The following is a 56,035-nucleotide window of genomic DNA, read 5'->3' as shown; positions in this document are numbered from 1 at the left end:
AGGGCCGCCTTGGTGCCGGTGAGCTGTTGTTCGAAGAAGGCACGGCGCTGCTGGGCCTCCGTGAGCGCCAGCGAGTTGGACAAGGTCCGCAATTCGTCGATGTAGGCGTTGGCGATGTCGGCCGCGCGCTGCGGGTCCTTGTCATCGACCTCCACGACGATGACGCTGTCCTTCTTGCCGGCGGTCATCTTGACGTTGGCCACCAGCTGCTTGCGGGCGTCGACCTGGAACTTGGCCTCGTAGAGCGTCCGCAAGTCGAAGCGCTTGATGAGGCGGTCCGACACGGTGACGCTCTGCATCAGCGCCAGGTATTGGTCGCTCGGCGTCTTGAGCCCACCCGCCGCGCCGGCCAGATTCGACAGCGCCCCGAGTGAGGCCAGGGCCGAGGCGGCCGAACTCTGCTGCTGCTGAGGAGTGATGAAGCTCGCTCGCGCCGTGTAGATCGGAGGCAGCAGCATGGCCACACCGTAGCCGATGACGCCGACGCCGAGGGTCACCGCGACGATCTGCTTCCAATGGGGCGTCAGGGCGCCGACAAGTTCCAGCAGGCCCATGTCTCCGGACGGCTCCGCGCCCTGGCTCGACGGCGATTGGACCTGTCCGGTGGGCGGTTGGGCAAAGGAAGAAGAGGTGTTCATGCTGATCGTGCTTCTGCCCCCAGGGCTGCGCTTTTGGACTCGTCGCACCGGCGCGGCGCGGGGAGTCGACCGCAGGCCGGTCCCGAGGCGACGTGGTGGTGGTCAGTTGCGAATGGTTCTGAGGGCTGCGGCACCCAGACCGAATTGGTAAAGGATCTGCGTCCATTCCTTTGCCGACTGGATGAAGGTGGTCTTGTTCAGCTCTTCCGGCACAAAGACGGTGTCCCCGGGTAAGGCCACGACATTGCTGAGGGTGCTGCCGAAGCTGATCCAGCCGCTATGAGTCTGTTGTGCGCTGATCACGCTGCCATTGGCGCGCAACACGAAGGTGCTGCCGGTGTCCGCTCCGCGAGTCGGGCCGCCGGCCAGGCGAACCGAATCATCAACGGAACTGCCGCTCTTCCACAGGAAGCTTCCGTTATTGAACACGCTCCCGAACACGCCCACCGTGGTCGGGCGGGGCGGGATCAGGATGCGGTCACCTTCCTCCAGCGTGAGGTCGGGCAGGGTGTTGGCATCGGATGCGAGCTGCAGCACGATGCGTCCGGTGGGTCTGACGGCCTTGAGGCGTTCGATCAGGCGCGTCGTTCCGCTGGCCCGGGCCGTCTGGATGGCCGTGTCTTCGGCCGTGCTTGCGCGCTGGGTGGTGGTGGCCCGGGCGAACTCGGTTTCCAGGTCGCGCAGCGCGCGGTCGTAGTTTTCCTGTTGCTTGATGCGCACACTCTCGCGCGAGAAGTCCGCGCCGAAGACGTAGGCCAGCGGAGTCAGGCCGCCGGCGGCCTGGATCGCCTCATTGATCGTACTGTTGGGTGGCAGCACATATTCGCCAGGTCGCTGCACCTCGCCTTCGACCCGCACGCGCTTGAATTGCTTGTGCTGGGGCAGGGTGGCGACCACGCCGCTGAAGGCCCGGATGATGTCGCCATTGAGGATGGCTTGGCTGGCGTTGGCGGGCAGGGCGAACTCGGTCACGCGACGGTCGTTGCGTTCGCTGAGGCGTTCCACCGAGATGCGCGAGCGGTCGGCCACCGGATTGAAGCCACCGGCCATGGCCAGCACCTCGTCGAGTGTCTCGCCCGGCTTGACTTCCGCGATCACGGGTTTGTTGATGCTGCCGAGAATGGCGACCTGCGCGCCGATCGGGCCGACATGCACAACGTCCTCGGTCTGCAGGGGCATGTCCGCGGCACGATTGCCCTTGAGCAGCAGGTCGTAGAGGTCGAACTTCGCGGCCGCCTTGCCCGCGCGTCGCAGTTCGATCTGGCGGAAGCTGCCGGCCGCCGAGGGCCCGCCCGCTTGGGTCAGCGCGCTGACAAGCGTGGACAGGCTGCTGATGTTGTAGGTGCCGGGCCGCTGGGCAAAGCCGGTGATATAGATGCGGATGCCGCGCAAGCGGCCCAGCGAGGCGCTGACCTGGAAGTTGCGGAAGACCTGGCCCACGCGCTTGTTGACCGTCTCATTCAGGTCTGCGTAGCGCAGGCCTGCTACCAGGATCGGACCGACGCGCGGCACGATGATGCGGCCGGCGTTGTCCACCGTCAGTCGCAGGTCTGCATCCACGGAACCCCAGATCGTCAGCTGCACCTCGTCGCCGATGCCGATGACGTAATCAAGCGGCACCTGACGAGGTGCGTCGGCCCCGGGTTCGTCCCCGGTTTGGGTCTGCATCAGATCTGCGCCGAGCCGCTTGACGATCAGTTCGCGCCCCAAAGGTTGGGGTTCCGCTTCCGCGGGCGGCGCCGTCCAGCCAAGCAGTTTATTGACGTAGATCTCAAATTCACCAGGCTTGTAGGCCGCCGCCGCGGGTTTGAACATGCGTTGCTGCATCTCGGCATCGCGCTGCTGCGTGGCGGGCTGCTGCTGGGGGCGAGGCGTCGTCAGCCGGACCGGCCCCGTGCTGTCGTACTGATCATTGTTGCTGCTGTTGCTGCTGTTGTTGTTGTTCTGCGCTACCGCATGCCCGCCAAACGCTAGCAGGATACCCAGCGCCGTGAACTTCATCTTGCGCATCAGCGCTGCGGGGCGAGTCAACGGGGAGGCGCGAGAGGCGCGAACATTCATGAGAACAGTCTCGGCGATGGGTCGAAGACATCCTGGCGCCATCGGCGCCGGGCGGGTTGTGCTGTCGGCGCGACATTCTAAGGGGGTGCTGCGCATGCCCGTCGCACGGTGGCGGAGGGGAGCCTCGTACACTGGCGCCCATGTTGTTTTTGCTCATCCCTTTCCTGGTTGCGGCAGCGGTGACGCTGTTCGTGGTGCGCTCGTCCACCACACATGGCCACCTGTCGGCCGATCATGATCTATCGGGACCACAGAAATTCCATGCGCGGCCGGTGCCGCGCATCGGGGGCGTTGGCATCTTCGCGGGACTGGCGGCTGCGGTGCTGTGGATGTGGTACCAAAGCCACGGGCGCCTCAGCAATCTGGGCCTGCTGCTGCTGCTCTGTGGCTTGCCGGCCTTTGCGGCCGGTCTGATCGAGGACTTCACCAAGCGGGTCTCGCCGGGCAAGCGGCTGCTGGCAACCGCCTTGTCCGCGGCCCTGGGTGGCTGGCTGATCGGCGCCCTGATCACGCGCACCGGCATTCCCGGCCTGGACTGGATCGCGGCCACGACGCTGGGTGCCATGGTCCTGACCGTGTTCACGGTGGCCGGCGTGGCCAACTCGGTCAACATCATCGATGGCTTCAATGGCCTGTCGTCGATGTGCGTCAGCCTGATGCTGCTGGTCTTTGCCTATGTGGCGTATGAGGTTGGCGATGCCGAACTCGCTCTCTGGGCGCTGGCGGGCGTGGGCGCAATCCTGGGATTTTTTGTCTGGAATTATCCGGCCGGCCTGATTTTCCTGGGCGATGGTGGCGCCTATTTCATGGGCTTCTTCCTGGCCGAGATCGGCATCTTGACGATTTCGCGCCATCCCCAGGTGTCGCCGCTCTTCCCGCTGATGGTCTGCATCTACCCGGTGTTCGAGACCGTGTTCTCGATCTACCGGCGCCGCTTCTTGCGCGATGTATCGCCGGGCGATCCGGACGGCATCCACCTGCATTCGCTGATCTACCGTCGCCTGATGCGCTGGGCCGTCGGCGCCAAGGATGCGAGGGCGATCACCAAGCGTAACTCGATGACCGCCCCCTATCTGTGGATGCTGTGCATGACCTCGCTGGTGCCGGCCTTGCTGTTCTGGGATTCCACGCCGATCCTGGCCGCGTGCATGCTGGTGTTTGGCGTGCTGTATGTGGGGCTGTATTGGCGCATCGTGCGCTTCCGCACGCCCAAATGGCTGGTCTTCAGGGCCGGACGGCCGGGAGTCCCGCGAGAGCTCGGTCCCGAGCAAACCCAGGGCAAACCCCGGTAAATCTTGGTCATGGGCGATAATCCATGGCTATGACCGAAGAATCCACCATCACGCCAGCCTCTCGTTTCGACACGCTGCCGCTCGACCCCAAGCTGCTGCGCGCCGTGGCCGATCAGGGCTACGCGACGATGACGCCCATCCAGGCCAAGGCGATCCCCATCGTCTTGGAAGGGCGCGACGTGATGGGTGCGGCCCAGACCGGCACGGGCAAGACGGCGGCGTTCTCGATTCCGCTGCTGCAGCGCATGCTCAAGCACGAGAACTCGAGCGCCTCGCCGGCGCGCCACCCCGTGCGCGCGCTGGTGCTGGCCCCCACCCGTGAGCTGGCTGATCAGGTGGCCAGGAACGTCACCGCCTACTCCAAGCATACGAACCTGCGGGTGGCCTGCGTGTTCGGCGGCATCGACATGAAGCCCCAGACGCTGCAACTCAAGGGCGGCGTCGAGGTGCTGATCGCCACGCCGGGGCGCCTGCTGGACCATATCGAGGCCAAGAACTGCGTGCTCAACCAGGTCGAGTACGTGGTGCTGGACGAGGCCGACCGCATGCTGGACATCGGCTTCCTGCCCGATCTGCAGCGCATCCTCAGCTACCTGCCCAAGGCGCGCCAGACCCTGCTGTTCTCGGCCACCTTCTCCCCGGAGATCAAGCGCCTGGCCGAAAGCTATCTGCAGTCGCCGGTGCTGGTCGAGGTGGCGCGGCCCAATGCCACGGCCTCGACCGTCGAGCAGCGCTTCTACAGCGTCACCGACGAGGAAAAGCGCCCTGCCGTGCTGAAGGTGCTGCGCGATCGCTCGATCCGCCAGGCCATCGTCTTCGTCAATTCCAAGCTGGGTTGCGCCCGCCTGGCGCGCTCTTTCGAGCGCGACGGCCTGCGCACCAATGCCTTGCATGGCGACAAGTCGCAGGACGAGCGCCTGAAGGCCCTGGATGCATTCAAGCGCGGCGAGGTCGACGTGCTGGTTGCCACCGACGTGGCCGCGCGCGGCCTGGACATCGCCGATCTGCCGGCGGTCTTCAATTTCGACGTGCCCTTCAACGCCGAGGACTATGTGCACCGCATCGGCCGCACCGGTCGCGCCGGCGCCTCGGGGATCGCGATCACCCTGGTCACCAAGTCCGATGCGCGCCTGACCGGCGAGATCGAGAAGCTGATCAAGCGCAAGATGGAGTTGGAGCCGCTGGAGCTGGACGAGGAGCGCCCGCGCCGCGCGCCGCGCCGCGACTATGCGGACCAGCCCTCGGCGCCGTCCTCGTATGCGGCCGCACCCCGTGCGCCGCGCCCCGCGCCGGTCTCGCGCGACCCCTTCTTCGACAAGCCCTACGAGCCCAGCGCCTCCGGTGGCGATGCGCCCGCCTGGGAAAAGGCGGTGCCTGCGGCGGCGGCCGGCGGCAAGGGCCTGTCGCCCTATATCAAGCCGAAGAAGAAAGTGGCGGCGCTGTTTGGCGCCAAGCCGCAGCCGGCGGCGGCCCCTTCCGAGGCCTGAAGGGCGGGCCGGCTCAGCCGGCCAGCAGGGCGAATACCGCCGGCACCTTGTCCGGCAGCGTCTGCGGTTTGTCCTTCCACTGAGCCACGCTGCTGCTGCGGGTCCAGCCTTGGGCCAGACTCAGTCCGCAGCTGACAGACAGCCGCGTCTGCGGGTTCAGGGTGGCCAGCAGGGCCTGCAGCAGCGCCTCGTTGCGATAGGGCGTCTCGATCATCAGCTGGGTCTGTTGCTGGCGCGCGGACAATGCCTCGAGCTCGCGGATGCGTGCCGCACGCGCCGCACCATCGACCGGCAGGTAGCCGACGAAGGCGAAGCTCTGGCCGTTGAGTCCGCTGGCGGCGAGTGCCAGCAGCAGCGAGCTGGGGCCGGACAGGGGGACCACCTCGATGCCCTGCGCATGGGCGGCGGCCACCAGCTGAGCGCCGGGATCGGCGATGGCGGGCAGGCCGGCTTCCGAAATCAGGCCCAGATCCCGGCCGGCCAGCGCCGGGGCGAGCAGGGCGGTCCAGTTCGCGGCCGGCACGCCGCTTTCCCTGCCGCCGTCCTTGCCTCCCTTGGGCGGGCGCGGCAGTTCGGTGATCTGCAGGCTTTGCAGCGCTTGCTGAAGCGGCGCGATCGCGTCAACCCGCTTCAGGAAGGCGCGCGTGGTCTTGGCGTTCTCCGCCACCCAATGCGTCAGCCTGGCGGCGATCTGGATCGCGTGCAGCGGCAGCACCTGCTGCAGATCGACTTCCGCGCCCGGCACGCCGAAGTCCAGCGTGTTGGGCATCAGGTAGAGCCGGCCCTTGTTGCTCATGCCGGGCTCCCGGCCGCGTGGCGCAGCATGGCGCATAGGCGGATCAATGGCAGGCCGATCAGGGCCGTCGGGTCGTCGGACTCCACCGCCCTCAGCAAGGTGATGCCCAGGCCTTCGACCTTGGCGCTGCCTGCGCAGTCATAGGGTTGCTCGGCGCGCAGGTAGTTGTCGATCTCGGCCTCGTCCAGCTGGCGAAAACGCACGCGCACCGGGGCCAGGTCCTGTGATGTGAAGCCGCTTTCGGCGCAGACCACGGCCAGGGCGGTGTGGAACAGCACCTCCTGCCCGCTCATCGCGCGCAACTGCGCGGCGGCGCGCTCGTGGCTGCCCGGCTTTCCGAGCGCCTGGCCGTGCAGCTCGGCCACCTGGTCGGAGCCGATGACCAGGGCGTCCGGGTGCAGGCGGGCCACCGCCCTGGCCTTCGCCAGGGCCAGGCGGCTGGCGCTGGCGGCCGGCGCCTCGCCGGGCAGGGCGCTTTCGTCGATGTCCGGCGAACAGGTCTCGAAGGGCAGGCGCAGGCGCTGCAGCAGTTCGCGCCGGTAGGGCGAGCTGGAGCCGAGGATCAGTCGGCGGGGCAATGTGTCGAGTGGCATGGCGGGTATTTTCCCATCGCCGCGCCTCTACACTTGCGGCATGAACACGCGCAGCAGCAGTCGGGCCAGTAAGCCCCTGGATCCCCGCAAGCTTGATGTCGAAGCCCTGGCCCGCGATGAAGCCAGCCTGCAGGGCGAGTGGTCGGCGGCCGATCTGCCGCGTCTGGCCGAGGCGGCGGCGCCCGAGGCTCCCGCCGCAGCTTGGCCCGCGGTGCAGTGGTCGGTGCGTGGCGAGATGCGTATGCCGCGTGGCGGCGAAGCGCAGATCTGGGTGGCGCTCGAGGCTGCGGCCGAAGTGGCCCTGACCTGCCAGCGATGCCTGCGGCCGGTGCAGGAGCATGTGCGGTTCGCGCGCTGGTTCCACTTCGTGCGCGACGAGAGCCTGGCCGCCGAGCTGGATGCCGACAGTGACGACGAGGTGTTGGCCCTGCCGCGCGCGCTGGATCTGCAAGAGTTGGTGGAGGATGAGCTGTTGCTGGACCTGCCCTTGGTGCCGCGGCATGAGGCCTGCCCCGAGGCTCTGCCGCTGGTGGATGACGCCCCCGAGTTCGAGGCCGCTGCGGAACGCCCGAATCCCTTCGCTGCGCTGGCGGCGCTGAAGAAGAAGTCCTAGCGATAGGCCGTTTCGTTGGGCGGCATTTGGGAAATCGCCCAAGCCGTGCTAGAATGGCGGGCTTTCCCCGGTGTGAGAAGTCCGGTTCGGTGGTCTTGTGTTGAGCAAGATGGGCCGAATGGTGCCGGGGGCCGAGGCATCGGTAGCGGGCTTGTGGACCAAGTCTGGCTTAAAAGCCTCAACCAACCGACAGCCTCAGCCGAGAGCCCTTAGGAGAAATCATGGCCGTTCAGCAAAACAAGAAGTCGCCTTCCAAGCGTGGCATGCACCGTTCGCACAATGCCCTGGTGAATCCGGGCACCGCGATCGAGCCGACCACCGGCGAAGTGCATCTGCGTCACCACATCAGCCCCAATGGCTTCTATCGTGGCCGCAAGGTCCTGAAGACCAAGGCGGACGCCTAAATCCTGCTTGCGCCGCGCCTTGCTCGCGGCGCCAGGTTTGATGGTGAACAAGACCCGGACTGCTCTCCTGCGGTGCCGGGTTTTTGTGTTTGAGCCGGAATCTGCCTTGCGGGTGCGCCCGCTTGTCCGCTGGCGGCGCCTCGCGTAAGGTCGGCGCCGTCTTGGCCGCGACCGGCTGACCACAGTTACCCTGCCCCTGATGCTAGCTTCCGAAACCAGTCTTTCCCTGCGTCTTGCTGTCGATTGCATGGGCGGCGACCATGGGCCGTCGGTGACCCTGCCGGCCTGCCGTGCCTTCCTTGCCGCGCATCCGCAAGCCGAACTGTTGCTGGTCGGCCGCCCCGAGGCGCTGGCCGAGGCCGCGGAGTGGCCGCGCTGCCGCATCGTCGCGGCCAGCGAAGTCGTGACGATGGACGATCCGGTCGAGGTGGCGCTGCGCCGCAAGAAGGATTCGTCGATGCGCGTGGCGATCAGCCAGCTCAAGAGCGTCGACGGCGCGCCTGCGCTGGCCCAGGCCTGCGTCTCGGCCGGCAATACCGGCGCGCTGATGGCCGTGGCCCGCTACCTGCTGAAGACGCTGGAAGGCATCGACCGCCCGGCCATCGCCACCGTGATGCCCAATCAGACCGGTCGCTACACCACCGTGCTGGATCTCGGCGCCAATGTCGACTGCACGGCCGAACACCTGCTGCAGTTCGCGGTGATGGGCTCGGCCCTGGTGGCTGCGGTCGAGGGTCGCGAAAACCCATCGGTCGGCCTGCTGAACATCGGCGAGGAAGCGATCAAGGGCAGCGAGACCATCAAGCGCGCCGGCGAATTGCTGCGCCAGGCGGATGCCGCGGGTCAACTCAACTTCTTTGGCAATGTCGAGGGCAACGACATCTTCAAGGGCACGACCGATCTGGTGGTCTGCGACGGTTTCGTCGGCAATGTGGCGCTGAAGACCGCCGAAGGCCTGGCGACGATGATCGCCACCATCATTAAGGAAGAGTTCGGCCGGAACATGCTGACCAAGGCCGCGGCGGTGCTGGCGCTGCCGGTGCTCAAGCGCTTCAAGGGTCGGGTCGACCATCGCCGTTTCAATGGCGCGGCACTGCTGGGCCTGCGCGGCCTGGTGTTCAAGAGTCATGGTTCGGCCGATGCCTTTGCTTTCGAGCAGGCTTTGAACCGGGCGTATGATGCCGCCCGCAACCGGTTGTTGGACCGGGTTCACGATCGCATCATCGCCACGCTGCAGGCCATGCCCGCGGCACCTGAGGGCGATGCAGGAGACAAGGCGGCCTCGGCCGCCCAGCAAGCTGCATGAGCACATCCCCCCGTTTTTCCCGCATTCTCGGCACCGGCAGCTATCTGCCGCCCAAACGCCTGACCAATGCCGATCTCGCGGCCCAGCTGGCCCGCGACGGCATCGAAACCTCCGACGAATGGATCGTCGAGCGCACCGGCATCCGCGCCCGCCATTTCGCCGCAAGCGATGTCGCCTCCAGCGACCTGGCCCTGCCGGCCGCGCGCGCGGCGCTGGAAGCTGCCGGCGTGGCTACCGGCGAGATCGACCTGATCATCGTCGCGACCTCGACGCCGGACATGGTGTTCCCGTCCACCGCCACGCTGCTGCAGCACAAGCTGGGCATCGCCGGCTGCGCGGCCTTCGACGTGCAGGCCGTCTGCTCGGGCTTCGTCTACGCGCTGACGGTGGCCGACTCGATGATCAAGACCGGCGCCGCGAGCAAGGCCCTGGTGGTCGGTGCCGAGGTGTTCTCGCGCATCCTCGATTTCAAGGACCGCACCACCTGCGTGCTGTTCGGCGACGGTGCCGGTGCCGTGGTGCTGGGCGCCAGCGAGACGCCGGGCATCCTGGCCTGCGAGCTGCATGCCGATGGCCGCCACGCCGACATCCTGTGCGTGCCCGGCACGGTGGCGGGCGGTCAGGTGCTGGGCGACCCGCTCTTGAAGATGGACGGCCAGGCGGTGTTCAAGCTGGCCGTCGGCGTGCTGGAGAAGGTGGCGCGCTCGGTGCTGGAGAAGGCCGGCAAGACGGATGCCGACATCGACTGGCTGATTCCGCACCAGGCCAATATCCGCATCATGCAGGGCACGGCCAAGAAGCTGAAGATGCCGCTGGACAAGCTGATCGTCACCGTCGACGAGCATGGCAACACCTCGGCCGCTTCGATCCCGTTGGCATTGGACGAGGCGGTGCGCAGCGGCAAGGTCAAGCGCGGTGACACCGTGATGCTGGAAGGCGTCGGCGGCGGCTTCACCTGGGGTGCGGTGCTGCTGGATTTCTGAAGAAGAATCGATAAGAGACGTATGAGCGCAAAGTTTGCATTCGTGTTCCCCGGTCAGGGTTCGCAGGCCGTCGGCATGCTGGACGCCTGGGGTGATCATCCCGAGGTGGTTCGCACCCTGGCCGAGGCGTCCAGCGCGTTGGGCGAGGACATTGGCGCCCTGATCAAGACCGGGCCCAAGGAACAGCTGGACCTGACCACCAACACCCAGCCGGTGATGCTGACCGCCGGCATCGCCTGCTACCGCGCCTGGGTCGCCGAGACGGGCCTGGTGCCGGCCGCCGCGGCCGGCCATTCGCTGGGCGAGTACACGGCACTGGTCGCTTCCGGTGCGCTGAGCCTGGCCGATGCGCTGCCCCTGGTGCGCTTCCGCGCCCAGGCCATGCAGGAGGCCGTGCCGGTGGGCGTCGGTGCGATGTATGCCATCTTGGGCCTGGACGGCGAGGCCGTGCGTGCGGGCTGTGCCCAGGCTGCCGCCGATAGCGGCGAGGTTGTCGAGGCTGTCAATTTCAACGACCCCAAGCAGACCGTGATCGCCGGCAGCAAGGCCGGCTGCGAGAAAGCCGCCGAAGTCCTGAAGGCCGCCGGCGCCAAGCGCGCGCTGCCGCTGCCGGTGTCGGCGCCGTTCCACTCCAGCCTGATGAAGCCGGCCGCCGAACGGCTGCGCGAGCAGCTGGCCGCGGTGAGTTTCGGCCCCCAGGCCTTCCCGGTGATCAACAACATCGACGTGGCCGTGACCGCTGGCGCCGCAGACCTGCGCGACGCGCTGTACCGCCAGGCCTTCGGCCCGGTGCGCTGGGTCGAGGTGGTGCAGGCCTTGAAAGCGCGTGGCCTGACCTACATCATCGAATGCGGCCCCGGCAAGGTGCTGGCCGGCATGGCCAAGCGCATCGACGCCGACATCCTCAGCACCACGGTGCTGGACCCGGCCTCGCTGGCCGAAGCGAAAACCCTGCTGGGCTGATCCATCCCATGAGCGAACCCAAACAAGTAGCCCTGGTCACCGGCGCCAGCCGCGGCATCGGCCGCGCCATCGCGCTGCACCTGGCCCAGCAAGGCTTTATCGTGATCGGCACCGCGACCGGCGAGGCCGGCGCCGCCGCCATCACCGAGGCCCTGAGCGCCCTGGGCGGCCGCGGCATCGCGCTGAATGTCAATGACGCCGCCGCCTGCGAAGCGGCCGTCGAGGCCATCGTCAAGGCCGATGGCGGCCTGCAGGTGCTGGTCAACAACGCCGGCATCACCCGCGACACGCTGTCGATGCGCATGAAGGACGAGGACTGGGATGCGGTGCTGGACACCAATCTGAAGGCCGTGTTCCGCATGAGCCGCGCAGTGATACGCACGATGATGAAGCAGCGCCATGGCCGCATCATCAACATCACCTCGGTGGTGGGTGCTTCCGGCAATGCCGGCCAAGCCAACTACGCGGCCGCCAAGGCCGGCGTGGCGGGCATGACCCGCTCGCTGGCGCGCGAACTGGGCAGCCGCGGCATCACGGTGAACTGCGTGGCCCCCGGTTTCATCGCCACCGACATGACCGAGGTGCTGCCCGAAGCCCAGAAGGCGGCGCTGCTGGCACAGATCCCGCTGGGTCGCCTGGGCGCGCCGGAGGAGATCGCTGCCGCGGTGGGCTTCCTGGCATCGAGCCAGGCTGCTTACATTACCGGCAGCGAACTGCATGTAAATGGCGGCATGTTTATGAATTGAGGCCGAGGCGGCTTGCCGCCTTTGCCCACCGGATTTGCCCGGCCGGTGAGGGTCCTGGAAGTGACGGAATGCCTTGACTTAGGCGAGTCACTCTAGAGGCCTTAGAATCCCGGGCTGTTCCTAGCAAACCCCTCCTGGAGGAGTCATGAGCGATATCGAAGCACGTGTCAAGAAAATCATCGCCGAGCAACTCGGCGTGCCTGAGTCCGATGTGTCCAATGAGAAGGCCTTCGTGGCCGATCTGGGCGCCGACTCGCTGGACACCGTGGAACTGGTGATGGCTCTCGAAGACGAGTTCGGCATCGAGATCCCGGACGAAGAGGCCGAGAAGATCACCACCGTGCAGCTGGCGATCGACTACGCCGTCAAGCACCAGAAGGCCTGAGCGCCTTCCGCGCTGCAGGTTTCCTTCCGTTAACTGATCTCTGTACTGCATGAGCCGTCGTCGCGTTGTCGTCACCGGACTTGGTCTGATCAGCCCCGTGGGCAACACGGTGGCTGAAGGCTGGGCCAACATCCTGGCCGGTCAGTCCGGCATTGACCGCATCACCCGTTTCGATGCCTCCAACTTCGCCTGCCAGTTCGCTGGCGAGGTGAAGGGCTTCGACGTGGGCGCTTACCTGAACACCAAGGAAGCGCGGACGATGGACACCTTCATCCATTACGGATTGGCGGCGTCCATTCAGGCGGTGCAGGATGCCGGCCTGCCGACCAATGATCAGTTGACGGAAGAGCAGGCCGAGCGCATAGGCGTGCTGGTCGGCTCGGGCATCGGCGGTCTGCCGATGATCGAGGAGACCCACACCGAACTGCTGAACCGCGGCCCGCGCCGCGTCACGCCCTTCTTCGTGCCGGCCTCGATCATCAACATGATCTCGGGCCATGTCTCGATCAAGTACGGCTTTCAGGGCCCGAACCTTGCCATCGTCACCGCCTGCACGACGGGCCTGCACGCCATCGGCGAGGCCGGCCGCCTGATCGAGTACGGCGATGCCGACGTGATGATCGCCGGCGGTGCCGAGTCGACCGTCTCGCCGCTGGGCATCGGCGGTTTCGCGGCCGCGCGCGCACTCTCGACCCGCAACGACGACCCCAAGACCGCGTCCCGTCCCTGGGACAAGGATCGCGACGGTTTCGTGCTGGGCGAGGGCGGCGGCGTGCTGGTGCTCGAAGAGTACGAACACGCCAAGAAGCGCGGCGCCAAGATCTATTGCGAACTGGTCGGCTTCGGCATGGGTGCGGACGCGTACCACATGACCGCGCCCAACGTCGACGGCCCCAAGCGCTCGATGCGCGCGGCGCTGCGCAACGCCGGGCTGAACCCGGACCAGGTGCAGTACATGAATGCGCATGGCACCTCGACGCCGCTGGGCGACGTCAACGAGACCAACGCGATCAAGCTGGCCTTCGGCGATCATGCCAAGAGCATGGTCGTCAGCTCCACCAAGTCCATGACCGGGCATCTGCTCGGCGGGGCGGGGGGCATCGAATCGGTATTCACGGCCCTGGCCGTGCACCAGCAGGTGGTTCCGCCCACCATCAATATCTTCAACCAGGATCCCGAGTGCGATCTGGACTACTGCGCCAATGAGGCGCGGCCGATGAAGATCGAATACGCCGCCAAGAACAACTTCGGCTTCGGCGGCACCAACGGCACGCTGATCTTCAAGCGGGTCTGAAGGCCGGGCCATGACGGCCCTGCCGCGCGATGCGAGCGCCTTTGAACTGCTGATTGAGCCCGATCCGGCGCTACGCCTGGCCGCCGGCCTGGTTGCGGCGGTCGGCGTGGCCGCAATGCTGGCGGCTGGTGCCGCGCAATGCGCGGCGGCCGATCCGGCCTGGCGTCCGGCCCTGTTCTGGTGGGGACTTGCCCCTCTGCTCATCGCGGCGGCGGCGGCCCTGGGCTGGCGTGCCGAGCGACATGCGCCACTGCGCCTGCGCTGGGACGGTCGGGCCTGGTGGTTGCGGCCCGCCGCCGCCGCGCAGGAACGGGCGGTCCGATTGACGGTTGCGCTGGATTTCGGCGGTTGGCTGCTGCTGCGGCTCAGGCCGGCCCTGCGGGCGGGCCTGCCGCGCTATCTGGCGCTGGCGCGAGCGGGGCATCGAGCGGCCTGGCCGGGCCTGCGTGCGACCCTCTATACCGCGCCGCAGCAGGGCGACCGGGACGCCGATCATGTCTGAGTCCGATCCGGACCGGCCCCTGGTCGAGCGCGCCCAACGCGGCGAGGTCAAGGCCTTCGAGTTGCTGGTCATCAAGTACCAGCGCCGGATCGAGCGCCTGGTCGCGCGCCTGGTGCGCGATGCGGACCTGGTGGCCGACATCGCCCAGGAGAGCTTTCTGCGCGCCTACCGGGCCCTGCCCAATTTCCGCGGCGACAGCGCCTTCTACACCTGGCTGTACCGGATCGCGGTCAACACGGCCAAGAAAAGCCTGGCCGAGTTGCGGCGCGAGCCGGTCCAGTTCGAGTCCTCCCTCAAATCGGGGGAGGATGACGAGGAACCTTTTGCGCTCGGCCAGGAACCAAGCGATATGGCCACCCCCGAAGCCTTGCTGTCCAGCAAGGAGGTGGCGGCCACGGTGAATGCGGCGATCGATGAACTGCCGGAGGAGTTCAGGCAGGCCTTGCTGCTGCGCGAGATCGAGGGCTTGGGCTACGAGGAGATCGCGGCGCTGATGGCCTGTCCGGTGGGCACGGTCCGTTCGCGTATTTTCCGTGCCCGGGAGGCGGTGGCCGCCAGGCTGCGGCCCCTGTTGGCCACGCGGGCCGGAGAGCGCTGGTGACGGGGTGCGTCGACAGGATGGACAGGGGAATGCGGATGCAAAATCAGGACAGGGCTCCCGAGTGGCGGGATGAGCGGCAGGAAGCGCGTTTGGGCGAGTGGCTGTCGGCGCTGGCCGACGGCGAGGCCAATGCGGCCGAGACGGCGTCGCTGCTGCAGGCCTGGCCGCGACAGGAGACGCTGCGCCGCCAATGGCATGCCTATCAGCTGACGGGCGATACGCTGCGCTCGGCCGAGCTGGCCCAGGATGGGCGGCGAACCCAGGCCCTGTTGGAGCGGCTGCGTCCGCAACTGGCGGCCGAGCCGGTGCCGCTGCGTCCGGCCGCGCTGCCGCCAGCCCGGCGCTGGTTTGCGCCGGCGGCGGTGGCGGCCGGCTTCATGGCCCTGGCCGTGGGGCTCAGCCGCCTGACGGTCATGCCCCCCGTCGATGCGCCGATGCTCGCGGCGGCACCGCCGTCGGCGACCTGGCCGCCGCCCACGCAAGAGCTCTCGTTCGCCCAATCGGCGGCGCCGCAGGGCGTGGCGCAGATGAGTGGGCTGGGTGCCCTGCACGAAGCCTGGGCACCCGATGCCGCGGTGCCCCTGCGAGAGCCCGATGTCCGGCCATGAGTCTGGCCATGACCTTCGGCCGGCCATGCGCCGGCTTTTCCAATACATTCGGGTGAGCCGAAACGGGGCGTGATCAAGCCCGCCTTTGGGCACCACGCAGCCTGCCATCCTCACCCGATCGACGCGACCTCGAAAGCACCATGCACATCCCCACCCAAGATCGCTCCGTCCTGCCACGCTGGTCCGCCGCCCTGCTGTCGACGGCCGTGCTGTCCCTGAGTCTGGCGCTGCAGCCGGTGCCGGCACAGGCGCGCGAGCTGCCTGACTTCACCGAGCTGGTCGAGCGCACCTCCCCGGCCGTTGTGAACATCCGCACCGCCGAGCGCGTGCGCCGTGCCAGCACAGGCACGCCGGAGATGGACGAGCAGATGCTGGAGTTCCTGCGCCGCTTCGGCATTCCGGTGCCGAACCAGCGCCCCGGCGCGCCGCGCGGCGACGACGAGGAGGCACAGCCGCAGCGCCGCGGCGTGGGCTCCGGCTTCATCCTCAGTGCCGATGGCTATGTGATGACCAACGCCCATGTGGTGGACGGTGCCGAGGAGGTGTGGGTCACGCTGACCGACAAGCGCGAGCTGAAGGCCCGGATCATCGGGGCCGATGCGCGCACCGACGTGGCCGTCGTGAAGATCGAGGCCACGGGCCTGCCGGCCGTGAAGATCGGCGATGTGAGCCGGCTCAAGGTGGGTGAATGGGTGCTGGCGATCGGCTCGCCCTTCGGTTTCGACAGCACGGTGACGGCCGGCATCGTCAGCGCCAAGGCGCGCGACACCGGCGACTTCCTGCCCTTCATCCAGACCGATGTGGCCATCAACCCCGGCAACTCGGGCGGCCCGCTGCTCAATATGCGCGGCGAGGTGGTGGGCATCAATTCGCAGATCTACAGCCGCTCGGGCGGTTTCATGGGCATCTCCTTCGCGATCCCGATCGACGAGGCGGTGCGCGTCTCCGAGCAATTGCGCAGCACGGGCCGTGTGATCCGCGGGCGCATCGGCGTCGAGCCGGCGGATGTCACCAAGGAGGTGGCCGAGTCGATCGGACTGGGCAAGCCCAATGGTGCGCTGGTGCGCCGCATCCTGGAGGGCAGCCCGGCCGAGAAGGCCGGCCTGGAGGGCGGCGACGTGATCACGAAGTTCGACGGCAAGGCGGTCGAGCGCGCCACCGACCTGCGCCGTATCGTCGGGGCCACCAAGCCGGACAGCAAAGTCAGCATGCAGGTGTTCCGTCGCGGTGCCTATAAGGACCTGAGCATCACGGTGGCCGAACTGGAGGACGAGAGCAGCAGCCCGCGGCGCGCCAGCGAGCCGAGCGCCAAACCGACGCCCACTTTGGGGCTGACCGTGGTCGATCTGACCGACGCTCAGAAACGCGAGCTCAAGCTGCGCGGCGGTGTGCGGGTCGAAGCGGTGGAAGGTGCGGCGGCGCGTGCCGGCCTGCGGGAAGGGGACCTGATCCTGTCTGTGGACAACACCGAGATCACCACGGTCAAGCAGTTGCAGGCCTTGCTTACCAAGCTGGAGAAGGCGACCCAGATCACCCTGCTGGTGCGACGCGGCAATGTCACCAATTTCGTGTTGCTGAAGCCGGGACGCTGAGCGACCGGCCCTCGGTCCAGACCCATCGCCACGGTGGGTCTTTTCATTAGGTGAAAAATCCCTCCGGTTCGGAGCCGGGGCGGCGGCATCAATTCGAGGTTTGCACCCGCTAACATTAGCGCCACCGCCGGGGATTGTGGAGCTGCTCGGATAGAATCGAGGCTGTCTGACCCGATTTGCGCATGTCGCGCGACGCAAAAGCGCCAGCCCTCAAACTATCCCCATGCAGTCCACAGGAATCTGTGGATAACTTGTTGATAATTTGCTGTTGGCGGACCGCAACGACAGGAAATCCGGGGGCGCCGCGGTTTCCTGTCTGGGGCTTTTGGCTACAATGAAAGCCCAACAAGCAGTTGCCATAAGTTTTGTTGGAAGGCGCGTCACCTCTTTCGACGTGCCTTTTTTTTATGTCCGGCACGGCCTCTTCGAGGCCTTCACATCGCTGCGCGATATGAGCCTTCAACGCCAGGGCTGAGGCCCTTGCATCTCTATCCGGCGCGCAGCCACAGTGTCCATGAATCACATCCGCAATTTCTCCATCATCGCCCACATCGACCACGGCAAGAGCACGCTGGCGGACCGCATCATCCAGCGCTGCGGTGGCCTGTCGGACCGGGAGATGGAGGCGCAGGTGCTGGACTCGATGGACATCGAGCGCGAACGCGGCATCACGATCAAGGCCCAGACCGCGGCACTGCAATACAAGGCCAAGGACGGTCAGGTCTACAACCTGAACCTGATCGACACGCCCGGACATGTGGACTTCTCCTATGAGGTGAGCCGCTCGCTGTCGGCCTGCGAGGGCGCGCTGCTGGTGGTGGACGCCAGCCAGGGCGTCGAGGCTCAGACGGTGGCCAACTGCTACACCGCGCTGGACCTGGGCGTCGAGGTGGTGCCGGTGCTCAACAAGATGGATCTGCCCAACGCCGATCCCGACAACGCCAAGGCCGAGATCGAAGACGTGATCGGCATCGATGCCGACAACGCCATCCCCTGCAGCGCCAAGACGGGCATGGGCATCGACGAGATCCTGGAGGCCGTGATCGCCCGCATGCCGCCGCCCAAGGGCGTGGTCGAGGCGCCGCTGCGCGCGATGATCATCGACTCCTGGTACGACGCCTATGTGGGCGTGGTGATGCTGGTGCGCGTGGTCGACGGCACGCTGCGCAAGGGCGAACGTATCCGCATGATGGCGTCCAACGCGGTCTACCCGGCCGACAACCTGGGCGTGTTCTCGCCGAAATCCGAAAGCCGGGAGCAACTGAACGCGGGTGAGGTGGGCTTCATCATCGCCGGCATCAAGGAGCTGCAGGCCGCCAAGGTCGGTGACACCATCACCTTGGAAAAAAAGCTGCCGAACAATCTGGGCCCGGCGGAGGATGCCCTGCCCGGCTTCAAGGAAATCCAGCCGCAGGTCTTTGCCGGTCTGTACCCGACCGAGGCCAGCGAGTACGACCAGCTGCGCGACGCGCTGGAAAAGCTCAAGCTCAATGACTCCTCCTTGCGCTACGAGCCCGAGGTGTCGCAGGCGCTGGGCTTCGGCTTCCGCTGCGGCTTCCTGGGCCTGCTGCACATGGAAATCGTGCAGGAGCGCCTGGAGCGCGAGTTCGACCAGGACCTGATCACCACCGCGCCCAGCGTGGTCTATGAGGTGGTGCAGGGCGACGGCACGGTGATCGAGGTCGAGAACCCGAGCAAGATGCCCGAGATCGGCCAGATCCAGGAGATCCGCGAACCCATCGTCACCGTGCATCTGTACATGCCGCAGGACTATGTGGGCCCGGTGATGACCTTGGCCAACCAGAAGCGCGGCAACCAGCTGAACATGGCCTATCACGGCAAGCAGGTCATGCTGACCTACGAGATGCCGCTGGCCGAGATCGTGCTGGACTTCTTCGACAAGCTCAAGAGCGTGTCGCGCGGCTACGCCTCGATGGACTACGAGTTCAAGGAATACCGCGCGTCCGACGTCGTGAAGGTCGATATCCTGATCAACGGCGACCGCGTGGACGCGCTGTCCATCATCGTGCACCGCGTGCAGAGCCAGTTCCGCGGCCGTGGTGTGGCGGCCAAGATGCGTGAGCACATCCCGCGCCAGATGTATGACGTGGCCATCCAGGCGGCCATCGGCGGCAACATCATCGCCCGCGAGAACATCAAGGCGCTGCGCAAGAACGTGCTGGCAAAATGCTACGGCGGCGACATCACCCGCAAGCGCAAGCTGCTGGAAAAGCAGAAGGCGGGCAAGAAGCGCATGAAGCAGATCGGTTCCGTCGAGGTGCCGCAGGAAGCCTTCCTGGCCATTCTTCAAGTTGACGACTAAAGACAAACGACCCTCAATGAGTGCTCTGACCGGAATTCTCTACGCCGCCCTCATCGCCTACCTGGGCGGCTGGTACACCGGCTACTGGAGCGGCAATTTCGCGCTGCTGCTTTTCATCCTCACCGCGGTCACGATGGCCTACTGGCTGGCCGAGCGCTTCCACTTCGCGCCGGCGCGCGAGCGTGCGGCGGCCCGCCTGCAGGAGACCGACGTGCTGCGCCGCGAGAAGCTGGCCGCCCAGGGTATTGCCCGGGTGGACGGTGACGTGGCGGCCGCCCGCGAGGCGGTGCTGCGCCAGCCCTGGTGGCTGGACTGGACCGCCGGCCTGTTCCCGGTGATCCTGATCGTCTTCCTGCTGCGCAGCTTCCTGTTCGAGCCCTTCAAGATCCCCTCGGGCTCGATGGTGCCGACCTTGCTTGTGGGCGACCTGATCCTGGTGAACAAGTTCCACTACGGCGTGCGCCTGCCGGTGATCAACAAGAAGATCATCGCCAACAACGAGGTCAGGCGCGGCGACGTGATGGTGTTCCGCTACCCCGAGGACACCAGCCTGGACTTCATCAAGCGCGTGGCCGCCATCCCCGGTGACGAAGTGGCCTACCTGAACCAGAAGCTGTACATCAACGGCCAGCCGGCCCCGGTCCAGCCCCAGGGCGACTACTACGACGAGGACAGCCTGGCCTACCGCCCGCGCTTCCTGGAAAAGCTGGGCGAGAAGGAGCATCAGATCCTGGTCGACCCGAAGCGCCAGCCGCTGTTCCGGGCCGACCGCCGCGATGGCCCTTTCCCCTACCAGGACAACTGCAAGTACAGCCCCGAGGGCGTCACCTGCAAGGTGCCGGCCGGCCACTACTTCATGCTGGGCGACAACCGCGACAACTCGCGCGATTCACGCTTCTGGGGCTTCGTGCCGGACGAGAACATCGTCGGCAAAGCCTTCTTTGTTTGGATGAATTTCGGTAATCTCAAGCGCATCGGCAGCTTCAACTGAAGCCCTGCGCGCCCATTGCACAACACAAAGGAAAGAGATCAATGCGCCAGTCCAAGCGTCAGCAACGCGGTATCAGCCTGTTCGGCCTGCTGTTCTGGGGCATTTTCCTGGCCTGTGCGGGGGTGGTGGTGGCCCGCGTCTTTCCCAGCGTGCTGGAGTTCTACACGATCCAGGGAGCGGTGAACCGCATCGCCAAGAACAACCCGTCCACGGTGCCTGCCGTGCGCCAGGAGTTCGAGCGTGTCAAGCAGATCGAGTATTCGATTCAGAGCATCGGTGCCGGCGACCTGGTGGTCAGCAAGGACAACGAGAAGGTGCGGATCAGTTTCGCTTACGAGAAGGAAGTGGAACTGGTCGGCCCGGTGTTCCTGCTGATCAAATACCAGGGCCGGTCGCAGTAGTAGTCTTGTGTTCCCGATGAGTGCCTCTTCCTCCCTTGAATCCCTGCAGCAGCGCCTGGGCTACCGCTTCAATGACGCGGGCCTGCTGGCGCGCGCGCTGACCCACCGCAGCTTTGGCGCCGACCACAACGAGCGCCTGGAATTCCTGGGCGATTCGGTGCTCAGCCTGGCCGTCTCCAGCCTGCTCTACGAGCGCTTCGCCGGCTCGGACGAGGGGGACCTGACGCGCATCCGCGCCCATCTGGTGCGCGAGGACAGCCTGCACAAGCTGGCGCTGGGCCTGCACCTGCCTCAGGTGCTGCGCCTCTCGGAGGGCGAGGCCAAGGGCGGTGGCGCGCAGCGCCCCTCGATCCTGGCCGATGCGCTGGAGGCCGTGATCGGTGCCACCTTCCTGGACGGCGGTTACGAGGCCGCGCATGAACTGGTGCGCCGCCTGCTGGGTGAACTGATCGCCAGCAGTGGCAGCGACAACTGGGCCAAGGACGCCAAGACCGCGCTGCAGGAATGGCTGCAGGCACGCCGCCTGGCGGTGCCCAGCTATCGCATCACCGAAACCCGCGGCCAGGCCCATAACCAGACCTTCGCGGTCGAATGCGCCGTGCCGGCCCTGAGCCTGGCCAAGAGCGGCGAGGGCCGTTCGCGCCGCGCCGCCGAACAAGATGCCGCCCGTCGCATGCTCGACGAACTGATTGCCCGCGACCAGCCGGGATCCGGCTTGCGCGACTGAAGAGGGCGGCCACAAGCCGTCACACCATGACCGACGACAACACCACGCCCGCAGCCCCCGATGCCGCTGATCCTGCCGAGCCGGGCCTGCCGCAGCGCTGCGGCCTGATCGCCATCGTGGGCCGGCCCAATGTGGGCAAGTCCACCCTGCTGAACGCCCTGGTGGGCCAGAAGGTCAGCATCACCTCGGCCAAGGCCCAGACCACGCGCCACCGCATCACCGGCGTGCGCACCGTCGAGGAGGCCCAGTTCGTGTTCGTCGACACGCCCGGCTTCCAGACCAAGCACAACGCCGCGCTGAACCGCAACCTGAACCGTACCGTGCATGGCGTGCTGGGCGATGTGGACCTGGTGCTGTTCGTCGTCGAGGCGGGTCGCTTCGGCCTGGACGATGCCAAGGTGCTGTCCCTGCTGCCCGAGGACAGGCCGGTGGTGCTGATCGCCAACAAGCTGGACGCGGTGCACCGCCGCGCCGAACTGGCGCCCTGGCTCAAGAGCATGCAGGAGCGGCGCAACTTCAGCGAGTTCGTGCCGCTGTCGGCCAAGAAGCCGGCCGACGTGACGCGCCTGTTCAAGATCCTCAAGCCCTACCTGCCCGAGCAGGGCTGGTTCTACGACGAGGACGCGCTGACCGACCGCAGCGAGAAATTCCTCGCCAGCGAGATCATCCGCGAGAAGCTGTTCCGCCTGACCGGCGACGAGCTGCCCTACACCTCCACCGTCGTGATCGACAAATGGGAGGAGGAGGGCGAGCTGCGCCGCATCTCCGCCTCCATCGTGGTCGAGCGTGATGCGCACAAGGGCATGGTGATCGGGCAGGGCGGCGAGCTGCTCAAGCGCATCGGTTCCGAATCGCGCCAGGAGCTGGAACATCTGATGGACGGCCGCGTGTTCCTGGAGCTGTGGGTCAAGGTCCGCTCCGGCTGGGCCGACAGCGAAGAGCATCTGCGCTCCTACGGCTACGAATAATGCCTCCCAGAGGCAGCAGAGCTCCCGCCGTCCAGCAGGCCTTCGTCCTGCACCACTATGACTGGAGCGAGACCAGCCTGGTGCTGGATCTGTTCACCCGCGAACAGGGCCGCATGGCCGTGGTCGCCAAGGGCGCCAAGCGCCCCTACTCGCAGCTGCGTGCCGTGCTGCTGCCCTTTCAGCGCATCCAGGTCGGCCTGTCCAAGCCGGTCAAGGGCGATGGCGAAACCCCGGTCGATGTCGTGACCCTGCGCGGTGCCGAATGGGTGGGCGGCAACACCTTGCCGGCCGGCGCGGCGCTGTTCTCCGGCTACTACCTCAACGAACTGCTCTTGAGGTTCCTGGCCCGCCAGGACCCGCACCCCGCGCTGTTCGACGCCTACGGCCAGACCCTGGCGCGCCTGGACGAGACCGCGCTGCGCGCCTTCGAGTTGCGCCTGCTCGCCGAGGTGGGCCTGCTGCCCGACCTCAGCGTGGCCACCACGACCCAGGCGCCACTCGAGGCACAGCGTCTTTACTCGCTATCTCCCGAGGCCGGCGTGATCGCCGCGAGCAACGAGGCCCTGCCCGGCTTCAGCGGCGCCGCCCTGGTGCAGCTGCAGGCCGCGCTGCTGCATGGCAGCCTGGCGGCGCTGCAGCAGGCCTGCGAAGAGGCGCAACTGCCAAGCCTGCGCAGCGCGCTGCGTGGCCTGCTTCAATATCATCTGGGTCATAAACCCCTGCGCACCCGTCAGGTCCTGCTGGATGTGCAAAAACTCCTGGAGTGAGATGAACCCGCCATGAATCCCTTGATTGCCCCCGATTCCCGCCACGACGGCGCCCGCTGCGCCCTGTCGGTCAATGTCAACAAGGTGGCCCTGCTGCGCAACACGCGCCACCTGGGCATCCCCAGCGTCACCAAGGCCGCCGAGCTGTGCCTGGTGGCCGGCGCCCAGGGCATCACCGTGCATCCGCGCCCCGATGGCCGCCATATCCGCACGAGCGACGTGCACGAACTGGCCGCGCTGCTGGGCAAGGACTGGCCCCGGGCCGAGTACAACATCGAGGGCAACCCGACCCAGAACCTGATGGACTTCGTGCGTGAGGTCAGGCCGCAGCAGGTCACGTTCGTGCCCGACAGCGAGGACCAGTTCACCTCCGACCATGGCTGGAATCTGCCGGCGGACATGGATCGACTGCGCCCGCTGATCGACGAATGCAAGGCGCTGGGCGTGCGCGTCAGCCTCTTCATGGACCCGGTGCCGGCGGCCATGCCCTGCGTCGCCGAGCTGGGTGCCGACCGCATCGAGCTCTACACCGAGACCTATGCCAGCGCCTGGGGCACCGAGCGTCAGGCCGAGGTGCTGGCCGGCTTCACGGCCACCGCCCGGGCCGCGCTGGCCGTGGGACTGGGCATCAACGCCGGCCATGACCTGAACCGCGACAACCTGACGGATTTCCTGCGCGCCGTGCCCGGCGTGCAGGAGGTGTCGATCGGCCATGCGCTGATCGCCGATGCGCTGGAGCTGGGTTACGCGGAGACCGTGCGCGAGTACCAGCGCTGCATCCAGCAGGCGTATGTGTGAGCCCCTCGCCCAATCGCGCCCCGCTGAACGCCGGCGCGCCTGGGCGATCCCCCGAGGGGATGGCGCTGGTTGCGGCATCAAGCCGCAAACACATCGCCGGCGCGGGCCGGCTTGGGGCGGCCCGGCGCTCGGCCCGAAATTCCGAACCCCAGCGGCAACGCTGAGACGACTGACATGATCTACGGCATCGGCACCGACATCTGCGACATCCGCCGCATCCGCGAGACCCTGGCGCGGCGCGGCGAGCGCTTCGCCGAGAAGGTGCTGGGGCCGCATGAGATGGCCGTGTTCCGCGAACGCCGGGCCAAGGTCGAGGCGCGTGGCGTGGCTTATCTGGCCACCCGCTTCTCGGCCAAGGAGGCCTTCAGCAAGGCCATCGGGATGGGCATGCGCATGCCGATGACCTGGCGCGCCTGCGAGATCGTCAAGGCGCCGAGCGGCAAGCCCGAGATCCGGCTGCATGGCGAGCTGGCCGCCTGGTTCGAGGCCAGGGGCCTCATCGCCCATGTGACCGTCACCGACGAGACCGAATACGCGGCCGCCTTCGTGGTGGTCGAAACGAAGAACTGAAGAGAACCCAAGATGCTCGACACCCCGCACGCACCGCTGGTGCTGGACATCGCCGGCCTGGCGCTGGACGCCAACGATCGCCGCCGCCTGACGCATCCGCTGGTCGGCGGCCTGATCCTGTTTGCGCGCAACTTCGAGAGCCGCGCCCAGCTGACCGCGCTGACGGCCGAGATCAAGTCCATCCGCCCCGACCTGCTGATCGCGGTGGACCACGAGGGTGGCCGGGTGCAGCGCTTCCAGACCGACGGCTTCACGCATCTGGCCTCGATGCGGGCGCTCGGCGAGCTGTGGATGCGGGACGCCATGCGTGCCACGGCCGCGGCCACCGCCACCGGCTATGTGCTGGCCGCCGAGCTGCGCGCCTGTGGCGTCGACTTCAGCTTCACGCCGGTGCTCGATCTGGACCATGGCGAAAGCAGCGTGATTGGCGAGCGCAGCTTCCACCGCGATCCGCGCGTCGCCAGCCTGCTGGCCAAGAGCCTGATGCAGGGCCTCTTGCTGGCCGGCATGGGTAGCTGCGGCAAGCATTTCCCCGGTCATGGTTTCGTCCGCGCCGACAGCCATGTGGCGATTCCGGTCGACCGGCGCAGCCTCAAGGCCATCCTGGCCGAGGATGCGAAGCCCTATGAATGGCTGGGCCTGAGCCTGTCGGCGGTGATGCCGGCCCATGTGATCTATCCCAAGGTGGACGGCCGCCCGGCCGGCTTCAGCCGCCGCTGGCTGCAGGAGATCCTGCGCGAGCGCCTGGGCTTCGGCGGCGCGATCTTCAGCGACGATCTGGGCATGGCCGGCGCCCGCGTGATCGAGGGCCGGCCGGTCGGCTTCACCGAGGCCGCGCTGGCCGCGCTGCAGGCCGGTTGCGATCTGGTGCTGCTGTGCAACCAGTCCCATATGGGGCAGGGCGAGGCCCTCGACGAGGTGCTGGCGGGTCTCGAGGCGGCTCAGGCCGGCGGGATCTGGACGCCCGAACCGGACAGCGAATCGCGTCGCCTGGACCTGCTGCCGCAGACCGTGCCGCTGACCTGGGACGAGCTGATGCGCAATGCGCGCTACCTGGCCGCGGTGGAGCGCCTGGCCTGAAGCGCCAAAGAGCAGGGCTCCCGGGCTGTCGACTTGCGCAGATCTTCCTGAGTCCGCCCGGGTCGCGCAAATGCGACAAGCGGCGGTGGCTGCCGTCAATATAATGAGAATTATTCTCATTAAATGGCGCGTCGCGACTGATCTTTCGGATTCCGTCCTGGTGGCGTGAGCCGGCCGTGTCGAGCCCGGCGCGCCGACACAAGCAGCCACGAAAGGACGAATTCCCATGCTCTCTTCCTCCGCGGGCGCGCGCTGTCGCGCCACCTTGCCCTTTCTGTCGACGCATGCGGCCGGCGCGGTGCGTGCGGCACTGACGGCCATGGCGCTGGGCAGCGTTGCGGTCACGCCGCTCGCGGCTCTGGCGCAGACGCCCGGCGCGGCCGCGGCACGCAGCTACCAGATTGCGCCTGGCCCGCTGGCCGAGGCGCTGGCGCATTTCGCCGCCGTCTCGGGCCTGTCCGTGGCCTTCGAACCGGCCGAACTGGCCGGCCTGCGCGGCCCCGGCCTGCAGGGTGCGCATGCGCCGCGGGAAGGGCTGGCGCTGCTTTTGCAAGGCAGCGGCTGGCATGCCATGCCGCAAGGCAACGGCACTTTCGCGCTGCAGCGCCTGCCGGCCGGCGAAGCCGCGGCGCCGCGGCAGCTGGATCGCGTGGTGCTGACCGGCAACCCGCTCGGCGAGGTGACCGAGGGCTCGGGCTCCTACACGCCGGGCCGCATCGCCACCGCGACGCGCCTGGTGCTGTCGCCGCGCGAGACGCCGCAGTCCATCAGCGTGACGACGCGCCAGGAGATGGACGACTTCAGCCTCACCTCGATCGACAAGGTGATGGAGCACACGCCGGGCGTGAGCATCGTCACCTACGACAGCGAGCGCACCGAGTACTACGCGCGCGGCTTCTCGATCCAGAACTTCCAGTACGACGGCATCCCGATGCTGCGCGATTCCTCCTACTCGTCGGGCAACACCTTGAGCGACATGTCGATCTACGATCGCGTGGAGGTGCTCAAGGGCGCCACCGGTCTGCTGACCGGCAGCGGCGATCCCGGCGCGACGATCAACCTGATCCGCAAGAAGCCGACGCGCAAGTTCCAGGGGCATGCGACGCTGGGCGTCGGCTCCTGGAACGACTACCGCGCCGAGCTCGATCTGTCCGGCAGCCTGAACCGCGATGGCAGCGTGCGCGCCCGCACCGTGCTGGCCTACCAGGACAAGCATTCCTGGCTCGACCATTACCAGCGCCGGAGCCCCGTGTTCTACGGCATCGTCGAGGTCGACCTGACGCCAGCCACCCTGCTGACCATGGGCGTCGACTACCAGGACAGCAATCCCAAGGGCTCGACCTGGGGCGGCATCCCGCTGCTGGACAGCAATGGCAAATTCACCGACCTGCCGCGCGACTTCAACAACGGTCCGCGCTGGAGCCGCTGGGAGCAATACACCCGCACCGGCTTCGCCACCCTGCAGCACGACTTCGACAACGGCTGGGTCGCCAAGCTGCAGTTCAACCACCAGATCAACGGCTACGACGCCAATCTGGGCGGCGCCGCCAGCGGCCACCCGAATCCGGCGGACGGTTCCGGCGTGTCGATGTGGATCGGCCAGTACATCGGCCGCACCACCAGCGACGCGGTCGACGTCTACGCCAGCGGCCCCTACGAGCTGCTGGGCCGCAAGCATGAGCTGGTGGTCGGTGGCAGCGTCTCGAAGCGGCAATGGAAGAACAAGGGCTGGTGGAACCTGCCGGGCTACGACACCGCGGTGCCCAACTACTACGAGTGGAAGGGCCATGTGCCCGAGACGGTCTGGCCCTCGACGCCCGACTACGCCAATGACGAGACCACGCGCGAGAGCGGCCTGTACCTGGCCTCGCGCTTCAATCTGCGCGATGACCTGAAAGTGATCGCCGGTGGCCGTGTCGTCAACTACGACAAGGAAGACCTGAAGAAGGACGGCGTCCTTGTCCCCTATCTGGGCGCGGTGTACGACTTCAACAAGAATTTCTCGGCCTACGCCAGCTACACCAGCATCTTCAAGCCGCAAGCCGAGCAGGATGAGAGCGGCCACGCGCTGGATGCGCTGGAGGGCAAGAACTACGAGATCGGCCTGAAGAGCTCGCACTTCGGGGGGCGCCTGAATGCCAGCCTGGCCTATTTCCAACTGCAGCAGGACAACTACCCCGAGGCGAGCGGCGGCACGACGCCGACCGGCGGCGTGGCCTATCGCGCGATCAAGGGCGTGGAGACCAAGGGCTACGAGTTCGAGGTCTCCGGCCAGCTGGCGCCGCGCTGGCAGCTGCGCGCCGGCTTCAACCACAAGGTGGCGCGCCAGCAGCACCGCAAGGTGGACACCCTGGCGCCCGAGAACCAGTTCAGCCTCTACACCAGCTACAAGCTCGACGGCCGCTGGAGCGGTCTGACGCTGGGCGGCGGCGCGCGCTGGCAGGACCAGACCTGGGGCGATGTGGCCGCTCCGGCCGGCGGCACCGTGACCCATGTGGTGAAGGACTACGCGGTGTTCGACCTGTCGGCCCGCTACGAGTTCGACAAGCAGCTGTCGGCCGCATTGGCGGTCGGCAATGTGTTCGACAAGAAGTACTACACCATCTTCAGCTGGTACAGCACCTACACCTGGGGTGCGCCGCGCAGCGTCACTGCGAGCCTGAGCTACAAGTTCTGAAGTCGGCCGGGGCCCGCGCCTCGGCACGTACCGGCCAAGAAAAACGCCGCCCCGCGTATTGCGCCGGGCGGCGTTTCTTCTTTCTCTTCTGTCGGGCCTGGGCGGTGTTGCCGCGCCAAGCCCTGGCGGGACTCAGCCCTGGGCCGTGTCGAAGGGCAGCTTGGTCTGCGCAAGATCCTTGCGGGTCTCGACCAGCACCAGCGGGCCCTCGTCCAGCACGACCGCTGGCGGGCGCTCGCGCGGCACATGGGCCGGCTTGGGCTCGGCCGCCATGGCCTCCTGGGCGACGCGGATCTTGTCGGCGTCGGAGTTCACCCACTGCAGACCGGCACCTTCGGCAATGGCCTGCAGATCGTTCAGCGGCAGCACGAAGGCGGGCACGGCGATGGCAGGAGCCGGCGCGGCGGCGACCGGGGCCGCCACCGGCGCGACCATCGCGACCGGCGCGGGCTCGGCGGCAACGGCTTCGACCGGCATCGCCACGGCCTCGGACGCGCTGCCCTCGGCGGCGCCGTCCGGCGCCTGGTCGTCACGGCGTTCGCGGCGATAGCGGTCGCGGCTGCGGCGACGGCGGCCGTCGCGGGTCTGGCCCTCGGCGCTGTCATCGCCCTCGGCGCGCTCGCCACCGGCCTCGGCCGTTTCGCCCGTCGCCGGCTCGGCGACCGCTGCGTCCGTGGCGTCGAAGCGGGCCTCGCTCGGCGCGATCTCGTTGCCGGCCTCATCGGTGCGCGGTGCAGCGTCGTCGCGGTCACGACCGCCACGGCGGCGACGGCGGCGGCCCTGGCGCTCGTCATTGCCGGCCTCGTGGGCGGCGGCTTCCTGGCCCTCGGCCTGGCTGTCGACAAAGGCCGGCGGCGCATCATGCGCGACGCTCAGGTCCAGTGCGGCCTGGGCGGCGACGGGTGCCTGCTGCTCCTCGCTGCCATTCCGCTCCTTGCGCTCGCCGCGCTCACCGCGCTCACCGCGCTGGCGGCGGCCGCCCTCGCCGCGATCGACACCGCGCTGTTCGCCCCGTTCGCCCCGCTCGGCGCGTTCGCCGCGCTCCTGGCGCTCGGCGCGTTGCGGCTGCTCCTGGCCCTCGGGCTTGTCGGCGCGCTCCTGGCGACGCTGGCCGCCGCGTTCGCTACGCTCGCCGCGCTCCTGGCGGGCCTCCTGCGGCTTGCCGCCATCACGGCCACCTTCGCGCTTGCGGTCGGCGCCGCGCTCGCCCCGTTCACCGCGCTCGCCTCGGCGGCCGCGACCATCGCCGCGGCCTTCGCGCTTGTCCTTGCGCTCGCCGCCTTCGGCGGCCGGCTTGGCCGTCTTCTCGGCCGTAGGCACCGGAGCCGGTGCGGGCGCCGGAGCAAACAAGGTCTTGATCCAGCCGAAGAAGCCGCCGCCGGCGGCCGGCGCGGGCGCTGCCGCCACCGGCGCCGCGGCCTTGGCCACGGGTTCGGGCTTGGGCGGCGCGATCGGGGCCGGCTGCTCGGGCAGGATGCCCTTGATCACCGGCTCCTGCTTGTTCTTCTTGTCGCCGGCGTCGCGGCGGGTGATGCCCACCTCGTCGGTCGGCTCCTCGATCATCGTGTAGCTGGCCTGCAGGTTCTCCAGACGCGGGTCGTCGTGGCGCAGGCGCTCCAGCTTGTAGTTCGGCGTGTCGAGATGCTTGTTGGGCACCAGCAGCACGGTGACGCGCTGCTTCAGCTCGATCTTGGTGATCTCGGTGCGCTTCTCGTTCAAGAGGAAGCTGGTCACCTCCACCGGCACCTGCACATGCACGGCGGCGGTGTTGTCCTTCATCGCCTCTTCCTGGACCATGCGCAGGATCTGCAGCGCCGAGGATTCGGTGTCGCGGATATGGCCGGTGCCGTTGCAGCGCGGGCAGGTGATGTGGCTGCCTTCGCTCAGGGCCGGGCGCAGGCGCTGGCGGCTCAGTTCCAGCAGGCCGAACTTGCTGATCGAGCTGAACTGCACGCGGGCGCGGTCCTGGCGCAGCGCGTCGCGCAGGCGCTGCTCGACGTCGCGGCGGTTCTTCGACTCTTCCATGTCGATGAAGTCGACCACGATCAGGCCGCCCAGATCGCGCAGGCGCATCTGGCGCGCGATCTCGTCGGCCGCTTCCAGATTGGTGCGGGTCGCGGTTTCCTCGATGTCGCCGCCGCGGGTGGCGCGCGCCGAGTTGACGTCCACCGAGACCAGGGCCTCGGTGTGGTCGATCACGATCGCGCCGCCCGAGGGCAGGTTGACCGTGCGGCTGAAGGCCGTCTCGATCTGGTGCTCGATCTGGAAGCGGCTGAACAGCGGCGCGTCGTCGCGGTAGCGCTTCACGCGATGGCCCTGGTCGGGCATCACGTGGTTCATGAACTGATGGGCCTGCTCGAACAGATCGTCGGTGTCGATCAGGATCTCGCCGATGTCGGCGGTGAAGTAGTCGCGGATCGCGCGGATCACCAGCGACGACTCCTGATAGATCAGGAAGGCGCCCTTGCCGCCCCTGGAGGCGTCATCGATCGCCGTCCAGAGCTTGAGCATGTAGTTCAGGTCCCACTGCAGCTCGGCCGCCGAGCGGCCGATGCCGGCGGTGCGGGCGATCAGGCTCATGCCCTTCGGGTACTCGAGCTGGTCGAGGTTCTCCTTCAGCTCCTCGCGGTCCTCGCCCTCGATGCGACGGCTGACGCCGCCGCCGCGCGGGTTGTTGGGCATCAGCACCAGGTAGCGGCCGGCCAGCGAGACAAAGGTGGTCAGGGCCGCGCCCTTGTTGCCGCGCTCTTCCTTCTCGACCTGGACCAGCAGCTGATCGCCTTCGCGGATCGCGTCCTGGATCTTGGCCGAGCGCACGTCCGTGCCTTCGCGGAAGTATTGGCGCGAGATTTCCTTGAAGGGCAGGAAACCGTGGCGATCCTCGCCGTAGTCGACGAAGCAGGCCTCGAGCGAGGGCTCGACCCGCGTCACGACGGCCTTGTAGATATTGCCCTTGCGCTGCTCGCGGCCCTCGATTTCGGTCTCGAAGTCCAGCAGTTTCTGGCCATCGACGATCGCGAGGCGCCGCTCTTCCGGCTGCGTCGCATTGATCAGCATGCGTTTCATGTCGTCACTCCTCGCGCGCTCCTGGCGGTTTTCACCCGCCTTCGAGCGCGCAGCATCACTCAGCGTCGCCCAGGGCCCGCAAGGCCGGTGGGCGACTCATCGATGCACGTGCAGACGTGAAAGAACCGAGGAAGGAATCGCCCTGGACTGGTGGTGATCGAAAGTCGCCGATCAAACCGCCAGCGTTGGCGCGTGCGTGACAGCAGGCGGAACTGCGTGCCTCGCTCCCCAGCGCGCACGATCTTCGTGCGCGGCCCGGCCACGGCCAAGGGAGCCCGCCGCGCCGAACCTGTCCAGATCTGGCAGGGGGCGGGGCTGCATCCGCAAGCGGTGGGGGGTGGGGGAGATATGAGGACTCATCCGCGAGGACTGCTGAACGCTGGCCCGAGGTCATCGGCTCTTCGCGAGCGACGGGCCTCGGGCCGTGTAAACCTTATTCGTTGCCGCTCCCCGCTTCATCAATACGGCGGGGCGCGACAGGGTTCTTGCTACGTTTGCGCTGCCGCGCGCCGTCGAGGGCCGCCCGGTCACTTGGGGACAGGGCCCGCCGCCTGTTGCGCGCGTTGCATCACCATGGTGGGTCCATGTACCGGACCCGCCACTCCCGCGCCGCCTTGGCTTCGTTCCGCCCGGCTAAAATCAGGCAAATCAAATACTTACGGCGCAATCGTGGTTCGGAACATTATAGGGGCTAAAGCGGGCCCGAAAGCTGGGGTCCGCCCCAGGACCGCAAAGCCTGCCGCGTCCGCCGGTGAGCGCCTGCCCACTTCGCCAGCCTCGGCCGCGGCGCCGGCCGTGCGCCGCGTGCTGATCGACGAGGGTTCGGCCGGCCAGCGCCTGGACAATTTCCTGCTGCGCGAACTCAAGGGCGTGCCCAAGACCCATGTCTACCGGGTCATCCGCGCCGGCGAGGTGCGGGTCAACAAGGGCCGCGCCCAGGCCGACACGCGGCTGGAACTGGGCGACGAGGTCCGCATACCGCCGGTGCGCCTGCCCGAGCGGGTGGCGGCCAAGCCGGACTATGTGCCGGCCAAAGAGTTCCCCATCGTCTATGAGGACGAGCACCTGATCGCCGTCAACAAGCCGGCCGGCGTGGCCGTGCATGGCGGTTCGGGGGTCAGCTTCGGCGTGATCGAGCAGCTGCGCCAGGCGCGGCCGCAGGCGAAGTTCCTGGAACTGGTGCACCGGCTGGACAAGGAGACCTCGGGCCTGCTGCTGATCGCCAAGAAGCGTTCGGCCCTGACTTCGCTGCAGGACCAGTTCCGCGAACGTGAAACCGGCAAGACCTACGCCGCCCTGGTGATCGGCGATTGGGCCGAGAACAAGAAGGTGATCGACGTGGCCCTGCTGAAGTTCACCGGCGGCGATGGCGAGCGCTGGGTGCGGGCGGTGACGAGTTCGCACGACCCGCAGGCCGACCAGGCCAAGCGCTCGATCAGCCTGGTGCGGGTGGCGCAGCGCCTGCAGGGCTACAGCCTGCTGGACGTGACGATCAAGACCGGCCGCACCCACCAGATCCGCGTGCATCTGGCGCATGAGGGGCATGCCATCGTCGGCGACCCCAAGTACGGCGATTTCGAGGCCAACCGCGCGATCGCGCGCGGTTCCCTGAGGTTCGAGCGCATGTTCCTGCATGCCAAGCGCCTGAAGTTCAGCCATCCCGCCAGCGGGGCCGAGCTGGAACTGCTGGCGCCGCTGCCGCCCGAATGTGAGAAGCTGCTGGCCCAACTGAAGAACCCGGCATGAGACCGCAACGTTTTGACCTGATCGCCTTCGACTGGGACGGCACCCTGTTCGACTCCACGGCCCTGATCACCCGCTGCATCCAGAGCGCCGCCGAGGACCTGGGCCTGCCCCGGCCCAGCGACGCGCAGGCCAGCTACGTGATCGGCATGGGGCTGCACGAGGCCCTGGCCCATGCGGTGCCGGGCCTGGACCCGGTGCGTTACCCGGAACTGGGCCTGCGCTACCGCCACCATTACTTCGCCGCCCAGCATGAGGTGACCCTGTTCAAGGGCACGCTGGAGATGCTGGCCGCCCTGAAGGCGCGCCACCACTGGCTGACCATCGCGACGGGCAAGAGCCGTCGCGGCCTGGACGAGGCGTTGAAGGTGGCGCCGGAACTGGGCGCGCTGTTCGACGGCAGCCGCACCGCCGACGAGACCGCCGGCAAGCCCAACCCGCTGATGCTCAACGAGTTGATGCGCGAGTTCGGCGTCGAGCCCGAGCGCACCTTGATGATCGGCGATACCAGCCACGACCTGCAGCTGGCGCTGAACGCCGGCACCGCCAGCGTCGGCGTCGGCTACGGCGCGCACGACCACGAGACCTTCGACGAATTCCGGCCGCTGCATATCGCGCATTCGGTGCCCGATCTGCATCGCTGGCTGATTGAGAACGCATGATGACGACCGACGCGCAAGCCAATCCACTGCCGCTGTGCCGCTCCGACGAGCTGCAGGAGCGCGGCCGTGCCCATACCTTCGACGTGCTGCAGTGGCGCGAGCCGGCGCGTGCCTTCGCGCTGCGCTTTGACGGCCGGGTGGTGGCCTACCTGAACCGCTGCGCCCATGTGCCGACCGAGATGGACTGGCAGGAGGGCGAGTTCCTGGACGGCGACAAGCAGTACATCATGTGCTCGATCCATGGCGCGGTCTACGACCCGCTGACCGGCAGATGCGTCACCGGCATGTGCGGTCGCATGGGTCTGACCAAGATCGAGGTCGCGGAGCGCGAGGGTCAGGTCTATTGGTATCCTAGCCGCGACACCAAGCCGGCCTTTGACGAGTAGTTTTCCCCATCCCATCATGAATTCCAACGACGACCTGCCGCCGCCCATCCCCGAACCCGTGGGCGTGCCGCCCCGGCCGGCGGCCCCCTCCGCCCCCGCCGCGCCCGCCCATGAGGCGCTGATGGCCCAGTTCGCGCGCGACTATCTGCGCGACCGCCGCAGCGAGCGGCGCTGGCGCAGCTTCTTCAGGCTGGTCTGGCTGGCCCTGATCGTGGTGTTGCTGTACCTGCTGTTCTCGCAGCGTCACCCGGGGGCGACGCCCGCCGGCCCCCATACGGCCCTGGTCGAGGTGCGCGGCGAGATCGCGACCGATTCCGAGGCCAGCGCCGAACTGATGGTGTCGGCGCTGAAGAGCGCCTTCGAGGACCAGGGCGCGCAGGCGGTGATCCTGCGCATCAACTCGCCGGGCGGCAGCCCGGTGCAGGCCGGCATCGTCAACGACGAGATCCGCCGCCTCAAGGCCAAGCACAACAAGAAGGTCTACGCGGTGGTCGAGGAGATCTGCGCCTCGGGCGCCTACTACATCGCTGCGGCGGCCGACGAGATCTATGTGGACAAGGCCTCGGTGGTCGGCTCGATCGGCGTGCTGATGGACGGCTTCGGCTTCACCGGCCTGATGGACAAGCTGGGCGTCGAGCGCCGCCTGCTGACGGCCGGCAGCAACAAGGGCATGCTGGACCCCTTCTCGCCGGAGAGCCCGCAGCAGAAGGCCTACGCCCAGGCCATGCTGAACCAGATCCATCAGCAGTTCATCAGCGTGGTCAAGCAGGGCCGCGGCAAGCGCCTGAAGGAGAACCCCGACACCTTCACCGGCCTGTTCTGGAACGGCGAGGAGGCCGTCAGGATGGGCCTGGCCGACCATTTCGGCAATCTGGACTTTGTCGCCCGCGAGGTGGTCAAGGCGGAGGAGGTGATCGACTACACGCCGCGCGACAACGTGGCCGAACGCCTGGCCAAGCGCTTCGGCGCGGCAATGGGCGAGGGCGCGGTGAAGACCCTGCGCAGCATGGCGCCGATCCGCTGATCCCGCAGCGCTGACGCGACAGGGGCTCCTTCGGGAGCCCTTGGTCTTTATGCAATCTTGATACCCCCGCCCCCAGCTTCTACGCCGCCCTGAGGCGCCCATTTCTAAGCTGCTGACATCTCAACTGAGGTGTGAGCAATACAAATGGATTGGGTATTTCTGGGCCTGAGCCTGGCGCTGTTCGGACTGGCGCTCGGCCTGGCCGCCGCCAGCCACAAGCTGGAGGGCAAGAGGCAATGAGCGCGCTCTACTGGACCAGCGGCCTCGTCGCCGCCGGCTTGTTCGTCTATTTGATCGTGGCGCTGCTGCGCGCCGAGGAGTTCTGAGACATGGACACCTTGGCATGGATCAATCTCGGCCTGTTCATGGCCGTGCTGCTGCTGGCCGCCTGGCCGCTGTCCAAATGGCTGGTGGCGGTGGCCGACGGCCGGCTGCCGCGCTGGATGCGGGCGGTGGAGGGCGGCTTCTACCGCCTGGGCGGCATCAAGCCCGACGAGGGCATGCACTGGAAGCGGTATGCCATCGCGCTGCTGCTGTTCAATTTCATCGGCGTGCTGGTCGTCTACGGCCTGCAGCGCCTGCAGGATGTGCTGCCGCTGAATCCGCAGGGCATGGGCGCGATCACGCCCGATTCGGCCTTCAACACCGCGATCAGCTTCGTCAGCAACACCAACTGGCAGGGCTATGGCGGCGAGGCCACGATGAGCTACCTGACCCAGATGCTGGCGCTGACGGTGCAGAACTTCGTCTCGGCCGCCACCGGCATCGCCGTCGTGTATGCGCTGATCCGCGGCTTCGCGGGCACGCGAGCCGCTCATCCGCCGGGCCGCCCCAAGGATGAGCGCTCCCCTCGGGGGACGGACGGCGCTCGCGCCGGCCTGGGGGCGGACAGTTCGATCGGCAACTTCTGGGCCGACATGGTGCGCACCACCCTGTGGGTGCTGCTGCCGATCAGCTTCGTCTACGCCGTGTTCCTGATCGGCCAGGGCGTGATCCAGAACTTCGAGCCCTACAAGACGGTGCAGACCGTCGAGGCCACGGCCTACCAGGTGCCCAAGCTGGGCGCCGACGACCAGCCGCTGAAGGACGACAAGGATCAACCGGTGCTGAAGGATCTGCATGCCGAGACCCAGACCCTGGCCATGGGCCCGGTGGCCTCGCAGGAGGCGATCAAAATGCTGGGCACCAACGGCGGCGGCTTCTTCAACGCCAACTCGGCCCATCCCTACGAGAACCCGACCCCGCTGGCCAACTTCGTGCAGATGCTCAGCATCTTCCTGATCCCGGCCGCGCTGTGCTTCGCCTTCGGCCGCATGGTCGGCGACCGGCGCCAGGGCGTGGCCATCCTGGCGGCGATGAGCATCCTGTTCGTCGCCGGCGTGGTGATCACGACCATGGCCGAGCAGGCCGGCAATCCGCAGCTGACGGCCCTGGGCGTGGAAGCCGGCGCCGGCAATATGGAAGGCAAGGAAACCCGTTTCGGCATCAATGCCAGCAGTCTGTTCGCCGTCATCACGACGGCCGCCTCCTGCGGCGCGGTCAACGCGATGCATGACTCGATGACGCCGATCGGCGGCCTGGTGCCGCTGGTGATGATGCAGCTGGGCGAGGTGGTGTTCGGCGGCGTTGGCACCGGCCTGTATGGCATGTTGGTGTTCGCCATCCTGGCCGTCTTCATCGCCGGCCTGATGATAGGCCGCACGCCGGAATACCTGGGCAAGAAGATCGAGCCCTACGAGATGAAGATGAGCTCGATCGCCATCCTGATCACGCCCATCGTGGTGCTGGTCGGCACGGCCATCGCGGTGCTGAGCCCGCAGGGCTTGGCCGGCATCGCGAACCCGGGCGCGCATGGCTTCTCCGAGGTCCTCTACGCGCTGAGCTCGGCCGGCAACAACAACGGCTCGGCCTTCGCCGGCCTGTCGGCCAACACGCCCTTCTACAACACCCTCTTGGGCTTCGCGATGTGGCTGGGCCGCTTCGGCGTGATCGTGCCGGTGCTGGCGATGGCCGGTTCTCTGGGCGCCAAGAAGCGCGTGCCGGTCAGCGTCGGCAGCCTGCCCACGCATGGCCCGCTGTTCGTCGTGCTGCTGATCGCGACCGTGCTGCTGGTGGGGCTGCTGAACTATGTGCCGGCCCTTGCGCTGGGCCCCATCGTCGAGCAACTGATGCTCTGGAAATGAGGGTAGGACAATCATGAAAAGCACCAAAGAATTTCTGTTCGACCCCAAGCTGGTGAATCAGGCCCTGAGGGACGCTTTCACCAAGCTGAGCCCGCGCGTGCAATGGCGCAACCCGGTGATGTTCGTGGTCTATGTCGGCAGCCTGCTGACCTCGGGCCTGTGGATCGCCAGCCTGGGCCAGCCCCAGTTGGCTGGCGCCGAGGGCAGCGGCTTCATGCTGGCGATCGCGCTGTGGCTGTGGTTCACCGTGCTGTTCGCCAACTTCGCCGAGGCCCTGGCCGAGGGCCGCAGCAAGGCACAGGCCGCGTCGCTGCGCGGGCTGAAGACCAAGACCTGGGCCAAGAAGCTGCATGAGCCCAAGCATGGCGCGCAGTGGCATCCGACCCAGTCGGACGAGCTGCGCCGTGGCCATGTGGTGCTGGTCGAGGCCGGCGACCTGATCCCGCTGGACGGCGAGGTGATCGAGGGCGTGGCTTCGGTGGACGAGAGCGCCATCACCGGCGAATCGGCGCCGGTGATCCGCGAATCGGGTGGCGACTTCGCCTCGGTGACCGGTGGCACCCGCGTGCTGTCGGACTGGCTGGTCGTGCGCGTCACGGTCAATCCGGGCGAGTCATTCCTGGATCGCATGATCGCGATGGTGGAGGGCGCCAAGCGCCAGAAGACTCCCAACGAGATCGCGCTGACCATCCTGCTGGTGGCCCTGACCCTGGTGTTCCTGGTCGTCACCGTGACCCTGCTGCCCTACTCGATGTTCAGCGTCGAAGCGGCCGCATCAATGGGTCGAACGGGCACCGTGGTGTCGATCACCGCGCTGATCGCGCTGCTGGTCTGCCTGATCCCCACGACCATCGGCGGCCTGCTCTCGGCCATCGGCGTGGCCGGTATGAGCCGCATGATGGCGGCCAATGTGATCGCCACCTCGGGCCGCGCGGTCGAGGCTGCCGGCGATGTCGACGTGCTGATGCTGGACAAGACCGGCACCATCACGCTGGGCAACCGCCAGGCCAGCGCCTTCGTGCCGGCCCCCGGCGTGACCGAAGCCCAATTGGCCGACGCGGCCCAACTGGCCTCGCTGGCCGACGAGACGCCGGAAGGCCGCAGCATCGTCGTGCTTGCCAAGACCAGGTTCGGCCTGCGCGAGCGCGACATCCACGGCCTGGAAGCGCATTTCGTGCATTTCTCGGCCCAGACCCGCATGAGCGGGGTGGACCTGGCCGCCGGATCCACCCATGAGCGCCAGATCCGCAAGGGCGCGCTGGACGCGATCCGCAAGCATGTCGAGACACTGGGCGGCAGCTTCCCCAAGGAGGTCGGCCTTGCCGTCGATGAGATCGCGCGCCGTGGCAGCACACCGCTGGTGGTGGCCGATGGCGTGCGCGTGCTCGGCGCGATCGAGCTGAAGGACATCGTCAAGGGGGGCATCAAGGAGCGCTTTGCAGAGCTGCGCCGCATGGGCATCAAGACCGTGATGATCACCGGCGACAACAAGCTGACCGCCGCGGCAATCGCGGCCGAGGCCGGCGTCGACGACTTCCTGGCCGAGGCCACGCCCGAGGCCAAGCTCAAGCTGATCCGCGACTACCAGGCCGATGGCCGTCTCGTCGCGATGACTGGCGACGGCACCAACGACGCGCCCGCGCTGGCCCAGGCTGACGTGGCGGTGGCGATGAACAGCGGCACGCAGGCGGCCAAGGAGGCCGGCAATATGGTGGACCTGGATTCCAACCCCACCAAGCTGCTGGAGATCGTCGAGACCGGCAAGCAGCTGCTGATGACGCGCGGCTCGCTGACCACCTTCTCGATCGCCAACGACGTGGCCAAGTACTTCGCCATCATCCCGGCGATGTTCGTGGGCGTCTATCCGCAGCTGGGCGCGCTCAACGTGATGGGCCTGCACAGCCCCGGCTCGGCCATCCTGTCGGCGGTGATCTTCAACGCGCTGATCATCGTTGCGCTGATCCCGCTGGCCCTGAAGGGCGTGCCCTACCGCGCCGTCGGCGCCAGCGCGCTCTTGCGCCGCAACCTCGCCATCTACGGCCTGGGCGGCCTGATCGTGCCCTTCATCGGCATCAAGGCCATCGACTGGCTGCTGGTCCTCGCCCATCTCGTCTAAGGAGCAAGGCATGAAAGCCCATTTGCTGCAATCCATTCGCCCCGCCCTCGTCAGCTTCGTGCTGCTCTCGGCCATCACCGGCCTGCTCTATCCGCTGGCCGTCACCGGCGTCGGCCAGACCCTGTTCCCGAAGCAGGCCGCCGGCAGCCTGATCGAGCAGGGCGGCAAGGCCATCGGCTCCGAACTGATCGGCCAGAACTTCACGTCGCCCAAGTACTTCTGGGGCCGTCCCTCGGCCACCGCCCCGATGGGCAACAACGCCAGCGCCTCCAGCGGCTCCAACCAGGGCCCGCTGAACCCGGCACTGGCGGACGCCGTCAAGGCCCGCATCGAGGCGCTGCGCGCCGCCGATCCGGGCAACTTGGCCGCGGTGCCGGCCGATCTGGTGAGCGCCTCGGCCAGCGGCCTGGACCCGCACATCAGCATGGCCGCCGCGCGCTACCAGGTGGGGCGCGTCGCGCGCGAGCGCGGCCTGCCACCGGCCAAGGTGCAGGCCCTGATCGCGGCCAACACCGAGGGTCGCGACCTGCGGGTGCTGGGCGAGCCGCGCGTGCATGTGCTGCGGCTCAACCTGGCGCTCGACGCCGCGCGCTGAGCCCGCGCCCCCTGTTTTCAGGGTGCCCTGTACCCCGATGAAGCCCCGAGAGAAAGATTCAGGGAGGGGGCTTCATCGTCTTTCCCCCGAGTCTTACCGCAGTCCCATCATGATCAAGAAGAAGAGCAGCCTCCTGACGCTGGCCGGTGCTGTCGTCCAGACCCAGACCCAGGCCCTGGCCGCCGACACCCCCGAGCACCAGCTGACGGGCAACGTCGGCCTGTTCAGCGACTACCGCTTCCGCGGCATCAGCCAGACCTGGCGCCAGCCCGCCGTGCAGGGCGGCTTCGACTACGCCCACGCGAGCGGCGCCTACGCCGGCCCGTATCTAGGAATTTGGGCCTCCAACGTCTCGGGCAACAGCTACAACAACGGTGCCGGCCTCGAGCTGGACCTCTACGGCGGCGTCAAGTTCGCGCTGGCTCATGTGTTCGGGCAAGACCTGACCCTGGACCTGGGCGCGCTGGCCTATGTCTATCCCGGCGCCAGGCTCAACAGCGCGCCCGGCGTGGCCAGCGGCGAGAAATACGACAACCTGGACCTCTACGCCGGCCTGAGCGTCGGCGCCTTCAGTGCCAAGCTGTCGCTGGCCGCCAGCGACTACTTCGGCCTGAACGGCACGACCGCCGGCTATGCCTACTTCAGCGGCCTGGCGCCGCGCGGCGGCTCCCAGGGCAGCAGCTATCTGGACCTGAACTACCGCTTCGACCTGGGCGGCGAGCTGTTCCTGGACGCCCACCTGGGCCGCCTGTCGGTGCGCCATTACGGCGAGCTGTCCTACACCGACGTCAAGCTGGGCCTGGTCAAGGCCGTCGGCGGCTTCAAGCTCGGCGCCGCCCTGATCGCCACCGACGCCGACAAGGACTTCTACCAGGCCGGCAACGCGGCCGGCCAGCAGGCCAGGAAGCTGGGCCGGGCCGGCGTCGTGCTGAGCGTGCAGCGCAGCTTCTAAAGGCGACAATGGCCCGATGCTGATCAACTGCGCCGCCTACCGCGAGGGCCACAAGCTGGCCGATCTGGCTCCCGACGAGGTGGGCCGCTATCTGGACCAGCCCGACACCTTCGTCTGGGTGGCGCTGCGCGACGCCGACGCCGCCGAGCTGGAGCCCTGGCGGCGCCTCTTCAACCTGCACCCGCTGGCGGTGGAGGACGCGCTGAAGGGTCAGCAGCGGCCCAAGATCGACGAATACGGCCTCGACCTGTTCGTCGTGATGCACCTGATCGACTGGGTGGGCGGCGAGCTGCAGGGGGGCGAGGTGGCGGTGTTTGTCGGCCGCGGCTATGTGCTGTCGGTGCGCAAGCACAGCCCCTTGCACTTCCTGGGCGTGCGCGAGCGCGCCGAGCGCGAGCCCGAGCTGCTGCGCCAGGGCCCCAGCTTCGTGCTCTATGCGCTGATGGATGCGGTGGTGGATCGCTACTTTCCCATCATCGACCTGCTGGAGTCCGAGCTGGAGGAGGTCGAACAAAGCATCTTCACCAACGGCGCGGCGCGCGACAACATCCAGCGCCTGTATGCGCTGAAGGGCCGGCTGATGCTGCTGCGCCGCGCGGTGGCGCCGATGCTGGAGATGCTGTCCAAGCTGCATGGCGGCCGCATCCCGCCGGTCTGTAGCCAGTCCGAGCATTACTTTCGCGATGTGGCCGACCACCTGGCGCGCATCCATGCCTCCATCGAGTCGGTGCGCGAAACCATAGGCACGGCCATCCAGGCCAATCTGTCGATGGTGGCCATCGAGGACAGCGATGTCACCAAGCGCCTGGCGGCCTGGGCCGGCATCTTTGCCGCCGCGACCGCCTTCGCCGGCATCTGGGGCATGAACTTCGAGGCCATGCCCGAGCTCAAGTGGCGCTGGGGCTATCCGATCGCGCTGTCGTTGATCACCACGGTCTGCGTGGGCCTGTGGTGGCGCTTCCGGCGCGCCGGCTGGCTGTGATGGAGGACCAGCGTCCCGATCCCGACGCGCTGCTGGAGCAGCTGCGGGCCGAGGAGGAAAAGGCCGCGCGCGGCCGGCTGCGCATCTATTTCGGCTCCTCGGCCGGCGTCGGCAAGACCTACGCGATGCTGCTGGCGGCCCGCAAGCTCGGCAGCGAAGGCCGCGAGGTGCTGGTGGGCGTGGTCGAGACCCATGGTCGCAGCGAGACCGCCGCGCTGACCGAGGGGCTGGAGATCCTGCCGCCGCGCCAGGTCGAGTACCGCGGCAAGACCCTGCCCGAGTTCGACCTGGACGGCGCGCTGGCGCGGCTGAAGGAGCGCGAGCGCCCGCTGATCCTGGTCGACGAGCTGGCGCACAGCAATGTCGCCGGCTCGCGCCATCCGAAGCGCTGGCAGGACGTCGAGGAGCTGCTGGCCAATGGCATCGACGTCTACACCAGCCTGAACGTCCAGCATCTGGAAAGCCTCAACGACGTGGTGGGCGGCATCACCGGCGTGCGCGTGCAGGAGACCCTGCCGGACACCTTTTTCGACCGCGCCGACGAGGTGGTGCTGGTCGACACGCCGGCCGACGAGCTGCTGACGCGCCTGAAGGCCGGCAAGGTCTATATGGGCGCACAGGCCGAGCGCGCCGCCAAGCATTTCTTCCGCAAGGGCAATCTGATGGCCCTGCGCGAGCTGGCGCTGCGCCGCACCGCTGACCGCGTCGAGGACGATGTGCAGGCCTGGCGCAGCAACGCCGCGATCGCCCAGGTCTGGAGCACCGAGGCCGCCATCCTCTGCGCGATCGGCCCGACGCCGCGCGCCGAGCATGTCTTGCGCAGCGCCGCGCGCCTGGCCCAGCAGCTCAATGTGTCCTGGCATGCGGTCTATGTGGAGACGCCGGCCCTGCAGCGCCTGCCGGACGCGCAGCGCGAGCGCGTGCTGCGCGTGATGCGCCTGGCCCAGGACCTGGGCGCCGCCACCGCGGTGCTGCAGGCCCAGGACGCGGCGACGGCCCTGATCGCCCATGCGCGCGAGCACAACCTCTCCAAGCTGGTGCTGGGCCGCGCGCGCATGCTGCCGGCCTGGCGTCGCGCCTTCGCCGGGGCGGCGCTGCACGAGCGCCTGGCCCGCGACCTGCCGGACATCGACCTGATCGAGGTCGGCCAGCCCCAGGGCCAGGCGCCGGTCCAGGCCGCCGCGCCCAGCGAGCCCGGCTGGGGCCCCACCGCGCGCGAACTGCCGCGCTATGCGCTGGCGGCCCTGGCCTGCGGCCTGACCTGCGCGCTGGCCTGGCCGCTGCAGAAGCTGTTCGACGAGGCCAATATCGTCATGCTCTTCCTGCTGACGGTGCTGGCGGTGGCGCTGAGGCTGGGGCGCGGGCCGGCCGTGCTGGCCAGCTTCCTGAGCGTCGGCCTGTTCGACTTCTTCTTCATCGCGCCGCACCTCTCCTTCGCGGTCTCGGACGTGCAGTACCTGCTGACCTTCGCGGTGATGCTGGCCGTGGGCCTGATCACCGGCCAGCTAACCGCGCACCTGCGCTACCAGGCCCAGGTGGCGGCCGAGCGCGAGGCGCGCTCGCGCGCGCTGTTCGAGCTGACCCGCGAGCTGGCCGGCGCGCTGCAGACCGAGCAGGTGGCGCAGATCTCGCAGGACCGCCTGGCGCGCGAGCTGCACGGCCAGGCCCGGGTGCTGGTGCTGGGCCTGGACGAGCGGCTGCACAGCCCGCTGCCCCCGGCCGACGAGAGGGACGCGCCCGACCCGGGCACGGCGCGCTGGGCCCTGGACCATGGCCAGGCCGCCGGCCTGGCCACCGACACCCTGCCGGGCAGCCCCTGGTTCTACCTGCCGCTCTCGGCGCCGATGCGCGCGCGCGGCGTGCTGTGCCTGCGTCCGCGCGAGCTGGCCGCGGTGATGCAGCCGGAGCGCCGTGCCCAGCTCGACACCTTCGCCAGCATCATCGGCCAGGCGCTGGAGCGCGTGCATTACGTCGAGGTGGCGCAGGACGCGCTGGTGCACATCGAATCCGAGCGCCTGCGCAACTCGCTGCTGTCGGCCCTGTCGCACGACCTGCGCACGCCGCTGGCCGTGGTCTACGGCCTGGCCGACACGCTGGCGGCCCTGCCGGCCCTGCCGGACGCGGGGCGCGAGCTGGCCCAGGCCCTGCAGCGCGAGTCGCAGCGCATCAACGCGATGGTCAACAACCTGCTGGACATGGCGCGGCTGCAGAGCGGCGCGGTGCAGCTGCGCCTGCAATGGCAGCCGATCGACGAGGTGGTGGGCAGCGCGCTGCAGGCCATGCAGGCGACGCTGGCCGGCTTTGACCTGCGCACCGAGCTGGCGCCCGGGCTGCCGATGGTCGATCTCGACGCGGTGCTGATCGAGCGCGTGCTCTGCAATCTGCTGGAGAACGCGGCCAAGTACACGCCGCCGGGCAGCCGCATCACGATCGCCGCCGCGCTGCGCGCCGACGAGGGCGAGCTGCGCCTGAGCGTGGCCGACAACGGCCCGGGCCTGCCGCCCGGCCGCGAGGAGGCGCTGTTCGAGAAATTCACTCGCGCCAGGAGCGAGTCCAGCATCCCCGGCGTGGGCCTGGGCCTGGCGATCTGCCGTGCCATCATGGAGGCGCATGGCGGCCGCATCTGGGCCGAGGCGGCGCCGGCCGGCGGCGCGGCCTTCGTGCTGGCTCTGCCGCTGGGCCAGCCGCCGGCGCTGCCCGAGATCGAAGTCCTGGCCCAAGATGAGTGAACCCAAACCGACCGCGCTGATCGTCGAGGACGAGCCCAGCATCCGCCGCTTCGTGCGCCTGGCGCTGGAGGCCGAGGGCTGGCAGGTGCACGAGTGCGAGACCGTGCGCCAGGGCCTGATCGACGCCGGCACGCGCCGGCCCGAGCTGGTCGTGCTGGACCTGGGCCTGCCCGACGACGACGGGCTCAACTATCTGAAGGATCTGCGTGCCTGGTCCGGCGTACCGGTGATCGTGCTGTCGGCGCGCGCCGACGAGCAGGACAAGATCGCCGCGCTGGACGCCGGCGCCGACGACTACCTGACCAAGCCCTTCGGCGTCGGCGAGCTGATGGCGCGGGTGCGCGTGGCGCTGCGCCGCAGCCAGAGCGCGGCGGGGGCGGCGGGCGAGCCGGCCCAGACCCTGTTCCGCTTCGGCGCCATCGAGGTGGACCTGGCCGCGCGCCGCGTGCTGCGCGAGGGCCAGGCCGTGCACCTGACGCCGATCGAATATCGCCTGCTGACCCATCTGATCGCCAACGCCGGCAAGGTGCTGACGCACCGCCAGCTGCTGAAGGCCGTCTGGGGCCCCAGCCATGTCGAGGACAACCATTACCTGCGCGTCTACATGGGCAATCTGCGCCAGAAGCTGGAGGCCGAGCCGGCCCGGCCCCAGCACCTGCTGACCGAGACCGCGGTGGGTTATCGGCTGATGCCCTGATGCTCCGATGTCGGTCGCGGTGCCGGATCCGCGGCGCCTGTTCGAGAATCCGCGCGTGGCGCTCGTGGGGGCGTTGAAGTTCAAGAGAAGGGAATGCCGATGCGCAAGTCCTGCGGGCTGCTGATCTGCTGGGGGCTGTGGTCCGGCACGGCCGCGCTGGCGGCGGGCGGCCATCATGCGGTGGACGATGCCGCCATGCTGGAGCCCGGGCAATGCCAGCTGGAGCTGTGGCTGGAAGAGGGCGATGACCGGCGCCGGCTGCAGCATGCCGGTCCGGCCTGTCGCCTGGGCGCCGTGGAGCTGGGCCTGAACCTGGACCGCAGCCGCACGCGCGGCGAGCCGCGGCTGTCGAGCTGGGGGCCGCAGCTCAAATGGGTCACCGCGCTGCGGCCGGGCCTGGCCGTCGGCGCGGTCTGGGCCGCGACTTGGCAGGACCGGGGGCCGCGCCTGGCCGGGCAGTCGCTGCTGCTGCCGCTGAGCTGGCAGGCCGGCGAGAGCCTGGCCCTGCATCTCAATATCGGCCGTGATTTCAGGCGCGGCGCCGCCGACGCCACGCGGCGCGGCCTGGCGCTCGAATGGACGCCCCTGCCGCAATGGCAGGGCCTGGGCGAGTATTTCCATGATGGCCAGCGCGGCCATGCGCGCCTGGGCCTGCGCTACCTCGCCAGCGACACCCTCAGCTGGGACCTCAGCCGCGCCGCGCCGCGCGGTGCCGCGCGGCAGGCCTGGTGGAGCCTGGGCATCGGCTGGACCTTCGATCCTTAGCCGCGCGGCCTGGACGCCCGGGGCAAGCGCCGGGCGGGCACGGAAACTTGTTTAAAATGGGAATCATTCCCATTCGCTTGTTCTCCCACACCATGTCCATCCGCATGCCGGCCACCCGGCGCAGCCTTGCCCTGTCCTCCTTCTCGCTGGCCATCGCCGCCCTCGGGGCGCCGCCGGCGGCCTGGGCCGCGCCCAGCCTGCTCGACACCGTGGTTGTCAGCGGCGAGCGCGTCAAGAGCTTCGCGCCGAGCTCGGTGCAGGTGGGCGCCTTCCGCGACCAGGATCCGCTGGACGTGCCGCTGACCAACAACGTGATGTCGCGCGAGCTGCTGGACGCGCAGGGCGCCCAGGGCCTGTTCGACGCGCTGCGCAACACCGCCGGCGTGACCCGCTCGCAGCTCAGCGGCTCGACCTACGACAACATCTCGATCCGCGGCATCCTGGTCGAGAACCGCGGCAACTACCGGCTCAACGGCAGCCTGCCGGTCATCAATCTGATCGACATCTCGCTCGAGAACAAGGAGCAGGTCGAGGTGCTGAAGGGCGCCTCGTCGATGTACTACGGCATGGTGCCGCCCTCGGGCATCGTCAACTTCGTCACCAAGCGCGCCGGCGCCAAGCCGGTCACCTCGCTGACCACGACGCTGAACGACCATGGCGGCGTCAAGGCCCATGTCGACATCGGCCGGCGTTTCGGCGCCGAGGACAGCATGGGCATCCGCTTCAACGCGGCGGCCGGCAAGGAAGAGAACGGCGTCGACAACTTCAAGGGCGAGCGCGGCCTGCTGGCGCTGGCCTATGACTGGCGCGTCTCGCCGGTGGCCAACCTGAAGGTGGACCTGGAGCATTACCGGAAGAACGTCAGCGAGCAGGCCGCGATCACCCTGCCCGCGGCGGTGAACGGCGCGATCAGCCTGCCGCGCGTGCCCGACAACAAGACCAATCTGGGCGCCGACTGGGCCCGCTACGACGCCGAGGCCACCAATGCCCTGGTGCGCGGCGACATCGCGCTGAACGACAACTGGGTGCTCAGCCTGGAGAGCGGGCGCGCCGAGACCAAACGCGACCGCGTCTACACCACCTTCCAGAACTACAACAACGCGACCGGCGCCGGCCGCGTCAACATCTCGGTGCTGAAGGGCCAGGCCTACACCAACACCAACCACCGGCTGGAGACCATCGGCCGCTTCGCCACCGCCGGCCTGCAGCACGAGCTGACGATCGGCGCCAGCTACAACCTGCGCGAGTCCGAGGGCTGGCGCAGCGGCGCCGCCCAGGCGCCGCAGAACCTCTATGCGCCGGTGGCGATCGCGCCCATCAACCCCACGCTGGCGCAGGCCGGCTATCCGTCCGAGATCCGCGACGAGGGCCTGTACGTCTACGACCGCGTCGCGATCGGCGCGCAGTGGCAGCTGCTGGCCGGCCTGCGCCATACCGACTACCGCAGTCAGAGCAACAGCGCCAGCGGCCCCAACAAGCCCTACGCGGTGGACAAGACCTCGCCCAATGTCTCGGTGATGTGGAAGCCGCTGGCGGACCTGAGCGTCTACGCCAGCCTGCTGCGCGGCCTGGAGGAAACCGGCACCGCGCCGCTGTCGGCCATCAATGCCGGCGACATCCTGCCGCCCGCCGTCAGCAAGCAAAAGGAGCTGGGCCTGAAGGCGCGCATCGCGAAGAGCCTGCTGCTGCAGACCGCGCTGTTCGAGATCGAGCGCGCGCAAGCGACGACGATCGCCGGCGTCTACCAGGTCGGCGGCCAGAGCCGCTACCGCGGCCTGGAGTTCTCGGCCAGCGGCGAGATCGGGCGCGACTTCGCCGTCGTGGCCTCGGCCGTGCTGCTCGATGCCGAGATCACCAAGGCGGTCGCCAGCGCGGCCGAGCTGGGCAAGACCCCGGAGAACACGCCGAAGAACACGCTGAGCCTGTTCGGCGAGTACCGCCTGCCGATGCTGCCGGGCCTGGCCCTCAATGCCGGCGTCTACCATGTCGGCAAGCGCGCGGTGAACAACCTGAACCAGGCCTGGATCAAGGCCTACGAGGTCTATTCGCTGGGCGCACGCTACCAGACCCGGCTGGCCGGCAAGCCCTTCAGCCTGCAGGCCAATCTGGAGAATGCCGCCGACAAGGATTACTGGAGCACCGCCGGCAACGGCCTGCTGGGCGTCGGCGCGCCGCGCACGCTGCGCGTGACCGCCAAGCTGGATTTCTAAGCCATGTCCCTGCTGAAGGCGCGCCGCGCCTGGCTGTGGCTGCACCGCTGGACCGGCCTGACGCTCGGGCTGCTGCTGGCCTTCGCGGCGCTGCTGGGCGCGGCGCTGACGGTGCTGCGTCCACTCGACCAGGCGCTGCACCCGGAACTGTTCCGGGCCGCCGGCGCGAGCGATGCGCAGCCCGCCGCGCTGGAGCCGCTGCGCCAGCGCCTGGTGGCCGAGTTCGGCACGAAGAGCACGCTGACCCTGCGCCCGCCGCGCGAGCCGGGCGAGAGCCTGCGCGTGCTGCTGAAGAGCCCGCAATGGGAGGGCACGCTCTACATCGACCCGGCGAGCGGCCGCGAGCAGGGCCGGCGCGGCGAGGCCGAGGGCGCGGCCAATTTCATCTTCGAGCTGCACAGCGCGCTGCTGCTGGGCGACACCGGCAAGGCCCTGCTGGCCGGCGTTTCGCTGGCCTATCTGGCCCTCTTGCTGACCGGGCTGATCCTGTGGTGGCCGACGACCGCAGCGCAATGGCGCCATGCCTTCGCGCTGAAGCTCGCCAAGGGCACGACGCGCGCGCTGTTCGACCTGCACCGCTCTGGCGGCGTCGTGATCGGCCTCCTGATCGCGGTGTCGGTCGCCACCGGCGCCTGGATGGCCTGGCGGCCGCTGGGCGCCTGGGTCAGCAGCCTGGCCGGCGAGACGGCACCGAAGCCGCCCAAGGTCGGCCCGGCCGAGGGGCCGGCGCTGAGCCTGGACGAGATCGTCGCGCAGGCGCGCGCGCGCTGGCCCGAGGGCATGGTCGGCTATGTGCAGCTGGGCGCGCGCGCGGAGCGGCCGGTGCGCGTGCGCTTCAAGCTGCCGGACGACCCGCATCCCAACGGCCTCAGCTCGGTCTGGCTGCACCCGGTCGACGGCCGGGTGCTGGCCCAGCAGCGCTGGAACGGCCTGGACCTGGCCGGCCGCAGTACCGCCTGGATCTACCCGCTGCACACCGGCACCCTGGGCGGGCCGCTGCACGAGGCGGCCACCGGCCTGATCGGCCTGACCCTGTTCGGCCTGGGCCTCAGCGGTACCTGGCTGTGGTGGCGACGCCGGCGGCGCTGAGCGCGAACGGGCGCGGCCGGCGCAGCCCGGCCGCCCATTGCCCGTAGACCCGGCGCGCGGCCAGGTGCAGCACGGCGCAGCGCAGTTCCAGCTCGCGCAGCAGCGCCAGCTCGGCCGCCACCCAGGGCAGCGCGTCGTTGGCGCTGCGGTTGCTGCCCAGCACCACCAGGCCGCTGTGGCCGGCGGCCCGCCGCGGCAGGGCCTCGCCGGCGGCGGGGCGGAACAGCCGGAAGGGGATGTCGTGCTGGCGCAGGAAGTCCAGCAGAAAGCCGGGACCCTGGCTGGACTCGTGCTGCAGGATGGCGACGGGGTTCATGAGCCGGGCCGGCACCGGAGGCCGGCCAGTGGTTGCGAGCTTGCCAGTCTCGGCCGACCGTTCTCAAGAAGACGCTCAAGTTGGGGGATGCCCCGTCAAGACGGCATCAAGCCTCGCTAGACTGAAGCCATGTCACCCGCCCGCCTGCTGTGCCCGCCGGCCCTGCTGCTTGCAGGGGCAGCGGCGCTCGCGCAAGTGCCGGCCCTGTCGCTGGAGAACTTGCCGCGCCCCGCCATGCCGCCGGCCGAGGTGGGCCCGGTCGTGCCGGCCCAGGTGGAGCGCTGGCGGCGCGAGGCCGAGGCGGCCGAGCATGGCGAGAACGGCCAGCCGCGCGACCCGGTGCTGGCGGCCCAGCTCTACTGCCGGGCGGCGCGTTTCGGCGATGCGGTGGCCCAGTACAACCTGGCCTGGATGCTGACCAATGCGCGCGGCATCGCGCGCGACGACGCCCAGGCCGCCTATCTGTTCGCGGCCGCGGCGGAGCAGGGGCTGGCGCAGGCGCAGGCCATGGCGGCCCGGCTGGGCGAGCCGCTGGGTTCGCCGCCACCCTGCCTGCGTCCGCCGGACGGCGATCCGCCGCCGCTGGCCGCGGCGGCCGCAAAGACCTTCAAGCCGCAGCTGCGGCCCCCGCCGCCGCCGCCGGCGAATGCGCCCGAGCCCATCGTGCGCTTCGTCAAGCTGGAGGCGCCGCAGTACAAGCTGGCGCCGCATCTGGTGCTGGCGGTGATGGCCACCGAATCGAACTTCGACCCGCTGGCGGTCTCGCCCAAGAATGCCCAGGGCCTGATGCAGCTGATTCCCGACACCGCGGCGCGCTTCCAGGTCCGGCGCATCACCGACCCGGTGCAGAACATCCGCGGCGGCATGGCCTATCTGCGCTGGCTGATGGCCTATTTCGAGGGCGATGTGGCCCTGGTGCTGGCGGCCTACAACGCCGGCGAGCGGGCGGTGGACCGCTACCGCGGCGTGCCGCCCTATGCCGAGACGCGCCACTATGTGCGCAAGATCCTGGGCGCCATCGGCGGCCAGGTCTCGCATCCCTTCGACCCGGCCGCGGCACAGCCCTCGCCGATGCTGGCCCTGCTGCGCGCCCCGCGCTGAGGACTCGGTGGGCTGTGCTGGGCCGCGGTGCTGGAGGCCCGGGTTCAAGGGGATTCGGGATCCTGCGGCGCCAGCACGACCCGGTTGCGACCGCCGGCCTTGGCCAGGTAGAGCGCCCGGTCGGCCTGTTCGATCAGGCTCACCGCCTGCATCTCCAGCAGGGGGGCCTGGGTCGTCACGCCGACCGAGACGGTCACCGACGCGCCTTCGGCGGGCGCGATATGACGAATTGCCAGCGCCTCGACCGCCTGCCGCACCTCCTCGGCCAGCTGCAGTGCGCCGTCCTGGGCGGTGCTGGGCAGCACGATGGCGAACTCCTCGCCGCCGTAGCGCGCCGCCAGGTCGCCGGCGCGCGTGCAGCAGCCGCGCAGCGCGCCGGCCACGCGGGTCAGGGTCTCGTCGCCCATCACATGGCCGAAGCGGTCGTTGTAGTTCTTGAAGTAGTCGATGTCGATCAGCAGCAGCGACAGGGCCTGCCGCGTGCGCTGGGCGCGCTTCCATTCGGCGTCCAGGTACTCGTCGAAATGATGCCGGTTGGCCAGGCCGGTCAGGCTGTCCGAGCGCATCATGCGCTGCAGGATCAGATTGGTCTCGAGCAGCTTCTGCTGGCTCAGGCGCAGCGCGCGATAGGCCTCGTCGCGCTGCTTCAGCGCGCGGTAGGCGCGCGAGTGGTAGCGGATGCGCGCGATCAGCTCGATCGGGTCCGGCAGCTTGACCAGGTAGTCGTTGGCGCCCGCCGCGAAGGCATCGCTCTTCACCTTGGATTCCTCCTTGCTGGACAGCACGATGATCGGCAGATCGCGCAGCACGCCGACGCCGCGGTAGGCGCGCACCAGGTCCAGGCCGTCGGCATTGGGCATCACCAGGTCCTGCAGGATCACCGTCGGCTGGATGCGCGCGGCCGTGTCGACGGCCTGGGCGGCGTCGCTGCAGAAATGGAAGTCGACGCCGGCCTCGCTGCTCAGCATGCGCCGCACGGCCTCGCCGATCATCGCCTGATCGTCCACCAGCAGCACCATGGCCTCGAAATCGTCGTGCGCGGCCGGCACGGGGTCGTTCATCGGATGCTCGCTCAAAAGGATCTCCTTATCGTTATTGTCAGGCGCACAGTTCCACCAGGCGGGCCGCGATGCGGCTCAGCGGCAGCACCTCGACCGCGGCGTCGAGGTCGACGGCCGCCTTGGGCATGCCGTAGACGGCGCTGCTGGCCCGGTCCTGCGCGATCGTCACGAAGCCGCGCTCGCGCATCGCCTTGAGCCCGCGCGCACCGTCCTGGCCCATGCCGGTCAACAATACGCCGACCGCCCGGCCCTGCCAATGCCGCGCCAGGCTCTCGAAGAAGACATCGATCGAGGGCCGGTACGGATGCGCGCCGGGCTCGGCCGCATAGGCCAGCTCGCCGCTCGCGCGCAGCTGCAGGTGTTCGTTGCCGCCGGCCAGCAGCACGACGCCCGGCTGCGGCGCCTCGCCGGCGCGCGCCAGCCGCACCGGCAGCGGCGATTCGCGCGCCAGCCAGTCGGCCATGCCGGCGGAAAACTTCTCGTCCAGGTGCTGGACCAGCACCAGCGCCGCGCCGAAGCCGGCCGGCAGCTCGCGCAGCAGCGCGCTCAGGCTGGCCGGCCCGCCGGCCGAGGCGCCGACCGCCACCAGCGGCGCGCCGCGCGCACGCCGCGCGCCGGCGTGCCGCGAGCTCGCGCCGAGGCTCTGGTGGGTCAGCCAGTAGATGTTCTGGATCTTGCGCAGCAGGGCCGCCGCGCCGGCCGCCGGCTCGGGCAGCGTCACCACGTCCAGCGCGCCATGGCCCATCGCCTCGAACACCAGCTCGGTGCGCGCCGCCGCCGCGGTCGTGAAGAGCAGGATCGCGCAGGGCGTCTCGTCCATGATGCGCCGCACCAGCTCGACCCGCTCCGGCCCGCTCAGCTCCAGCAGCAGCAGCTCGGGGCGCTGCGCGCGGCAGCGCAGCAGCGCCTCCGCGTCGCTGCCGGCCTGCCACAGCAGCTGATGCGCCGGCGCCAGCAGTTGGCGCAGCAGCTGCGCGGTCGCGGGCAGGTCGGCGAGCAGGCCCAGCTTCACTCCAGTGCCTCCCCGATCAGCATGCGTGCCGCTTCGAGCAGGGTCTCGTCGTGGAAGCTGGACTTGGCCAGGTAATGGTCGGCGCCGGCCTCCAGGCCGCGGCGCTTGTCCTCCTCGCGGTCCTTGTAGGAGACGACGATGACCGGCAGCGACTGCAGCCGCGCGTCACGCCGCACCCGGCCGACCAGCTCGATGCCGTCCATGCGCGGCATGTCGATGTCGGTCACCAGCAGGTCGAAGTCCTCGGCATGCAAGGCGTTCCAGCCGTCCATGCCGTCGACCGCGACCGTCACCGCATAGCCATGGCCGCTCAGCAGCTTGCGCTCCAGCTCGCGCACGGTCAGCGAATCGTCGACCACCAGCACGCGCTTGCGCTGCTGCTGGGCGCGGCCGTCGGGGCGGGCGACGCGCTCGATCTGCCCGCCGCCGAGCAGCTTGGCGACCGAGCCCAGCAGGTCCTCGACGTCGAGGATCAGCACCGGCGTGCCGTCGTCCAGCAGCGCGCCGGCCGCGACATTGCGCACCGGCCCGAGGCGCGCGTCCAGCGGCATCACGACCAGGCTCTGCTCGCCGATCAGGCGGTCGACGGCCAGCGCATGGCTGGCCTCGCGGTCGCGCAGCAGCAGCACCGGCAGGCCCAGCTCGTCGCGCTGCCCCGGCACCAGCTGCAGCAGCTGGCTGGCGGCGATCAGGCCGATCGCCCGGCCCTCATGCCAGACATGCTGGCGCCCCTCGATCGCGACGATGTCCTGCGGCGCCACGCGCAGCATGCGATCGACGCGCGCCAGCGGCAGCGCATAGGCCTCGCCGCCGACCTCGACGACCAGGCTGCGCACCACCGACAGCGTCAGCGGCAGCTCGAGCCGGAACTGCGTGCCGGCGCCGCTGCGCTGGCGCATGCGCACGCTGCCGCGCAGCTGGCGCAGCTCGTGCTGGACCGCGTCCAGCCCGACACCGCGGCCCGCCACCTCGTCGACCGTCTCGCTGAGCGAGAAGCCGGGCAGGAACAGGAAGGCCAGCAGCTCGTCCTCGTCGAGCCGCGCCACCGCCTCCGGCGGCGCCAGCCTGCGCGCCAGCACGGCGGCGCGCAGGCGCTCCAGATCGACGCCGCCGCCGTCGTCCTCCAGCTCCAGCACCAGATGGCCGGCCGCATGGCGCGCGCGCAGCTGCAGCCGGCCCTGGGCCGGCTTGCCGCGTGCCAGGCGCTGCGCCGGCGCCTCGATGCCATGCGCCACCGCGTTGCGCAGCAGGTGGATCAGCGGCGCCTCCAGGCGCTCCAGCAGGTCGCGGTCGGCCGGGGTCTGGGCGCCCTCGAGTTCCAGCTGCACCGGCTTGCCCAGCTGCTGGCCCAGGTCGCGCACCATGCGCGCCTTGCCCTCCATCAGGTCGGCGCAGGGCCGCATCCGCGAGGCCAAGGCGCTGTCGTAAAGCTGCTGGCTGCGCCGGCCGTGGCTCCAGGCGAAGGCGTCGAAGGCCTCGGCATGCTGCTGCAGCCGGCCCTGGGTCTCGGCCAGCCAGTTGCCGGCATCGGCCAGCAGCGCCTGCGCCTGCGGTGCCAGCTGGCCCAGCGTGGCCTCGCGCAGCTGGTCGAGCGAGCGCCGCGCCTGGTCCTGCAGGCGCTTGAGCCGGCGCAGCTCCTCGCCCAGCGGTGCGGCGCGTTGCGCCGCCACCAGCGAACGGCCGGCCAGGTCGAGCAGATGGTCGAGCCGCTCGGCCGAGACGCGCAGCACGCGGCCGCGCAGGTCGGGCGCCGCGTCCGGCTCGGCCGCGGCGACCGATGCCGGCGTCGAGGCGGGGGCGGGCGCTGCGGGCGGCGCAGCGGCGCCCGGATCGCTCAGGCGCGCCAGCAGCGCCGGCAGGTCCGCCGCGATGCTGGCGCCCTCGCCGCAGCGCAACAGCGCGTCCGAGCCGCGCAGCAGCGCGTCGATCTGCCCGGCCTGCAGCGGCGGCGCGCCGCGCTGCGCCGCCACCAGCAGGTCCTCCATCGCATGGGCCAGCCGCACCGCGTCGTCCAGGCCGACGATGCGCGCCGCGCCCTTCAGCGAATGGGCGGCGCGCATGCAGGCCTCCAGCTGGGCCGGATCGCCCGGTTCGCGCTCCAGCACCAGCAGCCCGGCGTCGAGCACCTGGGTCTGGGCCTGGGCCTCGAGCCGGAACAGATCCAGCATCGAGGCGTCGCGCAGCGAATCCGGGCTCATTTGAGGCTCCCCACCATGGCCTGCACCAGCGCGGCCTCGTCCAGCCAGGTGATGCTGCGGCCCTGCCATTGCAGCACGCCGGCGGCCAGCCGGCTGGCCGGCAGGGCGCTGTCGCGGCCGGGCGCGCCGAGCAGCCGCGTCGGGATCGCGTGGATGCCGTCGATCTGGCTGACCGGCGCGACCAGCGGGCCGCCGGGGGCGTCGAGGATCAGCATCTGCGGCTTGTCCGCCTCGTCCGGCGCGGCCTCGTCGGCCAGCCCCAGCAGGCGCTGCAGCGACACGCAGGGCACCAGCGCGCCGCGCACATTGCAGACGCCCAGCAGCATGCGCGCGCGCTGGTGCGGCAGGCCGTGCACCGGCACCGGCGCAGCCACCTCGGCGAGCGCGGCGGTGCCCAGCGCCAGCCAGTCCTGGCCGACGCGGAACAGCAGGGCCGAGCGCTGCGCGTCGCGCGCCGGCGCGTCCGGCACCGGTGGCGGCGCGTCCGCCAGCTGCAGCGCGTGGCGATCCAGCAGCAGCTGCGCGGCGCGCGCATGTTGCTCGCAGTTGCGGCAATGCACATGCTCGACCAGGCGCGGGCAGCTGCGGTCGCCCTGCACGCCGATGCGCTGCCAGCAGGCGTCGATGGGCTCGGTGTCAGCGGGGCTCATCGCGGCGCTCCCGGCTTCAGGCGCTGGCGCAGCCGCGCTGCGCCGGCGCGGTCGCCGCGCGCGGCCAGCAGCGCGGCCAGATGGGCCAGCGCCTCGGCATGCTGCGGATCCAGATAGAGCGCCCGGCGGTAATGAGCCTCGGCCGCGGCGCCCTGGCCGGCGCCGTCGCTCAGCAGGCCCCACCAGCAATACAGCTCCGCCGACGGGCCATGGGCGGCCAGATGGGCGGCGCAGGCGGCCTCGGCCTCGGCGCGGCGGCCGCCATTGGCGAGCGCCGCGATGCCGCGCAGGCTGGCGTCGGCCGCGGCCCGGCCATCCGGCACGGGTGCCGG

General features: G+C 68.8%; 51 protein-coding genes and 1 pseudogene (1 of these 52 cut by a window edge). 41 read left to right on the top strand and 11 right to left on the bottom strand.

Annotated features, from left to right (window positions below):
- Nucleotides 1-638, bottom strand: the 5' portion of a protein-coding gene (locus tag AC07OQ_RS17820; protein ID WP_495054474.1) for a GumC family protein. Its footprint begins 505 nt before the window's first position; only the first 638 of its 1,143 coding nucleotides appear in the window; the start codon lies at nt 636-638; the stop codon falls past the left edge of the window.
- Between the two features lie 102 nt (nt 639-740).
- A complete protein-coding gene (locus tag AC07OQ_RS17815) occupies nt 741-2,699 on the bottom strand; it encodes an SLBB domain-containing protein (protein WP_495054473.1) in 1,959 nt (652 codons plus the stop codon).
- Nucleotides 2,700-2,839: 140 nt separating this feature from the next.
- On the opposite strand from AC07OQ_RS17815, the gene AC07OQ_RS17810 reads away from it, so the two are divergent.
- Entirely contained in the window at nt 2,840-3,991 is a 1,152-nt protein-coding gene (locus AC07OQ_RS17810) for an MraY family glycosyltransferase (protein ID WP_495054472.1), read from the top strand.
- A gap of 29 nt (nt 3,992-4,020) precedes the next feature.
- Nucleotides 4,021-5,478, top strand: coding sequence for a DEAD/DEAH box helicase (locus tag AC07OQ_RS17805; protein ID WP_495054471.1), 1,458 nt, complete (start codon nt 4,021-4,023; stop codon nt 5,476-5,478).
- Between the two features lie 13 nt (nt 5,479-5,491).
- Here AC07OQ_RS17805 and AC07OQ_RS17800 read toward each other — a convergent pair whose 3' ends face one another.
- A complete protein-coding gene (locus tag AC07OQ_RS17800; RefSeq protein WP_495054470.1) occupies nt 5,492-6,274 on the bottom strand; it encodes an SAM-dependent methyltransferase in 783 nt (260 codons plus the stop codon).
- Entirely contained in the window at nt 6,271-6,867 is a 597-nt protein-coding gene (locus AC07OQ_RS17795) for a Maf family nucleotide pyrophosphatase (protein WP_495054469.1), read from the bottom strand. Before AC07OQ_RS17795 ends, AC07OQ_RS17800 begins: the two co-directional genes overlap by 4 nt.
- Before the next feature lie 40 nt (nt 6,868-6,907).
- On the opposite strand from AC07OQ_RS17795, the gene AC07OQ_RS17790 reads away from it, so the two are divergent.
- From AC07OQ_RS17790 to AC07OQ_RS17680, 23 genes are all read left to right on the top strand, one after another.
- A complete protein-coding gene (locus AC07OQ_RS17790; protein ID WP_495054468.1) occupies nt 6,908-7,480 on the top strand; it encodes a YceD family protein in 573 nt (190 codons plus the stop codon).
- Between the two features lie 221 nt (nt 7,481-7,701).
- A complete protein-coding gene (rpmF, locus tag AC07OQ_RS17785) occupies nt 7,702-7,884 on the top strand; it encodes a 50S ribosomal protein L32 (RefSeq protein ID WP_133604370.1) in 183 nt (60 codons plus the stop codon).
- A 199-nt stretch (nt 7,885-8,083) separates the two neighbouring features.
- Complete coding sequence (plsX, locus tag AC07OQ_RS17780; RefSeq protein ID WP_495054467.1) at nt 8,084-9,190, top strand: phosphate acyltransferase PlsX; 1,107 nt, start codon at nt 8,084-8,086, stop codon at nt 9,188-9,190.
- Nucleotides 9,187-10,173 carry a beta-ketoacyl-ACP synthase III gene (locus AC07OQ_RS17775; protein WP_495054466.1) on the top strand — a complete coding sequence of 329 codons (987 nt, stop codon included), beginning with the start codon at nt 9,187-9,189 and terminating at the stop codon, nt 10,171-10,173. Before plsX ends, AC07OQ_RS17775 begins: the two co-directional genes overlap by 4 nt.
- Before the next feature lie 21 nt (nt 10,174-10,194).
- Nucleotides 10,195-11,136: an ACP S-malonyltransferase gene (gene fabD / locus AC07OQ_RS17770; RefSeq protein ID WP_495054465.1), complete on the top strand. Its 942-nt coding sequence runs from the start codon at nt 10,195-10,197 to the stop codon at nt 11,134-11,136.
- A gap of 8 nt (nt 11,137-11,144) precedes the next feature.
- Nucleotides 11,145-11,882: a 3-oxoacyl-ACP reductase FabG gene (gene fabG / locus AC07OQ_RS17765; RefSeq protein WP_495054464.1), complete on the top strand. Its 738-nt coding sequence runs from the start codon at nt 11,145-11,147 to the stop codon at nt 11,880-11,882.
- Nucleotides 11,883-12,027: 145 nt separating this feature from the next.
- Nucleotides 12,028-12,267 carry an acyl carrier protein gene (gene acpP, locus AC07OQ_RS17760; RefSeq protein ID WP_137943034.1) on the top strand — a complete coding sequence of 80 codons (240 nt, stop codon included), beginning with the start codon at nt 12,028-12,030 and terminating at the stop codon, nt 12,265-12,267.
- Between the two features lie 49 nt (nt 12,268-12,316).
- Nucleotides 12,317-13,561, top strand: a complete 1,245-nt coding sequence (gene fabF / locus AC07OQ_RS17755) for a beta-ketoacyl-ACP synthase II (RefSeq protein ID WP_495054463.1) — start codon at nt 12,317-12,319, stop codon at nt 13,559-13,561.
- A gap of 10 nt (nt 13,562-13,571) precedes the next feature.
- Entirely contained in the window at nt 13,572-14,063 is a 492-nt protein-coding gene (locus AC07OQ_RS17750; protein ID WP_495054462.1) for a hypothetical protein, read from the top strand.
- Nucleotides 14,056-14,664, top strand: coding sequence for an RNA polymerase sigma factor RpoE (rpoE, locus tag AC07OQ_RS17745; RefSeq protein ID WP_495054461.1), 609 nt, complete (start codon nt 14,056-14,058; stop codon nt 14,662-14,664). The genes AC07OQ_RS17750 and rpoE overlap by 8 nt, the downstream gene beginning before the upstream one ends.
- Before the next feature lie 89 nt (nt 14,665-14,753).
- Nucleotides 14,754-15,272: a sigma-E factor negative regulatory protein gene (locus tag AC07OQ_RS17740; protein WP_495054460.1), complete on the top strand. Its 519-nt coding sequence runs from the start codon at nt 14,754-14,756 to the stop codon at nt 15,270-15,272.
- A 140-nt stretch (nt 15,273-15,412) separates the two neighbouring features.
- Nucleotides 15,413-16,864 (top strand): DegQ family serine endoprotease, encoded by a 1,452-nt coding sequence (locus AC07OQ_RS17735; RefSeq protein ID WP_495054459.1) that lies wholly within the window; start codon nt 15,413-15,415, stop codon nt 16,862-16,864.
- A 268-nt stretch (nt 16,865-17,132) separates the two neighbouring features.
- Nucleotides 17,133-17,339, top strand: a complete 207-nt coding sequence (locus AC07OQ_RS17730; RefSeq protein WP_495054458.1) for a hypothetical protein — start codon at nt 17,133-17,135, stop codon at nt 17,337-17,339.
- 39 nt (nt 17,340-17,378) lie between these two features.
- Nucleotides 17,379-19,187 carry a translation elongation factor 4 gene (gene lepA / locus AC07OQ_RS17725; protein WP_495054457.1) on the top strand — a complete coding sequence of 603 codons (1,809 nt, stop codon included), beginning with the start codon at nt 17,379-17,381 and terminating at the stop codon, nt 19,185-19,187.
- Nucleotides 19,188-19,203: 16 nt separating this feature from the next.
- Entirely contained in the window at nt 19,204-20,178 is a 975-nt protein-coding gene (lepB, locus tag AC07OQ_RS17720) for a signal peptidase I (RefSeq protein WP_495054456.1), read from the top strand.
- A gap of 41 nt (nt 20,179-20,219) precedes the next feature.
- On the top strand, nt 20,220-20,579 hold the full coding sequence (locus AC07OQ_RS17715) for a DUF4845 domain-containing protein (RefSeq protein WP_495054455.1): 360 nt from the start codon (nt 20,220-20,222) through the stop codon (nt 20,577-20,579).
- Between the two features lie 16 nt (nt 20,580-20,595).
- Nucleotides 20,596-21,306: a ribonuclease III gene (rnc, locus tag AC07OQ_RS17710; protein ID WP_495054454.1), complete on the top strand. Its 711-nt coding sequence runs from the start codon at nt 20,596-20,598 to the stop codon at nt 21,304-21,306.
- 26 nt (nt 21,307-21,332) lie between these two features.
- On the top strand, nt 21,333-22,274 hold the full coding sequence (era, locus tag AC07OQ_RS17705) for a GTPase Era (protein WP_495054453.1): 942 nt from the start codon (nt 21,333-21,335) through the stop codon (nt 22,272-22,274).
- Nucleotides 22,274-23,041, top strand: a complete 768-nt coding sequence (gene recO / locus AC07OQ_RS17700) for a DNA repair protein RecO (RefSeq protein ID WP_495054452.1) — start codon at nt 22,274-22,276, stop codon at nt 23,039-23,041. The genes era and recO overlap by 1 nt, the downstream gene beginning before the upstream one ends.
- A 12-nt stretch (nt 23,042-23,053) precedes the next feature.
- Nucleotides 23,054-23,839, top strand: coding sequence for a pyridoxine 5'-phosphate synthase (locus tag AC07OQ_RS17695; protein ID WP_495054451.1), 786 nt, complete (start codon nt 23,054-23,056; stop codon nt 23,837-23,839).
- A 174-nt stretch (nt 23,840-24,013) separates the two neighbouring features.
- Nucleotides 24,014-24,409 (top strand): holo-ACP synthase, encoded by a 396-nt coding sequence (gene acpS, locus AC07OQ_RS17690; RefSeq protein WP_495054450.1) that lies wholly within the window; start codon nt 24,014-24,016, stop codon nt 24,407-24,409.
- A 12-nt stretch (nt 24,410-24,421) separates the two neighbouring features.
- Complete coding sequence (gene nagZ / locus AC07OQ_RS17685; protein ID WP_495054449.1) at nt 24,422-25,489, top strand: beta-N-acetylhexosaminidase; 1,068 nt, start codon at nt 24,422-24,424, stop codon at nt 25,487-25,489.
- Nucleotides 25,490-25,715: 226 nt separating this feature from the next.
- On the top strand, nt 25,716-28,166 hold the full coding sequence (locus AC07OQ_RS17680; protein ID WP_495054448.1) for a TonB-dependent siderophore receptor: 2,451 nt from the start codon (nt 25,716-25,718) through the stop codon (nt 28,164-28,166).
- Between the two features lie 132 nt (nt 28,167-28,298).
- Here AC07OQ_RS17680 and AC07OQ_RS17675 read toward each other — a convergent pair whose 3' ends face one another.
- Nucleotides 28,299-31,232, bottom strand: coding sequence for an Rne/Rng family ribonuclease (locus AC07OQ_RS17675; protein WP_495054447.1), 2,934 nt, complete (start codon nt 31,230-31,232; stop codon nt 28,299-28,301).
- A gap of 795 nt (nt 31,233-32,027) precedes the next feature.
- Between AC07OQ_RS17675 and AC07OQ_RS17670 the strand changes: the two genes are divergently transcribed.
- The 15 genes from AC07OQ_RS17670 (at nt 32,028) to AC07OQ_RS17600 (ending at nt 49,365) form a co-directional block, all read left to right on the top strand.
- A complete protein-coding gene (locus AC07OQ_RS17670) occupies nt 32,028-32,978 on the top strand; it encodes an RluA family pseudouridine synthase (RefSeq protein ID WP_495054446.1) in 951 nt (316 codons plus the stop codon).
- Nucleotides 32,975-33,637, top strand: a complete 663-nt coding sequence (locus AC07OQ_RS17665) for an HAD family hydrolase (protein ID WP_495054445.1) — start codon at nt 32,975-32,977, stop codon at nt 33,635-33,637. Before AC07OQ_RS17670 ends, AC07OQ_RS17665 begins: the two co-directional genes overlap by 4 nt.
- Nucleotides 33,634-34,023, top strand: a complete 390-nt coding sequence (locus AC07OQ_RS17660; protein WP_495054444.1) for a Rieske (2Fe-2S) protein — start codon at nt 33,634-33,636, stop codon at nt 34,021-34,023. Before AC07OQ_RS17665 ends, AC07OQ_RS17660 begins: the two co-directional genes overlap by 4 nt.
- Nucleotides 34,024-34,039: 16 nt before the next feature.
- The gene (locus AC07OQ_RS17655; protein ID WP_495054443.1) at nt 34,040-35,047 is read left to right on the top strand and encodes a S49 family peptidase; all 1,008 of its coding nucleotides are present in this window, start codon (nt 34,040-34,042) and stop codon (nt 35,045-35,047) included.
- 236 nt (nt 35,048-35,283) lie between these two features.
- Entirely contained in the window at nt 35,284-35,373 is a 90-nt protein-coding gene (gene kdpF / locus AC07OQ_RS17650; RefSeq protein ID WP_495054442.1) for a K(+)-transporting ATPase subunit F, read from the top strand.
- Between the two features lie 3 nt (nt 35,374-35,376).
- The gene (gene kdpA / locus AC07OQ_RS17645; protein WP_495054441.1) at nt 35,377-37,230 is read left to right on the top strand and encodes a potassium-transporting ATPase subunit KdpA; all 1,854 of its coding nucleotides are present in this window, start codon (nt 35,377-35,379) and stop codon (nt 37,228-37,230) included.
- A 13-nt stretch (nt 37,231-37,243) separates the two neighbouring features.
- Nucleotides 37,244-39,346, top strand: coding sequence for a potassium-transporting ATPase subunit KdpB (gene kdpB / locus AC07OQ_RS17640; RefSeq protein WP_495054440.1), 2,103 nt, complete (start codon nt 37,244-37,246; stop codon nt 39,344-39,346).
- A gap of 10 nt (nt 39,347-39,356) precedes the next feature.
- A complete protein-coding gene (gene kdpC / locus AC07OQ_RS17635; RefSeq protein ID WP_495054439.1) occupies nt 39,357-39,941 on the top strand; it encodes a potassium-transporting ATPase subunit KdpC in 585 nt (194 codons plus the stop codon).
- A gap of 109 nt (nt 39,942-40,050) precedes the next feature.
- On the top strand, nt 40,051-40,893 hold the full coding sequence (locus AC07OQ_RS17630; RefSeq protein WP_495054438.1) for a TorF family putative porin: 843 nt from the start codon (nt 40,051-40,053) through the stop codon (nt 40,891-40,893).
- 16 nt (nt 40,894-40,909) lie between these two features.
- Nucleotides 40,910-41,875, top strand: a complete 966-nt coding sequence (locus AC07OQ_RS17625) for a magnesium and cobalt transport protein CorA (protein ID WP_495054437.1) — start codon at nt 40,910-40,912, stop codon at nt 41,873-41,875.
- Nucleotides 41,875-44,604 carry a DUF4118 domain-containing protein gene (locus AC07OQ_RS17620; protein WP_495054436.1) on the top strand — a complete coding sequence of 910 codons (2,730 nt, stop codon included), beginning with the start codon at nt 41,875-41,877 and terminating at the stop codon, nt 44,602-44,604. The genes AC07OQ_RS17625 and AC07OQ_RS17620 overlap by 1 nt, the downstream gene beginning before the upstream one ends.
- Nucleotides 44,597-45,301, top strand: coding sequence for a two-component system response regulator KdpE (gene kdpE, locus AC07OQ_RS17615; RefSeq protein ID WP_495054435.1), 705 nt, complete (start codon nt 44,597-44,599; stop codon nt 45,299-45,301). The genes AC07OQ_RS17620 and kdpE overlap by 8 nt, the downstream gene beginning before the upstream one ends.
- Before the next feature lie 99 nt (nt 45,302-45,400).
- Nucleotides 45,401-46,066 (top strand): PA4824 family protein, encoded by a 666-nt coding sequence (locus AC07OQ_RS17610; protein ID WP_495054434.1) that lies wholly within the window; start codon nt 45,401-45,403, stop codon nt 46,064-46,066.
- 77 nt (nt 46,067-46,143) lie between these two features.
- The gene (locus AC07OQ_RS17605) at nt 46,144-48,276 is read left to right on the top strand and encodes a TonB-dependent siderophore receptor (protein WP_495054433.1); all 2,133 of its coding nucleotides are present in this window, start codon (nt 46,144-46,146) and stop codon (nt 48,274-48,276) included.
- A 3-nt stretch (nt 48,277-48,279) separates the two neighbouring features.
- Complete coding sequence (locus AC07OQ_RS17600) at nt 48,280-49,365, top strand: PepSY-associated TM helix domain-containing protein (protein WP_495054432.1); 1,086 nt, start codon at nt 48,280-48,282, stop codon at nt 49,363-49,365.
- Here the strand turns inward: AC07OQ_RS17600 and AC07OQ_RS17595 are convergent.
- Nucleotides 49,325-49,681 carry a hypothetical protein gene (locus AC07OQ_RS17595; protein WP_495054431.1) on the bottom strand — a complete coding sequence of 119 codons (357 nt, stop codon included), beginning with the start codon at nt 49,679-49,681 and terminating at the stop codon, nt 49,325-49,327. The genes AC07OQ_RS17600 and AC07OQ_RS17595 overlap by 41 nt on opposite strands.
- A gap of 129 nt (nt 49,682-49,810) precedes the next feature.
- On the opposite strand from AC07OQ_RS17595, the gene AC07OQ_RS17590 reads away from it, so the two are divergent.
- The gene (locus AC07OQ_RS17590; protein ID WP_495054430.1) at nt 49,811-50,782 is read left to right on the top strand and encodes a lytic transglycosylase domain-containing protein; all 972 of its coding nucleotides are present in this window, start codon (nt 49,811-49,813) and stop codon (nt 50,780-50,782) included.
- A 44-nt stretch (nt 50,783-50,826) separates the two neighbouring features.
- Here the strand turns inward: AC07OQ_RS17590 and AC07OQ_RS17585 are convergent, their stop codons facing one another.
- The 5 genes and pseudogenes from AC07OQ_RS17585 to AC07OQ_RS17565 all read right to left on the bottom strand — a co-directional run.
- Complete coding sequence (locus tag AC07OQ_RS17585; protein ID WP_495054507.1) at nt 50,827-51,843, bottom strand: diguanylate cyclase; 1,017 nt, start codon at nt 51,841-51,843, stop codon at nt 50,827-50,829.
- A gap of 37 nt (nt 51,844-51,880) precedes the next feature.
- Entirely contained in the window at nt 51,881-52,855 is a 975-nt protein-coding gene (cheB, locus tag AC07OQ_RS17580; RefSeq protein WP_495054429.1) for a chemotaxis-specific protein-glutamate methyltransferase CheB, read from the bottom strand.
- Complete coding sequence (locus AC07OQ_RS17575) at nt 52,852-55,053, bottom strand: hybrid sensor histidine kinase/response regulator (RefSeq protein WP_495054428.1); 2,202 nt, start codon at nt 55,051-55,053, stop codon at nt 52,852-52,854. The genes cheB and AC07OQ_RS17575 overlap by 4 nt, the downstream gene beginning before the upstream one ends.
- Entirely contained in the window at nt 55,050-55,703 is a 654-nt protein-coding gene (locus AC07OQ_RS17570) for a chemotaxis protein CheW (RefSeq protein WP_495054427.1), read from the bottom strand. Before AC07OQ_RS17570 ends, AC07OQ_RS17575 begins: the two co-directional genes overlap by 4 nt.
- A pseudogene (locus AC07OQ_RS17565) lies at nt 55,700-56,035 on the bottom strand (CheR family methyltransferase); the annotation flags it as partial. The gene AC07OQ_RS17570 and the pseudogene AC07OQ_RS17565, both read right to left, overlap by 4 nt.

The organism is Roseateles sp. GW821-FHT09B06 (genome assembly GCF_059418245.1).
Note: the sequence above shows the minus strand (reverse complement) of the source record. Positions and strands in the feature narration are given on the sequence as shown.

Excerpts from the sequence above, each read along its gene's own strand:
- AC07OQ_RS17665 (WP_495054445.1), top strand. The coding sequence starts at position 32,975 with ATGAGACCGCAACGTTTTGACCTGATCGCCTTCGACTGGGACGGCACC.
- AC07OQ_RS17805 (WP_495054471.1), top strand. The coding sequence starts at position 4,021 with ATGACCGAAGAATCCACCATCACGCCAGCCTCTCGTTTCGACACGCTG.
- fabD (WP_495054465.1), top strand. The coding sequence starts at position 10,195 with ATGAGCGCAAAGTTTGCATTCGTGTTCCCCGGTCAGGGTTCGCAGGCC.
- AC07OQ_RS17810 (WP_495054472.1), top strand. The coding sequence starts at position 2,840 with ATGTTGTTTTTGCTCATCCCTTTCCTGGTTGCGGCAGCGGTGACGCTG.
- AC07OQ_RS17590 (WP_495054430.1), top strand. The coding sequence starts at position 49,811 with ATGTCACCCGCCCGCCTGCTGTGCCCGCCGGCCCTGCTGCTTGCAGGG.
- lepB (WP_495054456.1), top strand. The coding sequence starts at position 19,204 with ATGAGTGCTCTGACCGGAATTCTCTACGCCGCCCTCATCGCCTACCTG.
- AC07OQ_RS17610 (WP_495054434.1), top strand. The coding sequence starts at position 45,401 with ATGCGCAAGTCCTGCGGGCTGCTGATCTGCTGGGGGCTGTGGTCCGGC.
- AC07OQ_RS17790 (WP_495054468.1), top strand. The coding sequence starts at position 6,908 with ATGAACACGCGCAGCAGCAGTCGGGCCAGTAAGCCCCTGGATCCCCGC.
- acpP (WP_137943034.1), top strand. The coding sequence starts at position 12,028 with ATGAGCGATATCGAAGCACGTGTCAAGAAAATCATCGCCGAGCAACTC.
- AC07OQ_RS17775 (WP_495054466.1), top strand. The coding sequence starts at position 9,187 with ATGAGCACATCCCCCCGTTTTTCCCGCATTCTCGGCACCGGCAGCTAT.
- AC07OQ_RS17800 (WP_495054470.1), bottom strand. The coding sequence starts at position 6,274 with ATGAGCAACAAGGGCCGGCTCTACCTGATGCCCAACACGCTGGACTTC.
- rpoE (WP_495054461.1), top strand. The coding sequence starts at position 14,056 with ATGTCTGAGTCCGATCCGGACCGGCCCCTGGTCGAGCGCGCCCAACGC.
- kdpB (WP_495054440.1), top strand. The coding sequence starts at position 37,244 with ATGAAAAGCACCAAAGAATTTCTGTTCGACCCCAAGCTGGTGAATCAG.
- fabG (WP_495054464.1), top strand. The coding sequence starts at position 11,145 with ATGAGCGAACCCAAACAAGTAGCCCTGGTCACCGGCGCCAGCCGCGGC.
- AC07OQ_RS17595 (WP_495054431.1), bottom strand. The coding sequence starts at position 49,681 with ATGAACCCCGTCGCCATCCTGCAGCACGAGTCCAGCCAGGGTCCCGGC.
- AC07OQ_RS17750 (WP_495054462.1), top strand. The coding sequence starts at position 13,572 with ATGACGGCCCTGCCGCGCGATGCGAGCGCCTTTGAACTGCTGATTGAG.
- AC07OQ_RS17695 (WP_495054451.1), top strand. The coding sequence starts at position 23,054 with ATGAATCCCTTGATTGCCCCCGATTCCCGCCACGACGGCGCCCGCTGC.
- kdpF (WP_495054442.1), top strand. The coding sequence starts at position 35,284 with ATGAGCGCGCTCTACTGGACCAGCGGCCTCGTCGCCGCCGGCTTGTTC.
- recO (WP_495054452.1), top strand. The coding sequence starts at position 22,274 with ATGCCTCCCAGAGGCAGCAGAGCTCCCGCCGTCCAGCAGGCCTTCGTC.
- fabF (WP_495054463.1), top strand. The coding sequence starts at position 12,317 with ATGAGCCGTCGTCGCGTTGTCGTCACCGGACTTGGTCTGATCAGCCCC.
- rnc (WP_495054454.1), top strand. The coding sequence starts at position 20,596 with ATGAGTGCCTCTTCCTCCCTTGAATCCCTGCAGCAGCGCCTGGGCTAC.
- AC07OQ_RS17815 (WP_495054473.1), bottom strand. The coding sequence starts at position 2,699 with ATGAATGTTCGCGCCTCTCGCGCCTCCCCGTTGACTCGCCCCGCAGCG.
- AC07OQ_RS17675 (WP_495054447.1), bottom strand. The coding sequence starts at position 31,232 with ATGAAACGCATGCTGATCAATGCGACGCAGCCGGAAGAGCGGCGCCTC.
- kdpC (WP_495054439.1), top strand. The coding sequence starts at position 39,357 with ATGAAAGCCCATTTGCTGCAATCCATTCGCCCCGCCCTCGTCAGCTTC.
- AC07OQ_RS17680 (WP_495054448.1), top strand. The coding sequence starts at position 25,716 with ATGCTCTCTTCCTCCGCGGGCGCGCGCTGTCGCGCCACCTTGCCCTTT.
- AC07OQ_RS17570 (WP_495054427.1), bottom strand. The coding sequence starts at position 55,703 with ATGAGCCCCGCTGACACCGAGCCCATCGACGCCTGCTGGCAGCGCATC.
- era (WP_495054453.1), top strand. The coding sequence starts at position 21,333 with ATGACCGACGACAACACCACGCCCGCAGCCCCCGATGCCGCTGATCCT.
- AC07OQ_RS17625 (WP_495054437.1), top strand. The coding sequence starts at position 40,910 with ATGCTGATCAACTGCGCCGCCTACCGCGAGGGCCACAAGCTGGCCGAT.
- AC07OQ_RS17795 (WP_495054469.1), bottom strand. The coding sequence starts at position 6,867 with ATGCCACTCGACACATTGCCCCGCCGACTGATCCTCGGCTCCAGCTCG.
- AC07OQ_RS17655 (WP_495054443.1), top strand. The coding sequence starts at position 34,040 with ATGAATTCCAACGACGACCTGCCGCCGCCCATCCCCGAACCCGTGGGC.
- AC07OQ_RS17600 (WP_495054432.1), top strand. The coding sequence starts at position 48,280 with ATGTCCCTGCTGAAGGCGCGCCGCGCCTGGCTGTGGCTGCACCGCTGG.
- AC07OQ_RS17575 (WP_495054428.1), bottom strand. The coding sequence starts at position 55,053 with ATGAGCCCGGATTCGCTGCGCGACGCCTCGATGCTGGATCTGTTCCGG.
- AC07OQ_RS17715 (WP_495054455.1), top strand. The coding sequence starts at position 20,220 with ATGCGCCAGTCCAAGCGTCAGCAACGCGGTATCAGCCTGTTCGGCCTG.
- acpS (WP_495054450.1), top strand. The coding sequence starts at position 24,014 with ATGATCTACGGCATCGGCACCGACATCTGCGACATCCGCCGCATCCGC.
- AC07OQ_RS17630 (WP_495054438.1), top strand. The coding sequence starts at position 40,051 with ATGATCAAGAAGAAGAGCAGCCTCCTGACGCTGGCCGGTGCTGTCGTC.
- kdpA (WP_495054441.1), top strand. The coding sequence starts at position 35,377 with ATGGACACCTTGGCATGGATCAATCTCGGCCTGTTCATGGCCGTGCTG.
- AC07OQ_RS17660 (WP_495054444.1), top strand. The coding sequence starts at position 33,634 with ATGATGACGACCGACGCGCAAGCCAATCCACTGCCGCTGTGCCGCTCC.
- AC07OQ_RS17585 (WP_495054507.1), bottom strand. The coding sequence starts at position 51,843 with ATGAACGACCCCGTGCCGGCCGCGCACGACGATTTCGAGGCCATGGTG.
- lepA (WP_495054457.1), top strand. The coding sequence starts at position 17,379 with ATGAATCACATCCGCAATTTCTCCATCATCGCCCACATCGACCACGGC.
- nagZ (WP_495054449.1), top strand. The coding sequence starts at position 24,422 with ATGCTCGACACCCCGCACGCACCGCTGGTGCTGGACATCGCCGGCCTG.
- AC07OQ_RS17735 (WP_495054459.1), top strand. The coding sequence starts at position 15,413 with ATGCACATCCCCACCCAAGATCGCTCCGTCCTGCCACGCTGGTCCGCC.
- kdpE (WP_495054435.1), top strand. The coding sequence starts at position 44,597 with ATGAGTGAACCCAAACCGACCGCGCTGATCGTCGAGGACGAGCCCAGC.
- plsX (WP_495054467.1), top strand. The coding sequence starts at position 8,084 with ATGCTAGCTTCCGAAACCAGTCTTTCCCTGCGTCTTGCTGTCGATTGC.
- rpmF (WP_133604370.1), top strand. The coding sequence starts at position 7,702 with ATGGCCGTTCAGCAAAACAAGAAGTCGCCTTCCAAGCGTGGCATGCAC.
- AC07OQ_RS17620 (WP_495054436.1), top strand. The coding sequence starts at position 41,875 with ATGGAGGACCAGCGTCCCGATCCCGACGCGCTGCTGGAGCAGCTGCGG.